This window comes from Pseudomonas sp. NY8896 (genome assembly GCF_039634505.1).
The window spans coordinates 5,148,856-5,206,526 of record NZ_CP132350.1 but is presented as its reverse complement, the minus strand read 5'-3'; the positions used below and the strand labels follow the sequence as shown (position 1 = coordinate 5,206,526).

Annotated in this window: 44 protein-coding genes and 5 tRNA genes (2 of these 49 only partly in view); 29 read left to right on the top strand and 20 right to left on the bottom strand. The window is 60.4% G+C overall.

Going from position 1 to position 57,671, the window contains the following annotated elements:
* Together earP and efp are read left to right on the top strand one after the other, a co-directional pair.
* Positions 1-759: the 3' portion of an elongation factor P maturation arginine rhamnosyltransferase EarP gene (gene earP / locus Q9451_RS23425; protein WP_345960792.1), read on the top strand. The gene continues 375 nt to the left of window position 1, outside the view; the window shows 759 of its 1,134 coding nt (coding positions 376-1,134); its start codon lies off the left edge, out of view; its stop codon occupies positions 757-759.
* Positions 760-807: 48 nt separating this feature from the next.
* Positions 808-1,377, top strand: a complete 570-nt coding sequence (efp, locus tag Q9451_RS23420) for an elongation factor P (protein WP_012271109.1) — start codon at positions 808-810, stop codon at positions 1,375-1,377.
* Between the two features lie 57 nt (positions 1,378-1,434).
* Here efp and Q9451_RS23415 read toward each other — a convergent pair whose 3' ends face one another.
* The 3 genes from Q9451_RS23415 to Q9451_RS23405 form a co-directional block, all read right to left on the bottom strand.
* Positions 1,435-1,863, bottom strand: a complete 429-nt coding sequence (locus Q9451_RS23415; protein WP_012271110.1) for an organic hydroperoxide resistance protein — start codon at positions 1,861-1,863, stop codon at positions 1,435-1,437.
* A 140-nt stretch (positions 1,864-2,003) separates the two neighbouring features.
* Positions 2,004-2,459, bottom strand: a complete 456-nt coding sequence (locus Q9451_RS23410) for a MarR family transcriptional regulator (RefSeq protein ID WP_012271111.1) — start codon at positions 2,457-2,459, stop codon at positions 2,004-2,006.
* A 58-nt stretch (positions 2,460-2,517) separates the two neighbouring features.
* The gene (locus tag Q9451_RS23405) at positions 2,518-3,471 is read right to left on the bottom strand and encodes a LysR family transcriptional regulator (protein WP_012271112.1); all 954 of its coding nucleotides are present in this window, start codon (positions 3,469-3,471) and stop codon (positions 2,518-2,520) included.
* Positions 3,472-3,584: 113 nt separating this feature from the next.
* Between Q9451_RS23405 and Q9451_RS23400 the strand changes: the two genes are divergently transcribed.
* Entirely contained in the window at positions 3,585-4,334 is a 750-nt protein-coding gene (locus tag Q9451_RS23400; protein WP_041166652.1) for a sulfite exporter TauE/SafE family protein, read from the top strand.
* A gap of 31 nt (positions 4,335-4,365) precedes the next feature.
* On the opposite strand, the gene Q9451_RS23395 is transcribed toward Q9451_RS23400, so the two are convergent.
* A complete protein-coding gene (locus Q9451_RS23395; RefSeq protein WP_012271114.1) occupies positions 4,366-5,217 on the bottom strand; it encodes a LysR substrate-binding domain-containing protein in 852 nt (283 codons plus the stop codon).
* Between the two features lie 97 nt (positions 5,218-5,314).
* On the opposite strand from Q9451_RS23395, the gene Q9451_RS23390 reads away from it, so the two are divergent.
* Complete coding sequence (locus Q9451_RS23390) at positions 5,315-5,533, top strand: DUF1127 domain-containing protein (RefSeq protein ID WP_012271115.1); 219 nt, start codon at positions 5,315-5,317, stop codon at positions 5,531-5,533.
* A gap of 83 nt (positions 5,534-5,616) precedes the next feature.
* On the top strand, positions 5,617-6,834 hold the full coding sequence (locus tag Q9451_RS23385) for a crosslink repair DNA glycosylase YcaQ family protein (RefSeq protein WP_012271116.1): 1,218 nt from the start codon (positions 5,617-5,619) through the stop codon (positions 6,832-6,834).
* Here Q9451_RS23385 and Q9451_RS23380 read toward each other — a convergent pair.
* Positions 6,815-8,161: a 3-deoxy-7-phosphoheptulonate synthase class II gene (locus Q9451_RS23380; protein WP_012271117.1), complete on the bottom strand. Its 1,347-nt coding sequence runs from the start codon at positions 8,159-8,161 to the stop codon at positions 6,815-6,817. The genes Q9451_RS23385 and Q9451_RS23380 overlap by 20 nt on opposite strands.
* 116 nt (positions 8,162-8,277) lie before the next feature.
* On the opposite strand from Q9451_RS23380, the gene Q9451_RS23375 reads away from it, so the two are divergent.
* Together Q9451_RS23375 and Q9451_RS23370 are read left to right on the top strand one after the other, a co-directional pair.
* Complete coding sequence (locus Q9451_RS23375) at positions 8,278-9,033, top strand: hypothetical protein (protein ID WP_012271118.1); 756 nt, start codon at positions 8,278-8,280, stop codon at positions 9,031-9,033.
* A 465-nt stretch (positions 9,034-9,498) separates the two neighbouring features.
* Complete coding sequence (locus tag Q9451_RS23370) at positions 9,499-11,181, top strand: DEAD/DEAH box helicase (protein WP_012271119.1); 1,683 nt, start codon at positions 9,499-9,501, stop codon at positions 11,179-11,181.
* Positions 11,182-11,266: 85 nt separating this feature from the next.
* Here Q9451_RS23370 and Q9451_RS23365 read toward each other — a convergent pair whose 3' ends face one another.
* A complete protein-coding gene (locus Q9451_RS23365) occupies positions 11,267-12,034 on the bottom strand; it encodes a class III extradiol ring-cleavage dioxygenase (RefSeq protein WP_012271120.1) in 768 nt (255 codons plus the stop codon).
* 101 nt (positions 12,035-12,135) lie between these two features.
* On the opposite strand from Q9451_RS23365, the gene Q9451_RS23360 reads away from it, so the two are divergent.
* Complete coding sequence (locus Q9451_RS23360) at positions 12,136-12,786, top strand: thiopurine S-methyltransferase (RefSeq protein ID WP_012271121.1); 651 nt, start codon at positions 12,136-12,138, stop codon at positions 12,784-12,786.
* A gap of 54 nt (positions 12,787-12,840) precedes the next feature.
* On the opposite strand, the gene htpX is transcribed toward Q9451_RS23360, so the two are convergent.
* Both htpX and Q9451_RS23350 read right to left on the bottom strand, forming a co-directional pair.
* Complete coding sequence (htpX, locus tag Q9451_RS23355) at positions 12,841-13,728, bottom strand: protease HtpX (RefSeq protein ID WP_012271122.1); 888 nt, start codon at positions 13,726-13,728, stop codon at positions 12,841-12,843.
* Between the two features lie 448 nt (positions 13,729-14,176).
* On the bottom strand, positions 14,177-15,388 hold the full coding sequence (locus Q9451_RS23350) for a pyridoxal phosphate-dependent aminotransferase (RefSeq protein ID WP_012271123.1): 1,212 nt from the start codon (positions 15,386-15,388) through the stop codon (positions 14,177-14,179).
* 167 nt (positions 15,389-15,555) lie between these two features.
* Here Q9451_RS23350 and msrB point away from each other — a divergent pair, with 167 nt between their 5' ends.
* Both msrB and Q9451_RS23340 read left to right on the top strand, forming a co-directional pair.
* On the top strand, positions 15,556-15,951 hold the full coding sequence (gene msrB, locus Q9451_RS23345; RefSeq protein ID WP_012271124.1) for a peptide-methionine (R)-S-oxide reductase MsrB: 396 nt from the start codon (positions 15,556-15,558) through the stop codon (positions 15,949-15,951).
* A gap of 13 nt (positions 15,952-15,964) precedes the next feature.
* The gene (locus Q9451_RS23340) at positions 15,965-16,453 is read left to right on the top strand and encodes a glutathione peroxidase (RefSeq protein WP_012271125.1); all 489 of its coding nucleotides are present in this window, start codon (positions 15,965-15,967) and stop codon (positions 16,451-16,453) included.
* Here the strand turns inward: Q9451_RS23340 and Q9451_RS23335 are convergent.
* Positions 16,443-18,800: a response regulator gene (locus tag Q9451_RS23335; RefSeq protein ID WP_012271126.1), complete on the bottom strand. Its 2,358-nt coding sequence runs from the start codon at positions 18,798-18,800 to the stop codon at positions 16,443-16,445. The two genes, Q9451_RS23340 and Q9451_RS23335, sit on opposite strands and share 11 nt — an antisense overlap.
* Before the next feature lie 76 nt (positions 18,801-18,876).
* Here Q9451_RS23335 and Q9451_RS23330 point away from each other — a divergent pair, with 76 nt between their 5' ends.
* Entirely contained in the window at positions 18,877-19,764 is an 888-nt protein-coding gene (locus tag Q9451_RS23330; protein ID WP_012271127.1) for an ATP-binding protein, read from the top strand.
* Positions 19,765-20,247, top strand: a complete 483-nt coding sequence (locus Q9451_RS23325) for a GAF domain-containing protein (RefSeq protein WP_012271128.1) — start codon at positions 19,765-19,767, stop codon at positions 20,245-20,247. It abuts the gene before it with no gap.
* A 158-nt stretch (positions 20,248-20,405) separates the two neighbouring features.
* Here Q9451_RS23325 and Q9451_RS23320 read toward each other — a convergent pair whose 3' ends face one another.
* Positions 20,406-21,173 (bottom strand): hypothetical protein, encoded by a 768-nt coding sequence (locus tag Q9451_RS23320; RefSeq protein WP_012271129.1) that lies wholly within the window; start codon positions 21,171-21,173, stop codon positions 20,406-20,408.
* A 333-nt stretch (positions 21,174-21,506) separates the two neighbouring features.
* On the opposite strand from Q9451_RS23320, the gene Q9451_RS23315 reads away from it, so the two are divergent.
* The 5 genes from Q9451_RS23315 (at position 21,507) to Q9451_RS23295 (ending at position 22,066) form a co-directional block, all read left to right on the top strand.
* A tRNA-Glu gene (locus Q9451_RS23315) sits at positions 21,507-21,582 on the top strand.
* Positions 21,583-21,584: 2 nt separating this feature from the next.
* Positions 21,585-21,660 (top strand) — tRNA-Gly (locus tag Q9451_RS23310).
* Positions 21,661-21,751: 91 nt separating this feature from the next.
* Positions 21,752-21,827 (top strand) — tRNA-Glu (locus Q9451_RS23305).
* Positions 21,828-21,830: 3 nt separating this feature from the next.
* Positions 21,831-21,906: transfer RNA gene (locus Q9451_RS23300), tRNA-Gly, on the top strand.
* 84 nt (positions 21,907-21,990) lie between these two features.
* Positions 21,991-22,066 (top strand) — tRNA-Gly (locus Q9451_RS23295).
* Between the two features lie 108 nt (positions 22,067-22,174).
* On the opposite strand, the gene Q9451_RS23290 is transcribed toward Q9451_RS23295, so the two are convergent.
* The 5 genes from Q9451_RS23290 to Q9451_RS23270 form a co-directional block, all read right to left on the bottom strand.
* Positions 22,175-23,257 carry a fimbrial protein gene (locus Q9451_RS23290; protein ID WP_012271130.1) on the bottom strand — a complete coding sequence of 361 codons (1,083 nt, stop codon included), beginning with the start codon at positions 23,255-23,257 and terminating at the stop codon, positions 22,175-22,177.
* Positions 23,254-25,779 carry a fimbria/pilus outer membrane usher protein gene (locus Q9451_RS23285; protein WP_012271131.1) on the bottom strand — a complete coding sequence of 842 codons (2,526 nt, stop codon included), beginning with the start codon at positions 25,777-25,779 and terminating at the stop codon, positions 23,254-23,256. The genes Q9451_RS23290 and Q9451_RS23285 overlap by 4 nt, the downstream gene beginning before the upstream one ends.
* 257 nt (positions 25,780-26,036) lie before the next feature.
* The gene (locus tag Q9451_RS23280; RefSeq protein WP_345960791.1) at positions 26,037-26,918 is read right to left on the bottom strand and encodes an RHS repeat-associated core domain-containing protein; all 882 of its coding nucleotides are present in this window, start codon (positions 26,916-26,918) and stop codon (positions 26,037-26,039) included.
* Between the two features lie 57 nt (positions 26,919-26,975).
* A complete protein-coding gene (locus Q9451_RS23275; RefSeq protein ID WP_345960790.1) occupies positions 26,976-31,106 on the bottom strand; it encodes a hypothetical protein in 4,131 nt (1,376 codons plus the stop codon).
* Positions 31,103-32,338: a hypothetical protein gene (locus Q9451_RS23270; protein WP_012271133.1), complete on the bottom strand. Its 1,236-nt coding sequence runs from the start codon at positions 32,336-32,338 to the stop codon at positions 31,103-31,105. Before Q9451_RS23270 ends, Q9451_RS23275 begins: the two co-directional genes overlap by 4 nt.
* Positions 32,339-32,590: 252 nt before the next feature.
* On the opposite strand from Q9451_RS23270, the gene Q9451_RS23265 reads away from it, so the two are divergent.
* From Q9451_RS23265 to Q9451_RS23235, 7 genes are all read left to right on the top strand, one after another.
* A complete protein-coding gene (locus Q9451_RS23265) occupies positions 32,591-33,115 on the top strand; it encodes a hypothetical protein (protein WP_041166412.1) in 525 nt (174 codons plus the stop codon).
* Between the two features lie 32 nt (positions 33,116-33,147).
* Entirely contained in the window at positions 33,148-34,401 is a 1,254-nt protein-coding gene (locus tag Q9451_RS23260; RefSeq protein WP_150104946.1) for a hypothetical protein, read from the top strand.
* A gap of 127 nt (positions 34,402-34,528) precedes the next feature.
* Positions 34,529-37,516 (top strand): hypothetical protein, encoded by a 2,988-nt coding sequence (locus Q9451_RS23255; RefSeq protein ID WP_012271134.1) that lies wholly within the window; start codon positions 34,529-34,531, stop codon positions 37,514-37,516.
* A gap of 24 nt (positions 37,517-37,540) precedes the next feature.
* Positions 37,541-41,479, top strand: a complete 3,939-nt coding sequence (locus Q9451_RS23250; RefSeq protein WP_012271135.1) for an RHS repeat protein — start codon at positions 37,541-37,543, stop codon at positions 41,477-41,479.
* A gap of 188 nt (positions 41,480-41,667) precedes the next feature.
* The gene (locus Q9451_RS23245) at positions 41,668-43,695 is read left to right on the top strand and encodes a hypothetical protein (protein WP_049773224.1); all 2,028 of its coding nucleotides are present in this window, start codon (positions 41,668-41,670) and stop codon (positions 43,693-43,695) included.
* Between the two features lie 147 nt (positions 43,696-43,842).
* Positions 43,843-46,044, top strand: coding sequence for an autotransporter outer membrane beta-barrel domain-containing protein (locus tag Q9451_RS23240; protein ID WP_012271137.1), 2,202 nt, complete (start codon positions 43,843-43,845; stop codon positions 46,042-46,044).
* Between the two features lie 49 nt (positions 46,045-46,093).
* The gene (locus tag Q9451_RS23235; protein WP_012271138.1) at positions 46,094-47,557 is read left to right on the top strand and encodes a hypothetical protein; all 1,464 of its coding nucleotides are present in this window, start codon (positions 46,094-46,096) and stop codon (positions 47,555-47,557) included.
* 9 nt (positions 47,558-47,566) lie between these two features.
* Here Q9451_RS23235 and Q9451_RS23230 read toward each other — a convergent pair whose 3' ends face one another.
* The 4 genes from Q9451_RS23230 to Q9451_RS23215 form a co-directional block, all read right to left on the bottom strand.
* Positions 47,567-48,301, bottom strand: a complete 735-nt coding sequence (locus Q9451_RS23230) for a molecular chaperone (protein WP_012271139.1) — start codon at positions 48,299-48,301, stop codon at positions 47,567-47,569.
* A 59-nt stretch (positions 48,302-48,360) separates the two neighbouring features.
* Positions 48,361-48,837, bottom strand: a complete 477-nt coding sequence (locus Q9451_RS23225) for a fimbrial protein (protein ID WP_012271140.1) — start codon at positions 48,835-48,837, stop codon at positions 48,361-48,363.
* A 218-nt stretch (positions 48,838-49,055) separates the two neighbouring features.
* Positions 49,056-49,466 (bottom strand): PA2817 family protein, encoded by a 411-nt coding sequence (locus Q9451_RS23220; RefSeq protein WP_012271141.1) that lies wholly within the window; start codon positions 49,464-49,466, stop codon positions 49,056-49,058.
* A gap of 79 nt (positions 49,467-49,545) precedes the next feature.
* Positions 49,546-51,993: an acyl-CoA dehydrogenase gene (locus Q9451_RS23215; RefSeq protein WP_012271142.1), complete on the bottom strand. Its 2,448-nt coding sequence runs from the start codon at positions 51,991-51,993 to the stop codon at positions 49,546-49,548.
* Positions 51,994-52,195: 202 nt separating this feature from the next.
* On the opposite strand from Q9451_RS23215, the gene Q9451_RS23210 reads away from it, so the two are divergent.
* The 3 genes from Q9451_RS23210 to Q9451_RS23200 all read left to right on the top strand — a co-directional run bounded on the left by Q9451_RS23210 (position 52,196) and on the right by Q9451_RS23200 (position 54,661).
* Positions 52,196-52,819, top strand: coding sequence for a glutathione S-transferase (locus tag Q9451_RS23210; RefSeq protein WP_012271143.1), 624 nt, complete (start codon positions 52,196-52,198; stop codon positions 52,817-52,819).
* A gap of 133 nt (positions 52,820-52,952) precedes the next feature.
* Positions 52,953-53,885 (top strand): ABC transporter ATP-binding protein, encoded by a 933-nt coding sequence (locus tag Q9451_RS23205; protein ID WP_012271144.1) that lies wholly within the window; start codon positions 52,953-52,955, stop codon positions 53,883-53,885.
* On the top strand, positions 53,882-54,661 hold the full coding sequence (locus tag Q9451_RS23200) for an ABC transporter permease (RefSeq protein ID WP_012271145.1): 780 nt from the start codon (positions 53,882-53,884) through the stop codon (positions 54,659-54,661). Before Q9451_RS23205 ends, Q9451_RS23200 begins: the two co-directional genes overlap by 4 nt.
* On the opposite strand, the gene Q9451_RS23195 is transcribed toward Q9451_RS23200, so the two are convergent.
* On the bottom strand, positions 54,545-55,183 hold the full coding sequence (locus Q9451_RS23195) for a DUF2062 domain-containing protein (protein WP_012271146.1): 639 nt from the start codon (positions 55,181-55,183) through the stop codon (positions 54,545-54,547). The two genes, Q9451_RS23200 and Q9451_RS23195, sit on opposite strands and share 117 nt — an antisense overlap.
* 142 nt (positions 55,184-55,325) lie before the next feature.
* On the opposite strand from Q9451_RS23195, the gene Q9451_RS23190 reads away from it, so the two are divergent.
* Complete coding sequence (locus Q9451_RS23190) at positions 55,326-57,542, top strand: DNA internalization-related competence protein ComEC/Rec2 (protein ID WP_012271147.1); 2,217 nt, start codon at positions 55,326-55,328, stop codon at positions 57,540-57,542.
* Positions 57,543-57,610: 68 nt separating this feature from the next.
* A protein-coding gene (locus Q9451_RS23185) for a MotA/TolQ/ExbB proton channel family protein (RefSeq protein ID WP_016391244.1) crosses the window boundary here: on the top strand, positions 57,611-57,671 show its 5' end (the start). Its footprint extends 575 nt past the window's final position; only the first 61 of its 636 coding nucleotides appear in the window; it begins with the start codon at positions 57,611-57,613; its stop codon lies beyond the right edge, outside the window.

Here is a 57,671-nt window from a genome sequence, read left to right as displayed (position 1 = left end):
TTGCCTTCACCGCAGGCCAACGGCCTGCGCAAGGTGTTTTTCTTCCCGGGGTTTACCGAAAGAACCGGTGGCTTGCTGCGCGAGGGCTCGCTGCTGGCGCGGCGTGACGCGTTCCAGCAGTCCGCCGATGCGCGCCAAACCTTCCTGCAAGGGCTTGGCGTAAACCCTGTGCCGGGGGCGTTGCTGGTCTCGCTGTTCGCCTACGAAAACCCACAGTTGGCCAGCTGGCTCGATGCCCTGGCTACAGGTGCGCAACCGTGTCACCTGCTGGTGCCGCAAGGGCGCATCGTCGCAGGGCTCAGCCAGTGGCTTGGCGAGGCGCAACTGCAGGTGGGCGATGTGCGCACGCGTGGGGCGCTGACCGTACAGGTGCTGCCTTTCGTCAGCCAGGACGACTTCGACAGGCTGTTGTGGAGTTGCGACTTCAACGCCGTGCGCGGTGAGGACTCGTTCGTGCGTGCGCAGTGGGCGGGGCAGCCGATGCTGTGGCACATCTATGTGCAGGACGAGAATGCCCATTGGGAAAAGCTCGAAGCGTTTCTGGCGCATTATCGCCGTGGCTTGTCAGGCGATGCCGATGCCGCCTTGCTTGGCCTGTGGCGCGCCTGGAACATGGATTTCGACATGGGCCAGGCCTGGCAGGCGGCCCGCCAGCATTGGCCAGAACTGCAGCAACATGCCCGGCGTTGGGTGGTGAGACAGGCCGCTCAGCCGGACCTTGCCACAGCGCTAGTACACTTTTACCGAAGTTCGCTATGATACGCGGCCTCGATTTTTATAAATCCATCCAGATTCGGATACTTCGTAATGAAAACTGGTAAAGAACTGAAACCCGGTACCGTCCTGCGGATCGACAACGACCCGTGGCTGGTTCAAAAAGCTGAGTTCACCAAGTCGGGCCGTAACAGCGCGATCATGAAGACCAAGCTGAAGAACCTGCTGACCGGCTACAAGACCGAAACCGTATACGGTGCGGACGACAAGCTGGACGACGTGATCCTGGATCGCAAAGAAGCGACCCTGTCGTTCATCAGCGGTGACTCGTACACCTTCATGGACACCACCGACTACACCATGTACGAACTGAACGCCGAAGACATCGACGCCGTTCTGCCGTACATCGAAGAAGGCATGGAAGACATCTGCGAAGCCGTGTTCTTCGAAGGCCGCCTGGTATCGGTTGAACTGCCGACCACCATCAGCCGTCAGGTTGTCTACACCGAGAACGCTGCTCGCGGCGACACCTCGGGCAAGGTCATGAAGCCTGCCAAACTGAAGAACGGCACCGAGATCCAGGTTGCCGACTTCATCCAGATCGACGAGTGGATCGACATCGACACTCGCGACAACAGCTTCAAAGGCCGTTCCAAGAAGTAATTCTTCTTGCGAGACGCAAAAAACCCGGCCTTGGCCGGGTTTTTTTATGCCTGGGCCTTACACCGTCACATGCAGGCGTACATCCACATTACCGCGGGTGGCATTGGAGTACGGGCAGACCTTGTGCGCTTTCTCCACCAGCCCTTCGGCATCCGCCTGGGCCAGGCCCGGCAGGTTGATGTGCAGGTCGATGTCCAGGCCGAAACCGCCCGGGATCTGCCCGATACCCACCTTGGCGGTGATCGAGGCATCTGCCGGCAGGGCTTTCTTCTCTTGCCCGGCCACGAATTTCAGGGCGCCGATGAAGCATGCCGAATATCCGGCGGCGAACATCTGTTCAGGGTTGGTGCCGTCACCGCCAGCGCCGCCCAGTTCCTTGGGGGTGCTCAGGCTGACGACCAGCTTGCCGTCGCTGGACTTGGATTTGCCGTCGCGCCCACCGGTGGAGGTAGCTTCTGCGATGTACAGCGGAGTGACCTTTTGCATCTTGAGCCTCGCTAATGTGCTGTGCGCTCCTGTTTGCAGGAGGGCGCGGGTTGGTGTGGGATTTAAGTTAGCGCGCAATTAGTTAGTGCGCAAGATAAATCGTCACCGCTCATCCGAACGGCCACAGCACAGCATAGTCCTCAGAGGTTTTTCTGCAGGCTCTCACGCAGGTCCAGCAGGTCCGCCTGCAGTTGCTGCAATTGCTCCAGGCTGCGCCCGCTGGCCTTGAGGATGCACTGCGGGACCTGTTTGGCCTGCTGTTGCAGGGCGCGGCCCTTGTCGGTCAGATGCACCATCACCACCCGTTCATCCTCGCGGCTGCGATTGCGCTGCAACAGGCCTTCGCTTTCCAGGCGCTTGAGCAGCGGGGTCAGCGACCCTGGGTCGGTCAGCAGATGCTGGCTGATTTCGCCCACGGTCAGGCCGTCACGCTCCCACAACACGAGCATGGCCAGGTATTGCGGGTAGGTCAGGCCCAGCGCCTGCAGCAGCGGTTTGTAGACCTTGGTCATCAGCAACGAGGTGGAGTGCAGGGCGAAGCAGACCTGGTTGTCCAGCAGCAGCTCGTCACAGGATGCGTGGGTGTCGGCGTTCATGCAGGTCCTTCAAGGTAATCAATGGGAAATTCTGGCACGCTGATCATTAGTGCGCGCATTACTCGCGCAGTTCACTGCGTAAAGCCAGGTCCCAGGGTGGAATCGGGCTGAAGCGGCTCTTGAGGAATTCGAGCAGCAAACGGCTGCGAGAGTTCGTTTCGTGTTCCAGGCGTAGCGCGTAAATACCACTGCTCTCGGCTTCCGGCAGGCCGCCCTCGCAAAACAACGGGATCAACTCGCCGCGCAGCAGGTATTCGCTGATGAGCCAGGTGGGCAGGTGGGCTATGCCTAAGCCGGCGAGGGCGCCGAACAACAGGGTTTCGGCGTTGTTGGCGGCCATGCGCATGCGTGCGGGGCGGTACAGGCGGGTTTGCCCGGCCACGCTGAAGCGCCAGGCAAACGGCGGCGCCAGGCCGTCCCAGTCCAGCCCGTCATGCCCTGGCAGTTCGCTGGGGCAGGTGGGTATGCCGCGGCTGGCCAGGTAGGCGGGGCTGGCACAGGCGATACGCACCATGTAGGCCAGCGGCGTGGCGACCAGGCGGGTGTCGGCCAAGGGGCCGGCGCGCAGTACCAGGTCGACCTCGCCCAGGTGGCTGCCATGCAGGTCGACGAAGCTGTCGATCAGGCGCAGTTGCACGTCCAGGCCTGGGTAGGCCACCAGGAAGTCGGCAATCGCCGGGGCCAGGTGGCGGCGGCCGAACGCGGCGGGGGCGTCAATGCGGATCAGCCCTTCGGGGGCGTTGCTCAGCGACACCGCTTCGGCTCGGGCCAGGCGCAGTTCCTCGATGATGCGCCTGGCCCGCTCGGCAAATGCATTGCCGGCAGGAGTGGCCCGCACGGCGTGGGTGCTACGAGTGAACAGGCGGCTGCCGACGGCACTTTCAAGGTTGTCGATGCGCCGGGCTACCGCAGAAGGCGTCAGCGGGTGGCGACGAGCGGCGGCAGAAAAGCTGCCGGTTTCCAGCACATCGAGGAACAGGCTCAGTTGGTCGGTCAGGGTATCGGGGCTCATGGCTGCCTTGCTTTTGCGAAAAGCGCACAGCCATTGTGCGCTGCTGTGCGTTTCCCCGCCAGCGCACAGTCGTTAGCATGCTGGCATTATTGGCACTGGCGGGCGAGGCCCTGATGATCGAGTGGTTGTTGTATATCGTACTGGGTGCAGCCCTGGGCACCATGGGTGGCTTGTTCGGCATTGGCGGCGGGTTGATTGCGATTCCGGCACTTGGCGTGCTGTTTGGCCTGGACCAGCAGCTGGCACAGGGGACGGCGCTGGTGATGGTGGTGCCGAACGTGCTGCTGGCGCTGTGGCGTTATCACCAGCGCAACCGCATCGAGTTGCGCCATGCCGTGCCGCTGTCGGCGTGCAGCTTCTTGTTCGCGTGGCTGGGGTCGATCTGGGCGGTTGGGCTGGATGCGCATTCCATGCGCCTGGGCTTTGTCGGCTTTCTGGTGGCGCTGGCGGTGTGGAACGTGGCGCGGATGTTCATGAAGGTGTCGCCGCCCAGTGCCGAACTGCGTTATGCCTGGCCATGGCTGGGCGTGCTGGGCAGCTTTGCCGGCACCATGGGCGGCTTGTTCGGCGTGGGCGGGGCGGTAGTGGCCACGCCGATCCTGACCAGTGTGTTCGGTACCACCCAGGTGGTGGCGCAAGGGCTGTCGCTAGCACTTGCCGCGCCGAGTACCTTGGTGACTTTGGTGACCTATGGCGTGCACCACAGCGTTGACTGGGGAGTGGGGATCCCGTTGGCGGTGGGTGGCTTGCTCAGTATCAGTTGGGGGGTGAAGTTGGCCCATGCGCTGCCGGAGAAGGTATTGCGGGCGATGTTCTGTGTGTTTCTGGTTGTGTGTGCGGTGATGCTGGGGTTTGAGCTTTGAGATTTTGCGGCCCATTCGCAGCAGCCCCAAATTACTTGAACCCTTCGACGATATAGTCCGCCATGCAATCGGTAATAGGCGAAGGGTGCTGAGTACCGCGCACCAGCATCACATTGGCCACTGGCAGCTGCGGTAGCCCATCCTGTTCACCCAGTATGCGAATGTTTCCGCCAATCAGGCTTTGCAACTGCGCCGTCACGGCCAAGCCGGCCGTGACTATGGCAAAGATCGCCGCCAAGCTGGGGCTTGTGTAGGCAATGCGGTAATCAATGCCCTGGGCTTCCAGGGCATTGCAGGTCCAGGCCCGGCAGAAACAATCAGTGTTGAACAGCGCCACCGGCATCGGCCGCTGTTCCTGTGGGCAAAAGCCTTCGGCGGCAGCCCACACCAGGCGTTCCTGACGCAGCAGTTGGCCAACCTCGTTGCCCGGCTCGCGGGTGACGATGGTCAGGTCCAGGTCCTGGCGCAGCATCAGCTGCTTGGAGGAGTCGCAGTGCACCTCCACCTGCACCAGCGGGTAGGCCTGGGCAAAGCTCGAAAGTATGGTCGGCAGGAAACGCATGGCGTAGTCGTCTGGTGTGCCGATGCGCACCAGCCCGACCATGTGCGGCATGCGCAGGGTGTTGAACACTTCGCCGTGCAGCTTGAGGATGCGCCGGGCATAGCCCAGTAGCACCTGGCCTTCGGCGGTCAGCCTTACCTGGCGGCCATCGCGCTCGAACAGTTGGCGCTGCAGGATGTCTTCTTCCAGGCGTTTCATCTGCATGCTTACCGCCGACTGGGTGCGGTTGACCACCTCACCGGCGCGGGTGAAGCCGCCTTGCTCGGCGATGGCGACGAAGGTGCGCAGCACGTCCGCATCGAGGCTCTGGTACTGGGACATTGCATCAATCTCCGAGATGCATCGCATCAGAAACATTCGTTGGATTGATCTTAAGCCCGGCGTGAAACTGAGGCCATCCAACACGGAGGGCTTCACGATGAAAGGTCATGTCAGCAGCATCCAGCAACCTGCCTTTTCCCTGAACCACCTGTGGCATGCGGCCCTGCAGCGCCCGGCGCGCTGGCTGCAGCTGTACCGCCAGCGGCAGGAACTGGCCCGCCTCAGTGATGCAACCTTGCATGACCTGGGGTTGAGCCGGGCGGATATCCAACAAGAGGCCGAGCGGCATTTCTGGGATGATCCGCTGCGTAAATAGGCTAAGTTTGTCGTTGGGCTTACCGGCCTCTTCGCGGGTTTACCCGCGAAGAGGCCAGAGCAGGCAATACAAGGAGACCAGGCTTGTCCCTCAAGCTGTCCATCAACCAGGCCCGCCGCCTGGCACTGTCTGCCCAAGGCTTCGGCAAACACCCGGAAGCACCGCCAACCCTGCCCGCAGTGAAGCGCATGCTGCAACGCCTGGGCGTGCTGCAGATCGACTCGGTCAACGCTCTGGTTCGCTCCCACTACCTGCCGCTTTTCTCCCGGCTGGGCGACTATTCGCCCGCCACCCTCGACCAGCTTGCCTGGGGCCGGGGCCGCCAGCGCCAGTTGTTCGAATACTGGGGGCACGAAGCCTCGCTGCTGCCATTGAGCCTGTACCCGCTGCTGCGCTGGCGCATGGCCCATGCTGCCGATGGTCGCGGTATCTACCGCCAGCTCGCGCAGTTTGGCCGCGAGCGCCAGGACGTGATCGCCCGGGTACTGGCTGCTGTTCGTGAACAGGGCGCACTGGGCGCGGGCAGCCTGTCCACCCGCGAGGAACGCGCCGGACCCTGGTGGGACTGGAGCGAGGAAAAGCACGCGTTGGAGTGGCTGTTCGCCGCAGGCGAAGTGACTGTGGCGGGCCGCCGTGGTTTTGAGCGGCTTTACGATGTACCGGAAAAGGTTTTGCCCAAGTCGATCCTCGACCAGACACTACCCCGCGAGGCCGAGGCGCATCAGGGCTTGATGCTTCACGCCGCCGCTGCCCTGGGTGTTGGCACCGAACGTGACCTGCGCGACTACTTTCGCCTGGAGCCGGCGCAGGGCAAGGCGGCGCTGGCCGAGCTGCTGGCCGACGGTCGCTTGCAAGCGGTCGCGGTGCAGGGGTGGAAGCAACCCGGCTATTGCGCTGGTATGCCGCGCATTCCCCGGCGCATCGAAGCCAGCGCGCTACTGTCGCCGTTCGATTCGCTGGTCTGGGAGCGCAACCGTACCGAGCGCTTGTTCGACTTCCGCTACCGCCTGGAAATCTACACCCCGGCGCACAAACGGGTGTATGGCTACTACGTGCTGCCGTTTCTGTACCGCGAACGGATCGTCGCGCGGGTAGACCTGCGTGCCGAACGCACCCAAGGGCAACTGGCAGTGCACGCCGTGCATGCAGAAACACCTGGGCTAGACGAGGAGGGGTATGACGCGCTGGCGGGCCATTTGTTGCGACTGGCCAACTGGTTGGGTCTGGAGAGGGTGCAACTGAACTGCCCGCGCATAGAGGGCAGCCAGCTGCGCCGGGCGCTTAGCGCCGCACCTGTTTGAGCGTTTCGGCAATCAAAAACGCCAACTCCAGCGACTGATCGGCATTCATCCGCGGGTCGCAATGGGTGTGGTACCGATCAGACAACGCGTCCTCGGTGATCGGCCGTGCACCGCCGATGCATTCAGTGACGTTCTGCCCGGTCATCTCGATATGGATGCCGCCGGCATGGCTGCCCTCGGCCTGATGCACCTGGAAGAACTGCTTCACCTCATCCAGAATTTGCGCAAAATCGCGGGTCTTGTAGCCGCTGCTGGCCTTGATGGTGTTGCCGTGCATCGGGTCCGAGCTCCACAACACCTTGCGCCCCTCGCGCTCGACAGTGCGGATCAGCCCCGGCAGGTGGTCGCCGACCTTGTTCGCGCCCATGCGCACGATCAGGTTCAGGCGCCCAGGGTCGTTGGCCGGGTTGAGCGTGTCGATCAGGCGGATCAGCTCTTCTGGGTTCATGCTTGGGCCAACCTTGACCCCGATCGGGTTGTGCACGCCGCGCAGAAACTCCACATGGGCGCCGTCGAGCTGGCGAGTGCGGTCGCCGATCCACAACATGTGCGCCGAGCAGTCGTAGTAGTCACCCGTCAGGCTGTCCTGACGCACGAAGGCTTCTTCATAGTTCAGCAACAATGCTTCGTGGGCCGTGAAGAAGCTGGTTTCGCGCAGCTGCGGCGCACTGTCCAGGCCACAGGCGCGCATGAAAGCCAGGGTTTCATCGATGCGGTTGGCCAGCTGGTGGTACTTGTCGGCCAGCGCCGAGTTGGCGATGAAGTCCAGGTTCCACTTGTGCACCTGGTGCAGGTCGGCAAACCCGCCCTGGGCGAAAGCGCGCAGCAGGTTGAGGCTGGCGGTGGCCTGGTGATAAGCCTGCAGCAGGCGCTCCGGGTCGGGGATGCGGCTTTTGGCGTCAAAGCCGATGCCATTGACGATATCGCCTCGGTAGGCGGGCAGGGTGATGTCGCCGATGGTTTCATCGCCCGATGAGCGCGGTTTGGCAAACTGCCCGGCCATACGCCCCACCTTGACCACCGGGCAGCCAGCGGCAAAGGTCATGACAATGGCCATTTGCAGCAGCACCTTGAAGGTGTCGCGGATTTTCGCCGCCGAGAACTCGGCGAAGCTCTCGGCGCAATCGCCACCCTGCAGCAGGAACGCACGGCCTTCGGTCACCTCGGCAAACTGCCTGCGCAGCTCGCGTGCCTCGCCCGCGAACACCAGCGGCGGGTAGCTGGCCAGGGTCTGTTCAACCTTCAGCAGGTGCGCGGCATCGGGGTAGGTCGGTTGCTGCTGGATCGGCAGGGCGCGCCAGCTGTCAGGGCTCCACGGTTGGTTCATCTCGGGCTCGGTCTTGTCGGTTGTAGGCTTCAGGCCATGGTAACAGTTGGCGCTGCGCTTGTTGCATCAAGGGTGTTGGCGGACAATGCGCGTTTTTGCGCGGGTGGGTGGTGAGCATGACGGCGGAACGGCAAGAGCGGCTGCTGGCACGGGTGGAGGATGCCTTTGGCGTCATCAGCGTGTACGAAGTGGACGACTACCGCTTTCTGGAATTCGGCGATGCCATCGAGCAAAGCTGCGTGTTCACGGCCGACCCCAGCTGGCTGGAGTACGACTACACCCGTGCCATGCTGGTGGGCGCGCTGTGCCATGAGCAGCCGGAGAGCGCGTTGTTTCTCGGCCTGGGTGCTGGCACGCTGACCCAGGCGTGCATGAAGTTTCTGCCGCTTGACGACATCGAGGCCATCGAGTTGCGCGCAGATGTGCCGCGCCTGGCCATGGAGTACATGGGGCTGGATGACGACCCTCGCTTGTATGTGCGCATCGGTGATGCCATCGAGTTGCTGCCCACGGCGGAGAAAGCCGACCTGTTGTTCGTCGACTTGTACACCGACCATGGGCCGGGGGTGGGGCACCTGGCGTGGAATTTCCTGGAGAACTGCCAGCAGCAGCTGAACCCGGGCGGTTGGCTGGTGATCAACCAGTGGGCCACCGACGACGGCAAGCCGCTGGGCGCGGCGTTGCTGCGTGGGTTGTACCACCGGCACTACTGGGAGTTGCCGGTGAAGGAGGGCAACGTGATCTTGCTGGTGCCGGCGGACCTGGAGCAGGCGCTGGACCTGGAGGGGTTGCGGGCCCGGGCCGAGGCGTTGGCGCCGCGACTGGGTTATAGCCTGGAAGGGTTGATTCGCGAGATTCGGCCAGCTACTTGAATGCCTGACGCGGCCAGTGTAGAAGCGGCCTTGCGTCGCGAAAGGGGTGCGAAGCGCCCCCAGGATCTCAGCTTCGCCGCGTACATTGCAGGGGCCGCTTTGCGGCCCTATCGCGACGCAAGGCCGCTCCTACACTGAGCGCGTCAGGGGGGCAGGGCATTATCGATTCAGCGAGGAGTAATTGATGGCCCGACAGTGGCCCTGCACCCTGAAAAAATTCCTCACGTCCCCCACTATTTCGGGTATAGTACGCGCCGGTCTTTTAGCGGACCTCAAAATCAGGTGGTGCAAATCCTCCGAGTCCAGCTTCGGCTGCACGTCCGCTAGGCGGACCTTCCCAAGTTTTCTTTTTCAATCGTTTTCGCAAATCCCCGCCGCCAAAGCTGCCTGGGTGACCTGACGGTCTTTCAAGGCATGTGCAGCTTTGGAGCATGGGTCTTTGCGGATGCACCTAGAGGCAGACCCATGACCCAGGAAACCGGCGGCTTCGCCGCTCTCGATCTTAATCCGAACATTGTTGCTGCCGTTGTGGCTACCGGCTACGAAGAGCCGTCCGCCATTCAGCAACAATCGATCCCGATCATCCTCGCCGGTCACGACATGATCGGCCAGGCGCAGACTGGCACCGGCAAAACCGCTGCCTTCGCCCTGCCGATCCTCAACAAGATCGATGTGAGCAAGCGCGAACCGCAAGCCCTGATCCTGGCGCCAACCCGTGAGTTGGCGCTGCAAGTTGCTACCGCTTTCGAAACCTACGCCAAGCAGATGCCGGGCGTTAACGTTGTCGCCGTCTACGGTGGTGCCCCGATGGGCCCACAGCTGCGCGCAATCCGTAATGGCGCGCAAATCGTCGTGGCCACCCCGGGCCGTCTGTGCGACCACCTGCGTCGTGACGAAAAAGTCCTGTCGACCGTACAGTACCTGGTACTGGACGAAGCCGACGAGATGCTGAAGCTGGGCTTCATGGATGACCTCGAAGTGATCTTCGACGCAATCCCGGCTACCCGTCAGACCGTCCTGTTCTCCGCTACCCTGCCGTCGTCGATCCGTTCGATCGCCGAGCGTCACCTGCGCGAACCCAAGCACGTCAAGATCCAGACCAAGACCCAGACCGTTACCGCGATCGAGCAGGCCCACCTGATGGTCCACGCCGACCAGAAGATCCCGGCTGTGCTGCGTCTGCTGGAAGTGGAAGAGTTCGACGCACTGATCGCCTTCGTGCGCACCAAGCAAGCCACCCTGGACCTGGCCGCCGCGCTGGAAGCCAAGGGCTACAAGGCTGCCGCGCTGAACGGCGACATCGCCCAGAACCAGCGTGAGCGCGTGATCGACTCGCTCAAGGATGGCCGCCTGGACATCGTCGTCGCTACCGACGTCGCTGCCCGTGGCCTGGACGTACCGCGCATCACTCACGTGTTCAACGTTGATATGCCGTACGACCCGGAGTCCTACGTTCACCGTATCGGCCGTACCGGCCGTGCCGGTCGCGATGGCCGCGCACTGCTGCTGGTCACCCCGCGTGAGCGCCGCATGCTGCAGGTGATCGAGCGTGTAACCGGGCAGAAGGTTGCCGAAGCGCGCCTGCCGAACGCTCAGGCCGTGCTCGATGCCCGCATCAAGAAGCTGACGTCGAGCCTGGCGCCGCTGGTGGCCGAAGCTGAAGCCACCCACGGCGAGCTGTTCGACCGCCTGACCAGCGACCTGGGTTGCAGTGCGCGTGCCCTGGCTTCGGCCTTGCTGCGCAAAGCCACCAATGGCCAGGCGCTGGACCTGGCTGCGGTAGAGCGTGAGCAGCCGCTGGTGCCGGGCGTTGGTGCCCCGCGTGGCGAGCGTAGCGAGCGTCCTGACCGTGGCGAGCGCCCTGACCGTGGTGACCGCGAGCGCCGCGCGCCGCTGCCGCTGGCCGAAGGCCGTGTACGTTGCCGTACCGCCCTGGGTGCCCGTGACGGTATCGCTGCCAAGAACCTGTTGGGCGCGATCCTCAACGAGGGTGGCCTGGCGCGTGACGCCATTGGCCGTATCCAGGTACGCGACAGCTTCAGCCTGGTCGAGCTGCCGGAAGACGGCCTGGAGAAGCTGCTGTCCAAGCTCAAGGACACCCGCGTGGCTGGCAAGCAGCTGAAGCTGCGTCGCTACCGCGAGGATTGATCCTTGCGCAATGAAAAATCCCCGGCCTAGGCTGGGGATTTTTTTGCCTGTGGGATTTTACGGCGCAAAGCGCGCCCTGCGCTCTTCAGTCGAACCGATAAATGTCCATCCCCAGCGCCCCCAGGGTAAACCCTTGGTGTACCACCCCAAACTTGCCCCCAGCCCCGAGGGCAAAGAACAGCGGCAGGAAATGCTCATCACTGGGATGGTTGCGCACCGCATAGGGCGCCTGCTTGCGGTAATCCAGCAAAGATGTCTGGTCATCTTCCAGCAGTCTGTCCACCACCCAATCCCTGAATGCCAGCGCCCAGGGCTCGATCACGTCCGGCCCGGCATGCCAGTCCAGTTCCCCAAGGTTATGGGTGATACTGCCCGACCCCATCAGCAAAATGCCCTCGTCGCGCAAACCCGCCAACGCCTGCCCCACCTTGACCTGCAACGCCGGGCCCATCTGGCTGGGCAGTGAAACTTGCACCACTGGAATGCTCGCATCGGGGTACATCAGCGACAAGGGCACCCAGGCGCCGTGGTCGAACGGGCGCTGCGTGTCCAGCCGCGCGGGTAGCCCCGCAGCTTTCAGCAACGCACTGACCTGGCCGGCAAGGGCAGGTTCGCCCGGCGCCGGGTACTGCACCGCATACAAGGCCGGTGGGAAGCCGTAGAAGTCATGCCAGGTTTCTGGTTGTGCGCTACCAGTGACCAGCAGCTCGCGGCTTTCCCAGTGCGCCGATACCACCACGACCGCTTTGGGCCGTGGCAGCGCGTTGGCCAGCCCGGCCAGCGCCGGCCCGCTGGCGCCGGGTTGCAAGGCGAGCATGGGGGAACCATGGGAGATGAACAGGCTGGGCAGCATGGCGAGGTCCTGAAGGTTAAGATGCAATCATCTTCGATCAACTACACATCGAAATCCAAACCAAGTTTTACTGAAAAACCATCTAAAAATCGGGAGTGATCATGGAGCCAGCGTTCTGGCAAAAGCGGTGGGCCGATAACCAGATTGGCTTTCATCAGGCGCAGGTGAACCCCTACCTGCAGAAGTATTGGCCACGGTTGCAGCTGGCGCCGGCCAGTCGTGTGCTGGTGCCGCTGTGCGGCAAGAGCCTGGACCTGGCCTGGTTGGCTGGGCAGGGGTACCGCGTGCTTGGTGTGGAGCTGTCTCGGCAGGCGGTGGAGGGCTTCTTCCGTGAACATGGGCTTGATGCCGACGTTTTGCAGCATGGGGCTTTCGAGGTTTGGCGCAGTGGCGAAATCGAGCTGTGGTGTGGCGATTTCTTTACGCTGCAGGCGGAGGATATCGCCGACTGCGTGGGCCTTTATGATCGGGCGGCGCTAATCGCATTGCCGCCGCAGATGCGCGCGGCGTACATGCGGTTGCTGTCGGCGTGGCTGCCTGCGGGCTGCAGGGGGTTGCTGGTGACCCTGGATTATGACCAGTCGCTGCTGGGCGGCCCGCCGTTTTCAGTAGGGGATAAAGAAGTGCTGCAGGGGTTTGCGGGGTGGCAGATGGATGAGCTGGAGGTGGTGGAGCTTATTCAGGAGAGCCCGAAGTTTTTGCAGGCCGGGGCTTGCAGCCTGTTGGAGCGGGTGTACCGGGTCAAGCGCTGACCGGCGCATGCAAAAAGGGCGACCGAAGTCGCCCTTTTTGCATTGCCAGGTGGATCAACCGCGACGGCGCAGGGCCTCGATACGGTCTTCCAGCGGCGGGTGGCTCATCAGCAGCCCGGCCAGGCCGTGCTTGAGGCCGCCATTGATGCCGAAGGCCTTCATGGTGTCGGGCATGTGCACGGGCAGGCCTTGTTCCACGCGCAGGCGCTGCAAGGCACCGATCATGGCCGAGGTGCCGGCCAGCTGCGCACCGGCTTCGTCGGCGCGGTATTCGCGGCGGCGCGAGAACCACATCACGATCATGCTGGCCAGGATGCCCAGGATCAGCTCGGCAACGATGGTCGCCACATAGTAGGCAATGCCCTGGCCCTCTTCGTTCTTGAAGATGACCTTGTCGACGAAGTTGCCGATGATGCGTGCAAAGAACATCACGAAGGTGTTCACCACACCCTGCACCAGCGCCAGGGTGACCATGTCGCCGTTGGCGACGTGGCCGATTTCGTGGGCCAGTACCGCACGCACTTCATCGGGCGAGAAGCGCTCCAGCAGGCCCTGGGACACGGCTACCAGCGCGTCGTTGCGGTTCCAGCCGGTGGCGAAGGCGTTGGCCTCGTAGGCCGGGAAAATACCCACTTCGGGCATTTTGATGCCCGCCTCACGGGACAGCTCTTCGACCGTTTGCAGCAGCCACTGTTCGTGACGGGTGCGCGGTTGGCTGATGATCTGGGTGCCGGTGCTCATCTTCGCCATCCACTTGGAGATGAACAGCGAGACGAGGGAGCCGGCAAAGCCGAACACGGCGCAGAACACCAGCAGGCTGCTGAGGTTCAGGTCGACCCCGTTGGCGGCCATGAACCCGTTGAAACCGAACAGGCTCAGGGTAATGCTTGCAACCAGCACCACCGCAAGGTTGGTGGCTACAAACAACAGAATGCGCATCATGGTTGTTACGTTCTCCTGACGGATGAGTTGTCGCTTACTGCGGGGTATATAAGGGGCCTGCCGTGCCGATTCAATCGGGCGACTATTTCAAACTGTGTACGGCGGAGTATGGCAGAGGATGGCGCGGGGGCTGTGGGATAGAGCGTTGCAGGATGTAAGAAGCGAGGTATGCCTTGAGGTTTGTGGCGCTTGTGAGATCGAGCGCCGCCCGCGCGGCGCATCGCGAGCTGCGCTCGCTCCTACGTTTGTTTCGGGCCAATTATGCCTGTGGGATTTGCGCGCGAACGCCTTGGCGCATGGCGCGATATCGCGTGGTTCAAACAAGGCGGTCGCGCGCGCCTGTCACAGGCGTTACTGGCCAAAAACAAACGTAGGAGCGAGCGCAGCTCGCGATGCGCCGCGCGGGCGGCGCTCGATCTGCGCGCCACCCCAAAAATCCCGTCGGACCTTACTGCGAATACCCCTTCAGGAAATTGCCAATCCGGCCAATCGCCGCTTCCAGGTCGTCCACCCGAGGCAAGGTGACCACGCGGAAGTGGTCCGGCCACGGCCAGTTGAACGCCGTACCTTGCACGATCAGCAGTTTTTCCGACAGCAGCAGGTCAAGGGCGAACTTCTCGTCGTTGAGGATCGGGCACACCTTCGGGTCGATGCGCGGGAATGCATACAGCGCACCCATCGGCTTCACACAGCTCACCCCCGGGATATCGTTGAGCAGCTCGTAGGTGCGGTTGCGCTGTTCTAGCAAGCGGCCTGGCGGCAATACCAGGTCGTTGATGCTCTGGTAGCCACCCAACGCGGTCTGGATGGCATGCTGGGCCGGCACGTTGGCGCACAGGCGCATGTTGGCCAGCATGTCGATGCCTTCGATATAGCTCTGGGCGTGGTGCTTCGGCCCGGAGATGATCAGCCAGCCGGAACGGAAGCCCGCCACTCGGTACGACTTGGACAGGCCGTTGAAAGTCAGGCACAGCAGGTCGGGTGCCAGCGAGGCGGTGCTGATGTGCACCGCTTCGTCGTACAGGATCTTGTCGTAGATCTCGTCGGAGAACACCACCAGGTTGTGCTGGCGGGCCAGCTCCAGCATGCCCAGCAGCAGCTCTTTGGAGTAGACGGCGCCGGTCGGGTTGTTCGGGTTGATGATCACCAGGGCCTTGGTGTTCGGGGTGATCTTGGCCTTGATGTCTTCAAGGTCGGGGAACCAGTCGGCTTGCTCGTCGCACAGGTAATGCACCGGCTTGCCGCCCGCCAGGCTCACGGCGGCGGTCCACAGCGGGTAGTCGGGGGCCGGGATCAGCACTTCGTCGCCGTTGTTCAGCAGCGCCTGCATCGACATGACGATCAGCTCGGACACACCGTTGCCGAGGTAGATGTCCTCGATGGTGACGCCTTCGATTTCCTTTTGCTGGCAGTACTGCATCACCGCCTTGCGCGCGCTGAACAGGCCCTTGGAGTCACTGTAGCCCTGGGCGGTGGGCAGGTTGCGGATCACATCCTGGAGGATTTCATCGGGCGCCTCGAAGCCAAACGGCGCCGGGTTGCCGATGTTCAGCTTGAGGATGCGGTGGCCTTCCTCTTCCAGACGTTTGGCGTGCTTGAGCACTGGGCCGCGAATGTCGTAGCAGACATTGGCGAGCTTGTTCGATTTGCTGAACTGCATGATGGGATCCCGATATGAGAAAACGCGCAACCCATGCCGAAAGGTTTGAAACGGCAGGAAGCGGGTGCCAGACTGAACGCCTGGCACACGAAGCCAACTAATATACGTGCCACCCGCGCCCCGGAAAAGACGGCGCGGGGTGAAATTCAGCCTGCCGAGGTCCCTACATGAAAAAGATCGAAAAAACCCTGGATGAATGGCGGTCGATGCTCGACCCTGAGCAATACCAGGTATGCCGCCTCAAGGGCACCGAGCGGCCATTCAGCGGCAAGTACAACAGCGAACGCCGCGACGGCATCTACCACTGCATCTGCTGCAACCTGCCACTGTTCGACGCGCAAACCAAGTTCGACTCTGGGTGCGGTTGGCCGAGCTTCTACGCGCCGATCGAAGACAGCGCGATGATCGAGATCCGCGACACTTCCCACGGCATGATCCGCACCGAAGTCACCTGCGCCCGTTGCGACGCGCACCTGGGGCACGTGTTCCCCGATGGCCCGGCACCGACCGGCCTGCGCTACTGCATCAACTCGGTGTGCATCGACCTGCGCCCACGCGACTGACCGGAGCCCGACCATGGCTGCATCGATGCTGGACATCCCCTGCGTGACCCTCGGCGGTGAGCACAAGACGCTCGCAGACTACCCAGGCAAGGTGCTGCTGGTGGTCAATACCGCCAGCCAGTGCGGCTTTACCCCGCAGTACAAGGGCCTGGAGCAACTCTGGCAAACCTACCGCGAGCGCGGCCTGGTGGTGCTGGGCTTTCCATGCAATCAGTTTGGCAAGCAGGAACCGGGCGATGCGCGTGAAATCGCGCAGTTTTGCGAGCGCAATTTCGGTGTGAGCTTTCCGCTGTTTCGCAAGATCGAGGTCAACGGCCCCGGCACCCACCCGCTGTACGTCGAACTCAAGCAGCGTGCACCGGGCTTGCTCGGCTCGCAGAAGATCAAGTGGAACTTCACCAAGTTCCTGATCGACCCTGCCAGCGGTCAGGTCACGCGCTATGCCCCCACCACCAAGCCACAGGCCCTGGAAGCGGACATCGAGCGCTTGCTCAGCCGTTGAGCGGCACCCAGTGGTCGATCAGGGCCAGTAGCTCTTCGCGGCGAAACGGCTTGGCCAGGTAGTCGTTCATGCCTGCCGCTCGGCAGCGTTCGCGCTCCTCGGGCATGGCGTTGGCGGTGAGGGCAACGATTGGCAGTTCGGGCCAGCGGCCGCTCTGTCGGATGCGCCGGCTGGCCTCGTAGCCATCCATCACCGGCATGTTGCAGTCCATCAGCACCAGGTCGAAGTCGTCATGCTGCAACAGTTCCAGCGCCTCGGCGCCCTGGGTGGCCAGTTGCACCTGGCAGCCAAGCTTGGCAAGCATGCCCTTGGCTACCAACTGGTTTACCGGGTTGTCCTCTACCAGCAGAATCCGCGCGCGGCCTTGCTCCAGGGTAATGGCCGGGGTGGCCAGCGGGTGTTCGGGCTCATGGCCTTGCAAGGTGCGGCGCAACGTCTGGTACAGGGCGTTGCGCGCCAGTGGCCGGGCCAGCTGATGCAACGGGGCCAAGGCCAGCGACTGCTCGTTGGGCAGGAAGTTGCCGTAGGCGGTCACCAGCAGTATCGGGGTTTTCAGTGCCTGGCGCAGTTCGAACAGGTGGTCCACATCGTCGCTGATCAACAGGTCGATCGCGGCGCCGTCCAGCGTGGCGCTGCTGTCATGGCGCTGGTAGGTCAGGCCCCAGGCGGGCAGCAAGTTCTGCAGCAGTTCATCAAGCCCGCTACCGCCTGCGCTCAGGGCGGCCACGTGGCCATGCAGGGGCACCGGCGGGATGGCTTCGGTGTGCACGGCCAGCGGTAATTCGGCGGTAAAGCAGCTACCAAAGCCCGGCTCGGAGCGAATGTGCAGGTGGCCCTGCATGGCCTTGCACAGGTTGCGCGTCAGCGCCAGGCCCAGGCCGGTGCCGCCGTACTGGCGGGTAATGCCGGCACCGGCCTGGGTGAAGGGCTGGAAGATGCGCGCCTGGGCTTCTTCCGGTATGCCGATGCCCGTGTCACGCACCTCCAGGCGCACACCGCCGACGATCGTCACCAGGCGCACATCGACGCGACCGAAGCGGGTGAACTTGAGCGCGTTGGACAGTAGGTTGCTGACGATCTGCCGCACCCGCGTGGGGTCGCCGAGCACGCTGCTAGGGAAGTCGCTGGCGATAAGGCACGTGAGTTCCACGCTTTGCGCGGTGTTCTGCGACAGCAGGTTGGCGGTGTCTTCCACCATCGACCCCATGTCGAAGGGGATACGCTCCAGCTCCAGCTGGCCAGCATCGAACTTGGACAGGTCGAGAATATCGTTCAGCAGCTCCACCAGCACCTTGCCCGAATCGTGGGCAATTGCCAGTTGCTGGCGTTGTTCACTGGGCAGCGGGTTGTCCAGCGCCAGGGCGATCATGCCAAGCATGCCGTTGAGCGGGGTGCGGATTTCGTGGCTCATGTTGGCCAGGAAGGCGGCGCGTGCCTGGGCCATGTCCAGCGCGCGGCGGCGGGCTTGCTCCAGCTCCTGGTTGGACAGGCTGAGGCTGCTGTTGCTGGCTTTCAGCTCGTCGGTGCGCGCCGACACGATGTCTTCCAGTTCGTTCAGGTACTGGGTCAGGCGGTTTTCTGCCGTGCGCCGCTGTTCAATTTCGGTGGCCATGCTGACGAACTGCTGGTTGGCGACCTTCACCAGCACGCCGATTTCGTCGTGCTCATGACCATGCGGGCATTCCAGGCGCGTTTGCCGGGGTTTGCGCGGGTCGCTGCCGCTGAGCGCACCGATCACCGTCACCAGCGGCTTGGTCAGCATCATGTAGAACAGCGCCAGCAGGATGCCGGTCAGCACCAGGCTGCGGGCGAAGCCGTTGAGCAGGGTGATGCCGGCACGGTCGAGAAAGCGGCTGCCGAAGGCGTAGGTGTCGACGTCCAGATACAGGGTGCCAAGGTATTCCTCTGGCATATGGGTCAGGAACAGGCGCTCTTTGAACTGGCGCTGCTCACCAAACAGGAAGTCGCTGAGGAGCCGGTAGCGGTCCTGCAGCCTTGGCCGCTCGACATCGGCCAGCACCGTTTCGTTGTTGTCGATCAGCCGGGCGCGGATGATGGCCGGCGACTGCAGCAGGCCCCGGGTGAGCTCCAACGCCAGCTCGGAATCGATGTTGTAGGCAATGCGCGAGGCCGGGTTGTGGCTGATTTGCAGCAAGGCGCGCACTTCACGGTTGATGGACGCGTCTTCGCTGGCATAATCGATGCCGATCTGGATGAGACTGAGCAATGTTCCCAGGATGAAGCCGACCAGGACTGTCAACCGGGCTTGCTTGTATGACAGGCGATTGGTGAACTTGATATCCATGAGTCCCGAGCCGGTTTCACGTTCCTTGCGCTGCGCAAGCATAGCCGAATAGCCCCGGCAGCTGGCGGGCCTGTCACACATTCAGCTGGAAATCTCACCTGTCTTGTTAGGAGTCGTCATGGACGCTCGCTTGATTGCTTTCCTGGACCGCGCCGAATCGGTACTGGCGCGCCTCGAACCCCTGTTGCCGGCACCGCGCCCGAACATCGACTGGGGCACCACCCTGGCCGCCCGCTGGCAGCGCGATGGCCGCAGCGGCTACCTGCTACCGCTGGAAGTCAGCCTGGACATCCGCCTGACCGACCTGATCGGCGTCGACAAACAACGTGACCAGCTAGGGCGTAACACCCACCAGTTCATCAACGGCCTGCCGGCCAACCACGCGCTGCTGTGGGGCTCGCGCGGTACCGGCAAGTCGTCGCTGGTACGCGCCTTGCTGGCCGAGCACGCCAGCGCCGGCCTGCGCTTGATCGAAATCGAACGCGACCACCTGGCCGACCTGCCACGGGTGGTGGAGCAACTGCAGAAGTTGCCGCAACGCTTCATCTTGTTCTGCGACGACCTGTCGTTCGAAGCCGGGGAGGGCGACTACCGCGTGCTCAAGAGCGTGCTCGACGGCTCGCTGGAGCAGGCACCAGACAACGTGCTGCTGTATGCCACGTCCAACCGCCGCCACCTGGTGCCGGAGAAGGAGAGCGACAACGAGAACTGGAAGCGCGTGGACGGCGAGTTGCACCCCAGCGAAGCGGTGGAAGACAAGATTGCCCTGTCTGACCGTTTTGGCCTGTGGCTGTCGTTCTACCCGTTCACCCAGGACCACTTCCTGAATGTTGTCGAGCATTGGATCGGCCAGCTGGCACGCTCTGCGGGCCTGGCCTGGCAGCGTGACGAGCAGCTCGACATCCTCGCCGTGCGCTGGGCCACCGGGCGCGGTAACCGTAATGGCCGTTGTGCCTATCAGTTCGCCCGCTATTGGGTTGGGCTGCAATTGCTGGAGCAAAAGTAAATGATCGACATCAATGCCAGTGGCGCAGGCCTCGACGGCTACAACCTGCTGGCAGCGCAAGTGCAGGCACTGTTTGCCGACGAGCGTGATTTCATCGCCAATGCCGCGCAGTTTTCGGCGTTTCTGTTTAACCAGGTGGACGACCTGAACTGGGCGGGGTTCTACCTGAACCGAAACGAAGAACTGGTTCTGGGGCCGTTCCAGGGTCAGGTGGCGTGCGTGCGTATTCCTTTCGGCAAAGGCGTGTGCGGGGCGGCGGCGGCCACGCGGCAGACACAGCGGGTGGAAGATGTGCATGCGTTCCCAGGGCACATTGCCTGTGACAGCGCGTCCAACAGCGAGCTGGTGATCCCGTTGGTGAAGGAAGGCAGGCTGATTGGTGTGCTGGACCTGGATAGCCCGAAACCTGGGCGGTTCGGTGAGGCAGACCAGGTGGGGCTGGAGCGGTTGGCGGCGATCTTCCTTGAGCTGACTGACTGCTGACCACTGTCCAATGGCCGGCGCTATCCCTGTAGGAGCGGCCTTGTGTCGCGATGGGCCGCAAAGCGGCCCCGGATCTATGCATTAACGCTGAAGTCGCCGGGGCCGCTTTGCGGCCCATCGCGACACAAGGCCGCTCCTACAGGGGAACGGCGCAGGGCTTAGTCGTACATCACCTTCTTCTTCCAGGTCTCTTCTTCATCGGTCTTGAGCCCGTCGGTCAATTCGTTGTGCTCGTCCTCGGCCGGGGTCATGCGGTCGAGCACCTGGGCGTTGGCGCGGGCCAGCAGTTTCTCGAGATACGTGAGCTGCTCTTCATACACCTTCGGCTCCGGTTGCTTGCGCAGGTATTGCACGCCGCGCTCGAACGCCAGCCGCGCCTGGCCGGGCTGGCCTTTCTGCAGGGCCTGCTGGCCGAGGTTGTTGAAGAACTCGATATGCAGCAGCACCAGGATATGGCGAATTTCCTTGATCCAGTGCTTGGCCTCGGGCGTGGCCAGGAAGCCTTCCTGGGCCGCACGGGTCACCTGGTTGTGCATGGCCTCCAGCAGGAAGCGCACGTCCTTGGCCTTGACCTCGGTGTGGATCGGGTTCGGTGGGTTGTTCACCGGTACCTTGTCGCCCAGTGCAATCAGCCCTTCCAGTTCGGCGATGCGCGCCTTGAGTTCGGCATTGTGCTTGTCCACCGCCAGCAGGCGCTGGTTGAGGTTCAGCTCCAGGCGTGTCAGCAGCAGCTTGAGGGCTGGGGTCATGAACTGGCCGGGGAAGGTCTCGGTGATTTCGCCACAGCGGCGCAGGCGGTCGGCCAGCTCGATCTTCGTCCGGGCGCGTTCCAGCTTGCCGTTCTCGACCACATTGTTGAGGTAGCCGATCACGATCAGCAGCGCGATGCCCGCCACGATGAGCAGGGTGATCAGAAGTGGTGTCACCGTTAATGCCTCATGAATAGGTTTGCATTATTGAGTGTAGGAGCGAGCGTGCTCGCGAGAGGCCCAGGCAGCCATTCTCTTTTTCTATCGGCAAACTGCGCCATGACTGGATGCTGGCACATTAATGCTGACTTGACGCCAGAAAATCAACGGCAAACGCCTGTGGGCTGCCTGAAACAGCGCTGGGTATACCCGGAAGTCATTGATTTAAATAAATTTCTACAAAGGGGTTGACGCCTGTACCAACCATCCATAGAATGCGCGCCACTTGCAGCGTAAAGCACACAGCGAAACGCGGCAGGGAGTGAAAGCAAGCAGTAATGCTTGTAGCGTGTCCCCTTCGTCTAGTGGCCTAGGACACCGCCCTTTCACGGCGGTAACAGGGGTTCGAGTCCCCTAGGGGACGCCAATGCGGGAATAGCTCAGTTGGTAGAGCACGACCTTGCCAAGGTCGGGGTCGCGAGTTCGAGTCTCGTTTCCCGCTCCAGTTTCTCCGGCAACGCTTAACGGCGGGGCAGGAAAAGAAAACCCAGGCTGAATCGTGAGGTTCAAACCTGGTGCACTGAAAAGTGTTGTGTGTCCCCTTCGTCTAGTGGCCTAGGACACCGCCCTTTCACGGCGGTAACAGGGGTTCGAGTCCCCTAGGGGACGCCATTTGCGGGAATAGCTCAGTTGGTAGAGCACGACCTTGCCAAGGTCGGGGTCGCGAGTTCGAGTCTCGTTTCCCGCTCCAGTTTAAATACTGTGGCGTCTATGCGGTGCAGTGGTGGTGAAGGTCTTGATGGCGCTTCACGCCGTAGCGGTAAAGTTTCACAATGCGGGAATAGCTCAGTTGGTAGAGCACGACCTTGCCAAGGTCGGGGTCGCGAGTTCGAGTCTCGTTTCCCGCTCCAAACATGTAACGCAAAAAGGAACCTTCGGGTTCCTTTTTGCGTTTTTGCGTGCCTGATTTTTGCGCCCCGCCTGTGCGAACATCGCGTTCGCGCAGGGCAGGGCTGCACTCAGCGATAACTGATGGTGAAATCGAGCGCGCCCTTTGCCACGCCAGGGGTCACCCGATCGTTCGTCTGGTAGAAGTGCGCACGATAAGGCAGGCGGGTTACAGGCAGCTGAAGCCTCTGGTTGGTCGATACGTGCTCTGCCAATGGCACGGGAACACCACTGTCATCGGTTATCTGGATGCCAATACCGGTCGCCGTCGAACCGTTGCCCAAGCTGAACAGGCCCAGTTTAGGGTCGATGGCGGCCGAGCCATCGGTGCCTGTCAGGTAGATATAGGCCGTAGCGGTACTTGAGTTGGGGTCGTCCTCGCAGTCACTCAGGGTGATATGGAACGGCATGCTGGTCGTGGTGCTGCCCCTGCCCGGGAAGTCCGCCACGGTATGGCTGCCCAGATCGACCGGGTCGGCACTGACCGCATCGCTTTTCAATGTGCACTGTGCCTGGTTCAGGTTGCCGCTGATTCGCAGGCGGAAGGCGTCAGGCTGATCTGAGGTGCTGCCACGGGCTACTTCTTCATCCAGCAAGACTGGCCCGGGCGCCATGGCCCCGATCTTGACCAGTGTGACTGTCATGCTGATCGGACCGATCAGGATCGGGATGGCCATGCTGGCCATGTTGGTGCCGCGGTAAGGCAGGAAGGTGTCGCCCGTGCTTGAGCTGAACGTATTGGGTGCCCCGCCGCTGAACGGGTGGCCCAGTTCGATGACGGCACCAACCCCCGGGGTCCGGGTTCTGATGATGCTATTGGCGAAGCGCCCGCTGCCAAGTCGCACTGGCACATCGTAGGCAAACGGCGCGGTGTAGTCGGCTTGCGCTTCCAGAAGGCGATCGGAGCTGTTGTGACAAGAGACAGCCCTGTTTGCCGGGTCGGAGGTCACGGGAACCCGCAGTCGAGTGATTTGGTCGCCGATCGGCAAGTCCCTGGGCACCCACACATTCTGGAAATCTGCCGTGAAGGTGGCAGGGCCTGGGCCATTGTTGATGACGCAGCCTGACGCAGCGTGGGCAGCCGGCAGGTGAATGAAGGGCAGGCTGACCAGCAGCAAGGTGGATAGCAGGGTGAGGCGATGGGTGGCGTTCATTGGCGGTTCCAGTCGGAAGAAGCTTCGCAGCGCAAGGTTTGCAGGCGATAGCCTTGTTCAAGCGGCAAGGTGGCGGGGGTGATATCGAAGCGGCATTGCTGCTCGCTGCCCGCCGTCCACCTGGCCAGCAGTTGCTGCTGCTCGAGGTGGGTGGCGACCAGTGCCTGGCCGCCTTGGCCGACCACGGCCAATACCTGGCCCTGGGCATCGCTGACCTGTGCGCCGAAGGGCAGGGGGCGGTCGTCTGCTTGCAACAGGGTCAGTACCAGGCGGTTGACCCGGCGCGCCGGGAACTTGGCGAGCACCACGGCGCCGCGGCGTGGCACCACCTGCGTGGTGCCGTTGTCGATTTCGATTTCCGGGTCGAGCTGGTCCAGTTGCAGTACCAGCTGGTTGGCCCGATAGGGGCGCATGTACGGTGCCAGTGCATAGCCCGCAGGGTTGGTCTTGCCCTGTTGTGCCTGGCCCACGCCAACCCCTTCGATGCCCGGCACATGCACCACGGCATTGGTTTCACCCATGAACGGCGCCAGCAGCATGCCGCCGCCGTGCGCCAGCAGGGCACCGCTGCTGCTCAGCGATAGGTTGCGGTAATCGGCGGACTCGCTGTAACCCATGCCGTAGTTGGCATGGCTGCCCTGGTAGGCCAACGACAGGCTGCCACTTTGCTGGGTGTCGTTGGCCAGCGTGGCGCGGTAGTTCAGGCGCCGGTCATCGAAGTGGCCACTGAGGCTGGCGCGTTCGCTGTGCTTGCCAGCGCTGTGCTGCATGTCGAAGGTCGCGCTGGAGGCGTGCTTGAAGTCCAGGGGCAGGCTTAGGCTCAGGCCGATGATGCGGTCGTTGTGGCGCGACGAATTGAGCGACTGCGAGGCGAACAGGTTGAGGCTGATATTGTGCGGTAGCTGCGTGTTGTATTGCGCCTGGTACTGGCGCCGTTGCAGGCTGTTGTGCCAGTAGTCGTCCTGCGACAGGGTCAGGCTGAGGCTGCCGGCGCTGCCGAAGTGCTGGTACACCGAGGCTTCCAGCCGGCTGCGGCGGTTGCCCAGGTAGTGATCGGAGGCGTTGCGTTGCTGCACCACCTCGTCATAGTCGCGGTAGCCGACAGTGGAATAGCGATAGCCGGCGAAGCGCAGGTTGGTTCCGCTGTCGAAGGCCTTGCCGTAGCGGGCCGAAAAACTGTTGCCTTGCACTTGGCCCAGTGCTGGGCCAAGGTCGCTGGTGGCCTGGGTGGCGTCCAGCGATAGCGCGCCAAACGCCCCGAAGTCGCGCGCAAGGCCGAGGGTGGCGGCGCGGTAGTAGTCACCCCCGAGCACGCCAGCGTACAGCGTGCTTTCCCACCCCATACCGCGGGCCAGCGTGCCTTGCCACAATGCGGGGGTGTCGGCCTCGTATGCGCCGTGGTAGCGGCCCAGGGCCAGGTCGTAGCGCCACACGCCTGCGCGCATGAGGTTGCCCAGGGTGGAGTAGGGTTGGATGAAGTTGCGCACCTGGCCATCGGCTTCGGTCAGAACCACTTCCAGCTCACCGCTGCTGGCGCCCACGGCCAGGTCGTCGATTTCGTATGGGCCAGGGGCGACGAAGGTGGAATAGAGTGGGTAACCGTTCTGCAGCACCTCAAGCTTGGCGTAGGTTTGCGCCACGCCGCGCAACACGGGGGCGTAATTTTGCATGGCGTCTGGCAGCATCTCGGTGTCGGAGGCCAGTTTCACGCCTTTGAACGGCAAGCTGCGGAACACCTCGCCTTGAGTAAAGGTTTCGCCGAGGGTGAGGGTACCCCAGCGTGCCGGCAGGTCGCGTTGGGCATAGGTATTGGTGCGCGTCCAGCGCAGCTCGCCCTGCCGGTTTTCGCGCAGCGCCTGCTGGCTGCGCAGACGCCAGCCGTACAGGTTGACGCCGCTGTTCAGGTACAGGTCATGGCTGTTGTGGGTGCCGTTACCGCGGCGGTTGCTGTGCTGGGCCGAGGCCTGGTAATTGACGAAGGCGGCGTTTATGCCTTCGTCCCAGTGGTGCTCGGCAATGGCGCCGCTGGTATCGCGGCGCAGGTAGAACTGTGGTATCGACAGGTTCAGGCGCAACTTGCCCGCATCCAGGTCGGCACTGGCGCCGGCCAGTTGCGTGGGCAGGTCGATACAGTGGCCTTCATCGCCGGGTTGCCTGGCGCCCAGGTGTTGTTCGCGCACACCGATTTCATCCAGCAGATCGGCACTCAGGCATGGCGCCAGGGTTTGCCCATCGCGGCTGTCGTCGAGGGTGATGTCCCGTTTGCCCAAGGGGCTGAGGTTCAGGTACAGCTCCAGGCTGTAGCGGCCGGCGGCGAGTGGGCGCTGCTCGGCCAGGGCACGCAGCGCGAGGGCGCCGGCATCGGCGGGTTGGCCTGGGCTTTGGCGAATGAAGCCGGGCTCGAACTGCAGGTCGGCGGGGGCGGCCAGGGCCGGCATGCTCAGCAGGCTTGCGCTGAGAGCGGGAAGGGTGGAAAAGCGCAGGCGTGACAGCGCCTGCTGGTGTTTGAAGGGCTTGAGCATGACAGGTGCCTGGTTTGGACATTGGAGCGCGGCGGTTAGGCGGTGCTGGCGGTGACAAGCGAGGCGTTTGGGGTTGGAATGAGGCGGTCGCTTGGTGGGGCGGAAAGATAAGGAGAAAGTTGGGGGAGGACTGTAGGGCTAGTCTGGGGGGGGGGGATAAGTCGATGTGTTTTTGGGTCAGGATGGTGAAACACAAAAACCCGTAAGAAGAACGGCGCTGCAGATGATATCTGCAGCGCCGAACCTGTTGGCGCTAGTTATTTTTGAAGCGTGTTAGCAAACGCCTGGGCAGCTTCTGGAGTAGCGAAGGAGTTAGTACGTGCCCCTCCTGGAATGGCTGATTTCACCCTAGTCCCGGTGACCGCGAGAAGTCTGGAGCTACTAATTGGAGCCAAGGGAACACCCATGATGTCCGTTTGCTCCATCTTAACCGTGATCAATGAGCCACGTGGTGATCTGTCGTAGTCAGGGGTTGGTTCAAGTGCGGCACGTTGTGGCAAAGCTGGAGCTGGAGGTGGATTACGATCCGCGCTCGATGAGCGCGCAGACGGCTGATTTATGTCCGCTGGCAAATTGTCCTCTACTGGTGAAATGTCATCTGTTTGGGCCCCGTTGCTCCTTGTGCTGTTACGCCGTAGGCCCCCGTCACCGGCACCCCCAGCATCCCCCACTTCGGCAACGCTTTGCCTCCTGGCCGCAGCACGTTTGTCGAACCCTGCCTTGACCATCCCTGCCGTCAACGTCATCGTGCCGATGATGGACAGTGACATAGACGCGATGCCCAATTTCTTTTTCTTTTCCGGGTCTTTCACAAACTCCGCGGCAACCTGTGTAGCCGCCGATGCAAGCGTTGCGGTGATACCTACCGCCAGTACGCCAATGACGAGCGGGGTGGCGGCACCTGCGGTCATCACGGCAAAGCCAATGGTCAAGCCTATGTTCATTACCAAAACGCCAATGTTCAGCCAGAACTCAGCCCCGCGCTTCTGCTTCTCTTTCACCGGGTCATCGTTCGAGCCCCAGCCGCGGCTGTAATGCCCGGTAGGGTCCTGCCACATGACCGGGTTGCCCAGGCAGTACACGTATGGGTTGATGCCCGCCAGTTCAGGGTCCAGGTTATCCGGGCTATGGAAGCGCATCAGGCTGGGGTTGTAGGCACGGTAGCCGCGCCCCAGCAGGTACCAGCCCAGTGCCTGCTAGCGCGCTTCGGCATTGAAGCCCAGCAGGCCCAGCAGCTTGCCTTCCTGCACCTCCCCATAGGCGCTGTAGTTGGCTTCATGCACCTCATCATTGGCCGCGCATTCGCCGATGACGCTGTTGTTGTTGCTGGCCATGTACAGGCGTGTCTCGTTGCTTTTGCCCGACTGTTGCAGCCCCAGCGGGGAGTCGCCTGCAAACAGGTACTCGGTGAGCAAGCCATCGCGCAAGGTGCTGCTGACCCGATAGCCCTCGTAACGCCGTTGCTCCTCGGCCTGCGCACCGTGGCGCACGCCCAGCAGTTGCCCGTGGCCGTCATAGCGGAAGTTGGCCAGGGCCGTGCCGCCCGGTGCCGCAGCGCTGGCCAGTTGGCCGGTATCCTCGTCGTACACCAGGCGGTTGCCCTGCTCGTCCTTGAGCATGTTGCCATCGGCGTCGTAATCGTCCTCGCTGAACTTCACCAAAGCGGGGTAATCGGCTGTCAGCGTATGGCTTACGCTTTTCAGCTGGAACGGTAAATCTTCGAAGTATTCGTAGAACGCTTCGTCGACTTCGCCATCCGCGAACTCGCTGCGGCAAAGGTAGATATTGTCGTACGCGTCGAACTCAAACGCCTGGTTGGTGATTGCACGGCCCTTGCTGTTGGTAGGCAGCGCGCTGCCTTCACACCTGTGGTTGTACAAGCGGTCACGGTCATCGTAATCAAAGCGCTCCGTCAGCACCGCCGTACCGGCTTTGATCAGCGTGCGGCTGTGCAGCATGTTGTCGTCGCGCCACACTTGTTCGAGCGCGCGCTCATCGAGGGTGGTGTCAAGCCGGCTCAGCTTGAGGGTGCGCGACGTTTCCCGGCCGCGGTGGTCATAGGCCTGGGTGCACAGCAGTTTCTGCGGGTTGGCGGCCTCGGCGTTGTTGGTGGTCAGCGTGGTATGCAACAGGCCTGCACTGTTGTAAGTGAATACCGCTTGCAGCGTGCCTTGGGTGATCGAGTGCAGCCTGCCAAGTTCATCGTATTCGTATGCTTTTCGGCTGTTGTCGCTGTCGCTGCACGTCAGCATGCGCCCTTGCAACGAATAGACGAAGTCGCGCGTGTAGACATCGCCCGATTGTTTGTCTGCCCAGCTTTCACTCAGCAGGTAACCCTGGTCGGTGTAGCTGTAGCTGCGTGTACCTTGCTCGTTCTGCGCTTCGGTAATGGCTGCGGAGGCCATGCTGTACTTGAAGCTGGAAGGCTTCTGGTTTTTCCCCGCTGTGATACGTGTTGGCGCGGTGCCGACCGCCAGGTCGTACTCGTAGTTGAACGTGCGGCCAGAGCCCATGATTCGCTTCTCTGGCAGCAACTGTGAGCCGCTGTACTCGCGCGTTTCCTGGTGGCGGCCAACGGTCACTTTGACCAGGCGGTCGATATCGTCGAACTCGCGTCCACACACCGAACGCCCTTTATCGTTGCGTTGCGGGTGCAGCAGCAGGGTGGTCGCCAGTTCATCGGTGCTGTGGTGGGCAAACTCCCGGCTCAACGCCGAGCCGTCCGCGCGATCGGTGCGCTGCATGCGCCCCCAGATGTCGTACCTGTAACCGGTGGTGCGTTTGTGTTCGGCACGTGCGGTGTGCTTGCCGCTTGCCGGCACGCCGAAGGTATAGGTTTCTGCGACGCTGCGGCCAAAGCCGTCATAGCTGTAGGCGCGTGTCGATGCCGAGGCACCGTGCTCATCCAGCGTTTGCACCTGTTCTGGTTTGTCGAAGCGATTGAAGGAGGTGGTGCTCTGGCTATTTCGCACACCGGGTTGGTCCGGGTACTCCTCCCAGGTGGTGACGATATCCCCCTCGGCGCCGAACGGGGAGCGGTCGGTGAACACGGTCACCCCGTCCGGGCGCACGGTAGCGCAACGGTTACCCCAGTTGTCGTATCGATGCTGGCTGGTCAAGGCCAGTTCGCGGTCGGGCAGTTGGTCGTAGGTGGTTTCGTTTTCCAGCTGGCCGAAGGCGTTGTAAGCGGCGGAATAAACCTGATACGTCTGTTGTTGCCTGGCCTTCGAGGCCACCGCCTCGCATACCCGCTCTTCCTTGATGATGCGGTTGAGGCCGTCGAACAACACGCGGCTGATTACGCCCAGGTTGTCTTCGGTTTCCTGAAGGTTCTGCTCAGCCGACACGGCATAGCGATAGCGGACAGTGGCGCGCTTTTCGTCATCGTCCGGTGCGGAGGTTTCGCTGGTCAGCCGATTGCTTGTGTCATAGCTGAAGCGCGTGACCGTGTCGTGAATGTCGAGGTTTTCCAGCACCTGGCCTGTCAGCGGATGCTGGCTCTGTTTAGAAACCTTCTGGCTCAGGTTATGCCCGATGGTCGTCTGGGTGGTCTGCAGGACATCGCCCAGCGCCTTGTGCGAGGAGAGGCTGAACTTCCACTCAAGCGTTGTGGTGGTGTCGGCCAGCACTTTACCCAGCTTCGTCCCATCATGCCCGGCATGCAGTGTAGTTTCACGTTTGCTCATGCGGCCGTGGTAGTGAGCATTGCTGGGGCTGCTGAGGTAGGTCCGTTTGACCGTGCTAAGGGCGCGCAGGGCCTGCGGGTTGGCGGCGTCCGTCAGCACTTCCTGTTCGATGGCCAGCCATGTCGAGGCGATTTCGCCGTGTTCGGGCAGGTCGATGCGACCCTGCAGGGTCCCCAGCGCACCATAGGTAAAATCGGTGCGTAGCACGGTGGCGCCTTCTACCACGTTGGCAAGCGTGCTCGGGTAGACCGTCTGGCTTTTTACATGCTTCTTGAAGCCGTTCGGATCAGCGGGGCATTTGCCAGGTTCGCCGTTGGCGTCGTAGTACTCCAGCACGGTGTACCCGCCATCCTGCTGAATTTCCTTGGTGAGGTTACCCTCTCGATCGTATTCGGTGGTGATGGTTTCAAAGCGCTTTTTGTTGGCATCGTCCTCCATTTCCCAAGAGGTCGTTACCGTATTCGCCATCAGGTAAATGGGCGGCTGTTTGCTGAAGGGGTCGCCCAACTCGCCGTGATAGACGATTTGGGTTCGGGTGACCTGTTTGCCCTGAGCGCGGGTTTCCTGGGTGCTGCGGTGGAAGCGGTCGTAGTGGGTGGTGACGGTGCGGTCAGCCTGGCCCGGGCAACGCTGGGTGGTCTTGCACCAATAGCTGTAGCCTGGGTCGACAACGTCGTACAAATTGTCGCGCCCGTTGTTGCGCCAGGTAATGGTGCTGCCATTACCCATGAAGTTTTCAGTGGAGTAGTCATAGTCCGTGCGCATTTCCGGCTGGCCTTGCCCTGGCTGAACGCGATGGCGTTTGACCCGTGGCAGCTTCTTGTCGACGCCCGGCAATGCATGGCCAGGATCCCCGTCGATGCCGTATTCGATGTGCTCTACAGCGCCTGTGGGCGAGACCACTTTGGTCACGCAGGTCTGCCCATGCACGGTCTGGTAGTCGAATTGCCACTGAGTCTGGTCGGGCAGTACCACATTCTGCAGTTGTCGCCCCTTGAACTTCAGTACCTGGCTGGCTTGCACATCAGCGGCGCCAGGGTACAGGGTGAACTCAGTCGTGCCGCCGTAGGCGACCTGCAGCAACAGGCGGCCTTTACCTGCGCCATCGGGATGCCCGCTGTGTACGTGCGTCAAGCAAAACCAACCCGGGGTAACCGAGTTGCTTGCGTAGGTGAGTTCGAGCCAGTGCCCGGACGGTGCGTAGATGCGTGTCGGCAAGGCCGCACGCTGTGCGCCCGCGCCCATCTCTTCGAGTATTTCGACCACGCCGCTACGGTGCACGACGCGGAAGCGCCCTTCGCCATCCTTGTGGAAGTGGAAGGTATCGAGTTTTTTCTCGCTGATGCTCTCGATGCCGTCCACGGTGAACTGTTCGCCGGTAAACAGCGACAGGGCGCCACCGCCTTCAGGGTAGGCATGCTCGACAAAGCGGGAAAGGTTCAAATCCCATCCTTCGCCATACCCGACATCGCCCGCGGCCATTGAGTTGTAGGCCAGGTTTAGCGAGAAACTGGCACCGGCGCCGCTGTCGGCAACCAATTCAGGAATCGCGATGCTCAGCCCATATTGGCCGGTACGTGGGTCGACACGCTTTTCGACGGCGAAGTTATTGGCATTGGAGTGCGCGGCCATGCTGCTCATGGGGTCACCTGCGTTGTCGGGTTGGTTGGGTAGAACAGCTGGCCGCAGCGGTATTTGGTAGGGCCATTTTCGTCGGACTTGTGCGCGCGGCCGATCATGACTTTGCCAAGGCCACAGGTGAAATCGGAATTTGACTCCTTGACTTCCTTCTCCCAATCACCGGGTACGACGATCATTTTGTTTTCGACAGCTTCCGTGTCTTTGTAAAGCGTGGCGCAGCGGTAGGTGGTGTACCCAGTTTCATCGCCTTTATGGCCGCGCCCGACCATCACGCTGTCCGTCGGGCACGTGAAGTAAATGGGGTCGACCTTATCTTTGTTGTAAGTAACGGCTTCTGTACAGCTTTTGTCGGGCTGTTTTTCGCTCGTGCTTTCAGGTTTGCGCCTGCCACATTCAGAGATCTTGGCGGCGGTATAATCCTGTTTAATCACAATCTTCACCTTCCCATCGCCTTTCACGGTCTGGCAGGTGTATTTCGTCCAGTCATCTTTATGATCACCGTGTTCATCGCCACTGTGCGCACGGCCGACCATGACTTCGTCGCTTGCGCAATCAAACTCGTGGTCGTGTTCTTTTTTTATCGTGGTGGTCGTCTTTTCGCCCAAGGGCACAGGCGTGAGTGTTGGTGTGTTGGAGTCTTCGGAAATGTTTATTTGCAGGCAACTCAGTTTCCTAGTGATTCTTCCTGCGTCATTGTGGGTTTTGGCGGCCAGTTTGAAACCGACAGGTTTTTCGCCGGCATCGTTGGTGTAGTCAATGTATTTGCCTACCTCGAACTCTGCCAGGCGGTCAATGCCAATTTCAGGGAGTTGCGAGGGATTGCGTGTCGTCTCCAGTCGGATAACGAAGCTTTTGTTATCTTCGGGGTCGTCCTCTGTGTAAAACGTATCGTCCAATTTCGTGTCGCACAACCAATCATCGGTCAGCAGGATTTCTGCGGAGGAGGGAATATCTTGCATCAAGATATCGCTGGGCTTAATGTCATAGCAATTACCCACGCCTAACCCGCCGCGCTCCGCCACGGAGAGTTTTAATGTTTTTCCTGCACCGGCTGGGGGGATATCCACGGTGCAACGGCGTTCCCCAAAGTCTCCGGTTGGCGCTGAAATCAGGGTAATTGTACCTGCGCTGGCATAGGGGGTAATTAAGCCACAAAAAATGAACGTTAACGTCAAGAGAAGAGGCGGGGATGGGGCGCGGTGGGTACGGCTTCCCCGTGTTGTATTTATCATGGTCGAACTCCGTTGTTTATTGATCAAGCTGCTGATTAGCAGGCCACTCCTCGCAGGGATGGCCCGGTAACGCTCAGGCTAAAACAGCTGGATTCGGTTGGCACCTGGCATAAATAACAGGTAGGGCGCAGGCCCAGCCAAGACGTGCAGTGCCGCCGGGCACGGGCTTGGGCCTAGTATTTTTGCCAGTGGTCGAGCACCGGTTGCAGGCGTAAAACTTGGTTCCGGCAAGCCTGATATGGAGTAAGAACAATGATTTCAAAAGCGGAAAACCGCGCGATCGACAGCGTGGGGGGGGGCGCAACTTTCATCAAGCCCAAGCCGGTCATTGAAGGGTTGACGCAGAGCCTTGAAGTGGACCTGGACCGCTTGGGTAGCGACAGCCTCAGCGCCGTTATTCGAGGGGCAGGGCTGAGTCACGGAGACCTTGTTTACTCCAATTGGTTAGGGGTGGATCCGGAGGGTGTTCCATTTGACTTGGTCAGGGAGGTCACCCTGGTACAAGACCCGGATAATGTAGTTTTACAGATAGACAATCGGACCGTGACGAATGCCAGTGGCGGTTATGCGTTCCTGTCGTACCAAGTTAATGATGTGACAGCGCCAGAGTCCATGCGGCAGTTTTGTTATGTGGGTGTGCGTGGCCCCGGTAGATTGCCGGTGGTGCAGGTACTGCAATCGCACGGTTTGAAGATCAATAAGGATGAGTTGCAGCAGCATGCCCACGTGGTGACGGCTGCTTACCAGGCCATTCAGGATGGTGATCAGGTACATTGACAGTTCGACGCTTCAGAAGTACGGGGTTGGAGTTGTCAAAGCTGGAAAAGTCATTGCGCCCGGAACAGAAGTTCAACGGTGAGCCGCTGGAATGGTTGATACCCAAATCGGACCTGAATGCAGTCGATGTGGATGGGCGTCTTGAAATGAGTTATACCGTTAAACTCAAGGACGGTCGCGAACTTACACCCTCGCGTACGCAAACGTTCTTGATCAGCGACGCAGTGGACACGGGTACATTATTGCCCGCACCTGAGGTGGGCAATGGTGGTGGTAGCGAAATTGATCCTGGCAACTACCCAGACGGTTTACCGATTATCATCGACGGTTATCCGCAGCCTGCCGTAGGTGACTATTTGCTGCTGGCCTGGGTGTTGCCGTCGGGCGAAGCCAGCGTGCAAGTTATTCGTCTGGATGAAAGCAGCCTGGTCGCCGGGCGATTTTCCCTGCTGATCGAACCGGCACTGTTACTTGCCAGCCTGGGGGCAGTACAGGTTTTTTACCAGTACGCGCGTGAAGGCGCCTCGTTGACGTCACACGCAGTGCCACTGGACGTGACGGCGCCTCGCGCAGTGCCTCCCATGCCTACTGTCAGGGACAGCACAAATGCCGGTGCGGCAGATGAATATAATATCAATGCCTGGGATATCAGGAGAAATGGGGCCTACGTCCTCATCCCCAGCGAAGCCGATCTGCGCCCGGATGAACACGTTGAAGTGCACTGGCAAGGCGACCCGAACGGTGGCCGAACAATCATTCAATACCCAGATGCGGAAGGCCCGTTGGTATTCAACGTGCCTGCCGAGTTTGTCCCGGCCAATATGGGTGTCACGCCGTCCAAGCGGTTCGAAGTTTTTTATCGGATAGTGGAAACGAATACAGGGCTTCATTGGGATAGTAAAGCGGTGAAGTTGCTGGTGTTGCCGGTGGATGAAACACGGTATGAACGTATTGATTGCCCGGATGCAAACGCCGATGAAGAGCTGGTGTTGGTGCCCGCGGGTGGCAGACTGAAGTTGGAACCCTGGTTATTTATCAAGAAAGACCAGCTACTGAGCATTCACCTTAGTGGTATAGGGGCTGGGTCGGTACCGGTAACGGAAGTGTTGCGCGATCAGGTGCCGGTTACCGAGTTGCAGGTGAAAGAGGGTGTAGACGATTTACTGACTCATGAGCTGTTGAGCAAGCTACAGCCGGACCAAAAATTTTTGGTTTGGGCCAGTGTCAGTTTCGATGGCGTCCAATGGACGGACTTTCCGAAACTAGACCTGACGCTCAAGGTATGAAGGTGAGCGTTGTCGGGATGCGCTCGGTTATTTGCCGTGTTGAAACAGTGAAGGAACGGCCACTTAAAGCGGGCCGCTTGAATTTATTTGCAGGGCTGAACAGGCTCGATGAAGCGAGGGATTGGTCGTGACAAACCTTACTAAAGAACAGATACTCCAGCAGCTGGCTGGCGGCACGGTCATGGCGGGTTGGTCTGCTATTGCCCAAGTGGGGCGAGATCAGATCAACCAGTTATTGTCGGACCAGTGGCTACAAAGCTATACCAATCAAACGTTCATCGAACCCATGAGCATGGCGTTTGACCTGGACGAGGGCGGCCAGTTGCGTGGCGAGTTTCGCAACCTGGTATTTGGCCCGCCACAGCTGTATTTCGAAGAGGCCAACTTGCTGTCGGCCGTCACGACCGTGCGAATGACCCTGCTCTCGGGCGATTACATTCAGCATGCTTATTTGCCGGGCAGCCCGCCTGTACTGTTGCGGGCTCACAGTGTGAATGAGGCCATGCGCTATGCGGTCAGCGCGCACATAGAGCTGAAACTGCAGCAAAGCGTGAGCGGGCAGTATACCCAATTGGTGCTGGCGCTTTCAGATGCCCGGACCGATACGCTGCAATGTGACCTGGGTACCACCGACTATGCATCGAAACAGATAGGCAAAGCGGTTTACGACCATTGGCTCAACCAACCTAGCGCTCGCCAGGTCTATACCTTGGTCGAGTTCGATGGCGAAGATTACGCGTCGATGTCGCCCAAGAGCATCAAGGTTTTGACCCAGAGGGCACCTTGGGGGGCCAAGACAGACAAACTGTTCAAGGACAAGGCCGCTAGCGAAGGCGATGGCGCGGTGGTGTTGATGATGCAGTTACGCTCGCATCTGCTGCAGGGCACGCTTCCGCAACCCGGCAACAACTTCCCCTATCTAAGTCCCGGCACAGCCGCCACAGGGGCCGAGCATTCATGCTCGCTGTTGCTTGACCCAATCAACGATCGCAAGCGTGGCGAGCCATTGGCTCAGGTACTCAGGCCGGTACGGATACCCAACGCGTATCGCTACACGTACGAAGACGCTGACAAGTACGAGCCAGCCGATGTGGTCGGCTTTGGTCAGATTTCGCCCACAGAAAACACCTACCGGGTAGACCCAGCCACGGCAAGTACCGTGGCGCAGGGAAGCGTGCCCTTCGCGCTCAATGGGGTTACGCCCGTCACGGCGTGGGCAACCGCTAACCTGAGGAGTGTTTCTGCCAGTGGCACAATTAGCGCCGCCGGCATTTATTCGTCGGGCGATGCAGATCGGTTCATCGCCGATAGCCAGGTTTCGGTGGTGACGGGGCAGTACCTGGATGGCAGTGGCAGTGAGCAGTCACGTAGTGCGGTGGTGGTCGAGCACGTCAAGCCGGTGCAGATATCCCCTCGAATCATGGTCACCGGCGCCAATGGAGTGCCGATCGAACTGTCTGCCTCAAGCGTGAATGGCGGTACCCTTAAGTGGGATAAGATCGATACACCGCAAGCATTACGCGCTTCACGAGGACCGGGACGGGCCGGTAACCTCGACAAGCGCGACCACAGCAGCGCATACGAGTTGGACCTGGGCAGGTTGGAAGACCTGGGTAATGGCAAGGCCCGTTTCACGCCGGCAATGATCGAACCAGGTAAACCCGAAATCCTGTTCCAGGTCATTCGCGTCACGGATACTCGAACGAACGCCTATGCCGAGGCGACAGTGGTAATCGTGAACTGGCCCCAGCGCTATTTTGTCGAGCCATTCTATGTGGCGGGCTACAAGCCCAACGCCACCGTGCCATTCAAAGTCACGGATGCGCCCAGCGACCTGACGTGGCATGTGTTTGGAGAAGGTGATGTAGACCAGAACGGTGTCTATACCCCCCCCGAGAACGCCCAATTGCCGGTTACCGTAGTAATGGCCGATTACAATGACTCGCGGAACGGGTACGCAATCATCGAACACCGACCGGTCGCAACCGCCGCACCCGTGGCCAGTAGCTGGGATGGCCTTCTCAGGTTTGCCGTCGAACTGCTCAGCGTTGGCAAATGTTTTGCCAACGGTATGCAGCAGATTGAAGTAAGAATAACCATCGAGACAAAAGTTGATAGGCCGGGGGTTATTTCGCCACCGATCAGCGATAAAGAACTCGCCAGCCTCAAACTGTACAACGTTGAGGGCGGCAAGGTGCTTGAATTCCTACCTGACGGTGAAGAAGGCCTTGAACCAGGCGACGGCCCTAAAAATTGGGTCGTGAATAATAGTGCCAATCGGGTGGGATCACGTACTCAGGTTATGCAGGGCAGCGCGCGAGGGGAAGACAGTACCCGATACAAGCGGTTTTTCCTGCAGAGTACCGCCGTTGGCACGCTGGAAGTGGCTGCCCAGTTCAAGGGTGACGATAATGCGGTCTACCGCTCTACCGATTACGCCGACGGTACTCAGAAAGTAACGGTGGTTGCTGAATCCGTGCCCGTTTTTTCCAAAGAGACCTATACGTTCACACGTGTCCCGGTGAAAGGGTGGGAAGGCGTGGGTGATGAAGATTTTCACAAGGTAGACGATACAACTGACTATTGGATACTGGCGGGGGCAAAAGATGATGCCTTCCAGACACTGAAATTCCTCAGGCTGAAGTTTGAAGACGACAGCCCCGTGTCGATGATGCGCTGGGAGTCTGATCAGCGAAGGGAGAAGTACTGCAGTTTTACCGGTTATGCGTTTACCCCCTTTGCTCGTGAAAACAAACAGCTCGGTAAAAGAATAGACAACCCAGAGGACCCTGAGAAATACCTTGTGCATGACGGTTTATTGCAGGCATTGGTGGAATACCAAACCCAACGCGATACCTACTTGGATACAGAGCTGCTTGAAGACCATAAAGCGGCCGCAGGCGAGGTTTGTTTTGCCCTGCACCGGGTGTCGGACCTGCCTCTCCTTTACGACAAAGAACACCCCAGTGAAAGGCAGTGGCGAGTCGAGCTGGAAAAACCCTTGTCGTTCCGACTGATGGATCAGAACGGTAATTGGCACAAGCTCAGGGTTTCATTCCATTTGGCAAATGGTCTGCAGGGAAGTCGCGACAAGTTGACGTGCGCGATTCGATAATCATATATTTTTAGGTGACTTGATATGTCTGGCAAAACGGCATTGCACTCCGGTGCGTTCAATTTCTTGAGTTTCATCAGTAATGGTGTTGATCCGCGTACAGGCCAGTATGGCCTGAGTATCGCGTTGCCTGTGTTGCGTGGTGATTATCTGGGGGGAGCGGAGTTTCCATTGAAGCTCAGCTACAACTCCATGGGGGCGGGTGACTTTGGTTATGGGCAAGGTTGGGATATCAATCTCAGCAGTTTCATCGAGGATGCGTACCCTGCCGGAGGGGGGGCACTTTCGCTCTATACCGGTGAGCGATTTACAGTGGATGGCGTGGAAAGTATCAGCGAGAAAAAGCTGGACTCTTTCCATTTTCACAAGGATGGCGATGGGCTGTATCGGGTCGAGCACAAGGACTCCTCTCTGACGGAAGTGCTGCAGCCCACCAACATCGGGACAAAAAAGTTGATGCTACCGAAAAAGCTCTATGCCGATTCGAGGCGTTACTTGGAGTTTGTCTATCGTGACAATCCACAATTGCCAAGCACCCCCTGCCTGAGTGAAGTGTTTGATTCAGGCGTGGGTGGGGGGCGGCCGGCTCGCCTGTTGTTGATCGAATACTCGGGCGATATGATCATCACCCTGTACCCGGATCAACCTGATGCCAGGGCCAGTTACACGCTCAAGTTTAACGGGCGGCGGCTGGAGCGTGTGGTGCTGCCCACCAATGAACAGGCGTACTGGGAGTTTTCCTACCAGCAGGTGCATGGGCAAACCTGTGTGAGCCGCGTGCGTACGCCGACCGGTGCGGTCGAACATATCGAGTACGGTGTTGACGGTGACCCTGGCCACAAGCTCCCAGGGGTTGAGCAATATTTGCCGCGGGTCAAGCGCCACAGCATTGTTCCGGGTTTTGGCCAACCCGATACAGTGACCGAGTATGACTATTCCACGACCAACTTCGTGGGCAATGGCAGCTCAATCGTCTGGAACAACAATGGCCGCGATAACCTCTACGAGGTGACGGATGCCAACTATTCCTATTGGAGTAAAACCACCGAGCGCTGCCCAGGACAGGCGGATCGCACCGTCTTGTCAACCTACGACCGCTTCCACCGCAGTGTCGAGGTAAAACAGGTTCAGGGCCAATGTGTGAATACCACGGTCAGCCAATACCCTGGCAATCCGGCGGAGCCCTTCATAAAGCAACCTGCGAACTTCCAGCTGGCGAGCCTTTCGACCCAGACCTGGCAAGTGGAGGGAAATGCGGCGATTGGCAAGGCCGAACACGCTACCACCTATGACGTGTTTGGCAACCTGATAAGCGAAGTGCCCGCCACGGGCGTCGAGACGTTGTATGAATATTACCCCGCTGCAGGCGAGCTGGGCAGTTGCCCGGCAGACCCGCAGAACTTTGTGCGCTGGCGCAAGAGCCAGACCATTAACCCATCATCCGTAGGCGAGGCCGCAACCACGCGCACGCAGTTCGTCTATAAAGCGCTCGACCCGGTTCCGCTGCCCGACGGCACGCCCGACTATATTGCCAAACAGTGGCTCGTGGAAAAAGAACAGCATTTTTTTGAGCTGCAAGGTGACGCCAAGGTGCCGGTACCGCTGAGCCATTCGCTTACCGATTACCATGAATCCACAGCGGACTTGTTGAGTTATGGGCGGCCAAGCATCACGACTTTCACCATGGGCGACCAGGATACGACCACGTCGTACACCTACACGACAGAGGTCGTGGAACACCATCCAGCCTTGGTGACCACTCAAGTGGTGACGGGCTTCGATCATGGCCAAGCGCTGGAAGACGGCACCCTTCGCGATGTTCAGAAAACTATCGTCCTGAAGCACTCGGCATTGATCGGTGAGCCATTGTTCAACCGGGATGACAACGATGTGGAAATTGCCTATGCCTATGATCGACTGGCCCGTGTGATCAGTGAGACCGTTGCACCCAACGATCCCATTTACAGGGCCTATCGCACTTACAGCTATGTGCTGGCGGTTCTTGACGAACCGGCTGTGCAGACGTCGAGCGATGTCAAGCGCGTAACGACCCGATCGAAACTCGATGGTTTGGGCCGTGTATTCGAAGAGGAGCGTATGGACGCCGATAGTGCCGAAGTATGGCGACGCCAGGCGTATCGCAAGAGCTATTCGGCTGTTTACAACGCTTACGGCCAACTTGAGGAAGAAACCGAATACGACTGGATGGCGGATGAGGTTTCCGAGCAGGGGGTTCACCGTCCAGTCGACCTGCCGTTGACGGTGCGCTATGGCTACGATGACTGGGGCCAGCAGGCGTGGCAAATTGGGCCTGATGCTATCCGCCACGTTGAAGAGACGAACCCGGTGGGTAACCAGAACTCGGCGTTTATGCCTATCAAGCGCAGTTGGCGGGAGTCAAAAGATCGCGCTGACGCAAGTGGCGTGACCGAAACTTGGTTCAACCGGTTCGATGAACCCACCCAGGTCAGGCGCTTCAAGTCCAGGGACGATACCGTTGCATACAGCCAACATACCTATCATTACGATGGCCTGGGGCGTGTGGCCCGGGAAGTGGCGGCCGATCAGTCCGTCACGCTGAGTACTTACGATCCCTTCGGCCGGTTGCTGGAGCAGACCCTCCCCGACAGGTCGGTGGTAACCCGCCGCTATGCGGACTTCGACAGTGGCGACCTTCCGGCATACATCGGTGTCAATGGCATCGAGCTGGGCACACAAACCTTCGATGGCCTCAAGCGGCTATACAAGTCTGATACGGGTGGGCGTAAGCGCACTCTGTACTATAAACCTGGGCAAAACCGGCCGGAGAGGGTGTTTACGCCCTCCAAGCAATGGGTCGATTACGAATATAACCCCGTGTTGGGTGAAGAGCCGCTAAAGCGAGTATCCAGCCGGTTCACGGCTGATTACCAGTACGATTCGGAAAACGCCCGGCTGTTGAGCTGTACCGAAGATGGGCAAACCCTGGAAAGGGAGTATTTCAGTACCGGGCAGATGAAGTTGGAGAGGCGCAAGGAGGGCGACGAAGTCTTTGAAATGCAGTATGCATTCAGCTACCGCGAACGCATGCTGAGCTACACCGATGTGCTGGGCCAGGTGCAAGACTATGAGTATGACGCGGCCGGGCGTTTGCTGCAGACCACGCTGGGCTCGACGGTAGCAATGTTCGCGTACGACACGCTGGGCAGAACGTCGGAAATCGCAACGCGTGATGGCGACAACTTCCTCATTACTCAGTTGGAATATGACGATTTCGATCGTGAGACGCTTCGCCGTTTCGATATGAAGGGTGAGATACAGACGTTGACCCAGCGGTACGATGAATGTGACCGCATCGTGGTGAAAACCTTGTGGCCAGGGGAGCCGGGAGAAGACCAGCGGCGACAAGCCGAGGTGTACGCTGATCGTGTTCGGGGCAAGGTGTTTCAACCCGCCGCGTCTGCAGATGTCAATGAGCGGTTGAAAAACATCTACGCAAAGCACAAGCCCTTTAATTCGGGAGCTGGCGGTGTGCTGAACGGAGAAAACTGGCTCAGGAACGAGGTCTATGCGTACGAGAGTCGCGGTCGCTTGTATGACTATAAATGCAGTGGCGAATTGGCCCCAGTCGACCCGCAAGGGCATGTGATCCGTGGCCAGGCATTTGAGTTTGATGCCCTGGACAATATTGTGCTGGTTATCACCGAACTGACAGATAAAGACACGGACGCGCCGGGTGAAAATGTGGCCGAGTACTTCTTCGAATATGAAGACCCTGCGCAGCTCAGCAAAATAACCAATAGCTATGAAGGGTATACAGCCGAGCAGAGGTTGACGTATGACGATGACGGCAACCTTGAAGACGATGGTGAGGGCATGGAAATGGAATATGACGCCACGGGTAGGCTGAGGTCAGTCGTCAAGGCGGGGGGGACCTCGAACTATTACTATGATGGTGTTGATCGTTTGAGTGGGCAGAGTTGATCCTGTGCTTGTAGCCTTGCTACCCCTTGAGAGCCCGCGCTAGCGCGGGTTTTTTTTGTTTTGGCCGGTACGCAGATAATATAACGGCCATGTTGGCAACTGACAAATTTGCCAGTTGTGCGGGGGGAGGATGTGGATTTCAATGATCACGTAGCTGTCCGCGCAGCCCCTTATGTTGAGTGTCTAATATGAAAGTAGAATTGAAAGGGAAAATTAAAGTAAAAATTAAAGAAAAGGTGAGCGGTAAAAAAAGCAAGCCCTCAGGCCGTAAGCGTGTTTTTGCGCCTGTCTCACCTCAGATCGATCCGGCCCTGATAGCAGACCCCACCGATAATACGATGCTGAGCTCGGCCTTGACAGATGATGCAGTCGATATTGATTTGACCATCACTGATTGGGGTGCAGCAGGTGATCCCAATGTAGGGGAGTTTGACCAGATGTGGCTGTTGCATCTGCCAGACGGTGGGGCCGAGGAGGAGCTGCACAATGGTCAGTATGATAGAAACAGTGTTTTCCCCTTTGACGTTACTCTGGATAAGGATCAGGTAAAAAGATGGGGTGAAGGCGGTCATACTTTTTTTATCAGGGTCGTCCCTTATAACAACCCCCTGCCTGTAGATTTTCCCCCGTTACACTTGATCTTTGATCGTGTCGCTCCCTACCCCAATCAAATGCCCAATCCATTCCCGGCTATTGCTGCCGTGTTAGACACCAATATTGGTTCGGTTGAGCTCACATTGCCTGGCTATCCACTTCCGAGTGACACCACTTATCCCGGTTGGGATGCTAAAGATACCGTAGGGTGGGTCTGGCGCAAGCAAGTGCCTGTTGATCCGGGTGACCTGGTACCAGACGGCACCGCGCTTGTCACTACAGTGCCTCTGACGATACCGGTGCCTCAGAATGTTATTGAGGATGAGGGGGACGGTGGCATCCTTATCGCCTACATTCTTCAGGACAAGGCCGGTAATCGCAGTGCCGTGTCTAGGGCCACGCGCGTTACGGTGGCGCTAGGGAATTTGCCTGTCCCGGCGGATTTCCAGAAGCCTCTGGTGTTAGACATGAACAACGGTGTGGTGGATCAGGACGCCGTGCTTAAAGGTATAGAAGTGCAGATTGATGCCTTCCAGCATTTCAAATCGTCGGATCTGATTACCCTCCATTGGGGCACACATGATTTCGCTGAGCGGGCAGTGGGTACGTTCCCGGTCAAGCAGGCTATTCCTGCCAGTGTTATCCTGGATATTTACGGCAAAGGCTCTACAGGCGTCAAACCGGTCGATGTAACGTATGAAGTGCGGCGTGGCGATCACCCATTGGGCGGTGAGAGTGACACATTCGATGTCAACCTTGAGCGCATTGGCCCGATCGTGCCCGACCCTGATCCGGAGTGGCCGGGGCCTGTAAATCCGCAAATGGCCCTGCCGGATGTATATGGAGGCAATGATAACCAGAAAAATCACCTGACCGAGAACGATGATGGCGCCGATGCCGAGTTGAGAGTAACGATCGACGCTGCATTCGCGGAAGATGATCTGGTTGAGTTTTACTACACCGATGAACATGTCATCGAAGCGGATTATCAACTTGAGCAGGCCGACCCTGGCAACGAAATCAAAGTGACCATTCCGTGGGCATACATTCTTCGACACGACAATGGCAACCGCTTTGCTCACTATGAAGTCAGCCGTGCAGGTGTGCCGAACAAGGCTGCTTCTGGACCTCAGCCAATTGTGGTGGAGGCTATTGTCATACACCCGGAAGCTGCGGAGATCCTGGGTGGTTTTGTAAGCGGAGGGCGCCTGTGGCTGAACTGCACTTCGTTGTTTGACCCTGCGGATCCAACTGATGTTAACCCTGATGTGCGTATCAATATCCCTGACCTGAGCAAATGGTTGGCCAACGGTGAAGACTTGACACTGACCTGGACGGCGACCCAGGGAACTGCTCCTGGTGGGCTCGATATACCAAATGCTAAGTTTGAAAAAACTATTCAGTTGAATGCGACTAACCCACCCACCGGGTTCGTTTGGCGAATCCCTTATGCCGATGGCCTGAAGCCGATTTACGAGTTCAATCAGGCAGTTACTTATGATGGGCTGGCGACTTTCATTTATGCATTTGAACGTAATGGTAAAACGATCACATCCGAGCCTGCCGTGGCAGTGGTATCCATGCACTCGTTTACCGCCGAATGCCCACTTGTTCGTCCTTGAGTGTTGGCGATCCGGCATGCGGGCTGGGTTTGCTGAAAAGTCGCATCAATTACAGGACTTTTCCTACTCGCGATTGGGTGATTTCTTAATAGCCTTTCTCACGTTTTTGCTGCCCGTTTGCGGGTTAATCGATGAGGCTAAAGTGCAATGATCAAAAGGCGCAACTTCACCCTGTCCCCCTTGGCGTCAGCCATTGGGCAACTCTTGCTAGGCGCCTCTGCTGTGCTCTTCACTGGGCCTGCAGGTGCCCTGACGCTGGTGGACGATGAGCAACAAATCGGTGCCAGTACCCCGGTTGACAGCTACAGGGTCAATGACGGCGGGCGCTTGGTAGCCGAGGGGGCTACCACTCAGCAGATCGACGTGCGCACAGGCGGAGGTCTACAGCTTGAGGGCTCCACGGTATCCGCCACGGGTGTCGCTGCAGTCATGGTCAATGGCGGTGCTTCGGCAACCATCGCCAATGGCTCGCGCCTGACCAGCAACCTGTTTGGCCTCGATGTACTGCGCAGTGCGACGGCGGGTTCAACGGTGTCGGTAACGGGCAGCCATATCGAAGGCGGGGTCGGCGGTGCCAGGGTGGCCGGGAGTTCTCATCTTTCCCTGACCGACAGCACCCTGGTGAGTACCGGGGCAGCCGGTGCTGCTTTGCTATTTGGCGATGCTCGGCTGGATGCGACCAACAGCCAGCTGACCAGTGCCACGGATGGCATCCGGGTGGTGGGCGATGCGCTTTCGACTGAAGCTGCATCGCTCAATCTGCAGGGCTCGCGGGTGGAGGGCCAGAATGGCGCTGCCATCCGGGTGGGTAGCGCAAACCAGGCGCCCGGCGATGCGGCGATCACCATCAGCGGCGGTACTACGCTGGTTGGCAGCAATGGCAACCTGCTGGAAGTGGCGAACGGCTCCAACGCTACGATGCTGGTGGAGGGTAGCAACCTGGTAGGTGATGTCCTGGTGGAGGACGGTTCCAGCGCCAAGCTGACCTTGGGCAACCAGGCCAGCCTGACCGGGCGCCTGACCAATGTCGAGAGCTTGGCACTGAATGACGGCGGGCGCTGGAACATGGTCGAGGACAGTGAGGTCGCACAACTGGCCATGGCGGGGGGGGCGGTACGTTTCGGTGAAGCCACGCAGTACCAGCGCCTGACCCTTGGCAACTTGTCGGGCAGTGGCACGTTCATCATGGATGCCGATTTCAGTACAGGCGAAACCGACTTCCTGGACATCACCGGCACGGCAACCGGCAACCATAGTCTGCTGGTCGGCAGCAGCGGCAATGAACCCACGCAGGAAAACAGCCTGCACCTGGTTCATGCGGCGGCGGGGGATGCGCAGTTCTCGCTGCTTAACGGCCCGGTGGACCTCGGGGCGTTCTCCTATAGCCTTGTGCAGCGCGGCAATGACTGGTTCCTGGATGGCGCGACCAAAACGATAAGCCCAGGTACCGAGGCGGCCATGGCCTTGTTCAATACTGCGCCCACGGTGTGGTACGGCGAGTTGTCTTCCCTGCGCAGCCGCATGGGTGAGTTGCGGCTTGACGAGCGCAATGCGGGCCTGTGGGCCCGCAGCTATGGCAACAAATATAACGTTTCGGCCTCGACCGGTACGCCCTACAGCCAAGTTCAGCAGGGCTTCTCGCTGGGGGCCGATACGCCGTTGCCGTGGGGCGATGGTCAATGGCTGGCCGGGGTTATGGCGGGCTACAGCAGCTCAGACCTGAACCTGACCCGAGGCGCTTCGGGCGAGGTGAAAAGCTATTACCTGGGGCTGTATGCCACTTGGCTGGATGCCCAGACCGGCTATTACCTCGACAGCGTGGTCAAGCTGAACCGCTTCGACAACCAGGCCAAGGTAAGTCTCAGTGATGGCCAGCGTACCGAGGGCGATTATGACAACGTTGGCGTGGGGGCGTCGGTAGAGTTCGGTCGCCACCTGGCGCTGAATGATGGCTATTTCGTCGAGCCTTTCGGGCAACTGTCGGTCGTTGGTATCCAGGGCAAGGACTACCACCTGGACAATGGCTTGAAGGCCGACGGTGATACGACGCACTCGGTGCTGGGCAAGGCCGGCGCCACGGCGGGGCGTACCTTGAAGCTTGAGGGTGGGCAGTGGCTGCAACCTTATGTGCGCCTGGCTTATGTGCACGAATTCGCCAACAACAACCTGGTCAAGGTCAACGATCACCGTTTCGACAACGACCTGTCAGGCTCGCGCGCGGAGCTAGGCATGGGGGTAGCGGTATCGCTGACGGAGCGCCTGCAACTGCATGCCGATTTCGACTACAGCAATGGCAAGGCGCTGGAACAACCTTGGGGTGCCAACCTGGGCGTGCGTTACAGCTGGTAAGCAGCAGGCACCTTTATAGCAGCAAACCATTCACGTTGGAGGTTGAGTGATGCCAAGCAACAAGTCGGACGCGCTTTTTCCTCCACCGTGGGTGGAAGGCTCGCTTGCAAACCTGGTGGGTGGCGCGCTGAACGTCATCCCTCTCGATTTGCTCAAAGCCCCCCTACGTGTGGATGTCACGCCCTGGGACAGTGGTTCGCCCCCAACCCCTGGGAGGCCAGAGACACTTATGCTGATGTGGGACGGCGTACAGGTAGGTGCGCTCAAGCAATGGACGGCACCCATTGCCGCAGATGATTACTTCGTCGAGATTCCCGTTCAAGATCTCAAGAATGACGCTACGCCCGATTTGACATACAGGGTCAAAGCGTACAACGGGGCTGAACAGGATTCGGCCCCGCTAACGATAACCCTGGACTTGACGGGGCCCAGCCTGGGGGCGGACCGCGGGGCCCTGTTGTTCGATGATGAGGTGATGAGAGATGGCATAACGGAGGATTACCTAAATCGTCACGATCCTGTTATCGCTCTGCTTCCGGATTATCAGACCTTTGTGCCTGGAGACCATATTCGCTGGTTCTGGGACACGCAATTGTATGAAAACAATCTTGTCGCCGAAAAAGTCCTCGAGCAGGGGGATCTCCCCGTCACAGTGGAGATTCCTGGCGATGTCATCCTGGATCGAGGGGATGGGGCGCGTTTTGCACACTACCTGCTATGTGACTATGCCGGTAACCCAAGCACGCCAGTGGAGCCGAAAGTCGTCCAGTTGCAGGTCGATGCGGCGCCGGTGCCCAGAGATTTGAGCTGGCCAGAGGTTTCCCATGCTGTGGGAGAGGAGCAGCAGGTTGTTTTGGACCTGAATTCACGCATGACTTACATGCGGGTCAAGGTGCCAACAGGGGCGGCGTTACCCGGTGAAACGATCGAGGTTTTCTGGGGCGAGCCTGGGCGTGTGGGCAGCTATCAGACAAGTGCAGAAGCGTCGGGCTTCCCCCATGAGTACGAGATCCCGCTGGACAGGATCGCGCCACACAGTGGCAAGGTGCTGACTGTGTATTTTGAGGTGACAGAAACAACGGGTGGTAACGTTCATACGTCATTATCCCGGTTAGTGTTGTGCTTGCCCTTGAATCAAGGGCTTCCCAGGCCGGACGTTCACCCATCCTCGAATGATACGGTCTACCTGTCCCAGGTCCCGGCTGATGGCTTGACCATTACCCTTGCTGCCTGGAAATACATTCATGCGGATCACAGGGTCACCTTGGTCGTCGGCGGCGTGGACACCCAGGGGCAGCCATCGACGCAAGAAGTGCTCAAAGAACATGCCTTGACCCCGGCGGAGGTGCAAAACGGCTTGGGGTTCGACGATACGGTCAAGGCGACCAAGCCTTTTTTGATGTCGCTTAAGCGCGACAAGTTAAGCGTCAGGGTTTTTGTCAGTTTTGATCAGGGCGAGACCTGGCCAGAAGAAGCAAACTTCCCGCTGCTTGACCTGGGCCTGCGCGATTGAGCGGTCGTGCTAAATGGCCGTTACGGATAGCGGTTTTTCTACCAGGCGTGTGGTGCCGCCATAATCGTTGATCGTGGTGAACTGTACTTGAAGGCCCTTGCTGGCCTGGGTTGTCTTCAGTTCAAAGGACTGCGTCTGCATAGGCATGGCCATCAAGGCGGTATCGATTTTTTCGATTTTGCCCGGTGCGCCCACTTCCAAGCGCCCAAAGGTGAAGTGATAGGGCGTGGGGTTAAGGACCTGCAGGAAGGTCTTGCCGTTGTTGCTTGCCAATGACCACTGCAGGCTGTCCAGGTGCTGCTCGGGCACACCCTTCACCTGGCTGGGCCGATAGAACAGCTTGATGCGGGTGCGCAGGGCGATTTTCAGTACGTTGTCCTGCCCGCTGTCTATCTGGGGGATCTCCTGAACATTGAAGTAGAACAGCGATTCTCGATCGGTGGGCAGGTTGTTTGGCAGTGCGTTTATCTTGACCAGTTGTTCACGCTTAGGGTCGAGCCTGAACAAGGTCGGGGATACGGCAAAGGGGACAGCGGTACTGGTGTCGTCGGCTGCGGTGTTGACCCAGGCTTGCGTGGCGTAGGTAATGTTGCTTGGGTTGGCGACAACGATCGAGCTGCTGTGTTGGTCGCCAGGGTGGACAACGCGCGTGGCACTGATCGTCAAGGCCGCTTCGGTGGTTGAAGAAAGCGTCGCCAGACAGGCGAAGCTGAGCGCGTACTTGCGCAGCAGAGTAGTAGACATGGTCGGGCCGGTTTCATTGGCGAAACGAAATACCCCCTGGCAGTGCCAGGGGGCATGAATTAGCGAATATCGACAGAGAACGAGACGTTGGTGTCGATCTGCCCCTCGGTCACTGTTGCCGAAGTGGTGACAAGGCGCGCCGAGAACACCATGTCGGTGTCGGTAGTGTCGTTAACCTCGTAGCTCATCGACTCAGTACCCGGCGCAAGGCGGGTTGCAAGGTCGTTGATGGCCAGGCCCAGGCCGGTGCTGTAGCCCAGGCCGTCTTTGAGGGCATAGAGGTTGGGATTGGTCTGGTCGGCGCCGTAGCCTGCCTGGTAGGTCGCGTAGGCCTGTTGAGTACCGGTCACGCAGCTTGCCGGGACGCGCAATGCGAAGTGTTTCGGAGAGGTTTCTTCCCCGACCTTGGTGAAGTTGAACGTATTATAGTTGCCCAGGTGGATCAGCGGCAGGCTTGGGCCGCCAGGGGTAACGACTTCGATCGGGCAGGTGCCAGGCCCGCTGACAGTACCTTCGAAGTTGATGATCGAGGCCATTGCCGCGCTGCTGCAGAGGCTAAGTGCAAGCACGGATAGTGTTTTTTTCATTGGATGAACCCTGTCTGGTTGATCGCTGGAAACTCATGTGTCTCAGCGCGTCGGCAGAGTACGCAGGGCACCTCAGGGGGTCTGTAGGCGAAGGCTGAGCTTCCCGGGAAAAAAGGGAAGCGCTTGTGTAGTTCAACACGCCTTCGCCATAGCGGTACTTCGCGAGCTTAGTGGCGGGTATCAGCTGTTGCCGACGCCAGTAGCTGCTTCTGTTCGAACCAGTCGAATGCCTCGCCGCGCTGTTCGCATTCGTAGCGGCGTTCTTCCAGTGCCTGGTACAAGGCCAGTTCTTCATCCGGCATGAAGTGCAGGCAATCGCCGGCAAAGAACCACAGCAGGTCGCGCGGCACCAGGTGAGCGATTTGCGGGTAACGTTGGATGACCTGGCAGATCAGGTCCTGGCCCAGGTACTGGCTTTCCAGTGGGTCCTGCGGTAGCAGGGTCAACAACTCGTCAAAGCGCTCGAGGAACAGGACGTGGCTTTCCTCCGGTACCTGCTCGGCTTCCCCCAGGGCAGCCAGAATGGTGCGCAGGTGGTTCAGAAGTTGTAGGTGGTATGCCTGATGGGGGGTGGCCATGGGGGCGGTCCTCGGGGTGGTTGAAACGGGGCCGGAGTATACGCCGGTTGGGGAAGGGGCCGCAAAACGGCCCCCTGTTTCATCGCACCTTGCCCTGCTCCGGAAGCAGTTGCGCCTTGTCGAAGGCATCCACATCGATCACTGCCCGGCGTGCCTGCTCCGCCGCCTGTAAGCGTTGACCCTCGTCAGCCTGTAATGCACCACTCTGGACTGCCGCATCGATGGCCGACTGCCCAGGTGCCGGCTGTACCTTGCCCTCCTTAAGCGCCTGATGCAGCACTTTGTGCAGTGGCGCAGTCTCGTCTAGTAGGTTGCAGGCCCGTTGCAATGCTGCCACCGGGTCACCCTCGGCCTGGGGTCGGAAGCAGCCGGCGAGCAATTCCTCCAGCGCCGGGTCGCCCTTGCTGCGGCCGATCAGCGCCGCCACTTCGGCATCCAGCTCATCGCTCGGCCCGGTATGGCGGCGGCCGAAGGGGAACACCAGCACGCGCAGAACACAACCGACAAATCGGTTGGGGAAGTTGTCGAGCAGCCGGTCCAGCGCCTTTTCCGCCTGGCCCAGGCTTTCTTCCATGGCCCAGCGCAGCAGTGGCTGCATGTGCTCGGGTGAGCCCAGGTCGTGGTAGCGCTTGAGCGCGGCGCTGGACAGGTACAGGTAGCTGAGCACATCGCCCAGGCGCGCACTCAGGCGTTCGCGGCGCTTGAGCGCGCCACCCAGCAGCATCATCGACAGGTCGGCCAGCAGGGCGAAAGCGGCAGCCTGGCGGTTGAGGGCGCGGAAATACCCTTGGCTCAATGCATCACCCGGTACCGACTCGAAGCGCCCTAGCCCCAGGTTGAACACCAACGTGCTGGCCGCGTTGCCGGCGGCGAACATGATGTGCCTCATCAGTAGCTCGTCGAACTCCCGCAGCGCCTGGTCACGGTCCTCACGGCCGACCAAAGCCATTTCCTTGAGCACGAACGGATGGCAGCGGATGGCGCCCTGGCCGAAGATCATCAGGTTGCGCGAAAGGATGTTGGCGCCTTCGACCGTGATGAAGATCGGTGCCCCTTGCCAGTTGCGCCCCAGGTAGTTGTTCGGCCCCATGATGATGGCCTTGCCGCCGTGCACGTCCATGGCGTGCTGGATGCATTCGCGGCCGCGCTCGGTGAGGTGGTACTTCAGAATCGCCGACAGCACCGAAGGCTTTTCACCGAGGTCCACGGCCTTGGCGGTCAGCAGGCGGGCGCTGTCCATCAGCCAGGCGTTGCCGCCAATGCGTGCCAGCGATTCCTGGATGCCTTCGAAAGCGGCCAGTGGCACGTTGAACTGTTCGCGGATATTGGCGTACTGGCCGGTGACCAGGCTGGTGTACTTGGCCGCGCCGGTGCCGACCGCAGGCAGGGAAATCGAACGGCCTACCGACAGGCAGTTCATCAGCATCATCCAGCCCTTGCCGAGCATGGCCTGCCCACCGATCAGGAAGTCCAGCGGCACGAACACGTCCTTGCCGCTGTTGGGGCCGTTCATGAAGGCGGCCCCCAGCGGCAGGTGGCGCTTGCCGATTTCGACACCGGGCGTGTCGGTGGGGATCAAGGCCAGGCTGATGCCCAGCTCCTGCTCGTCGCCCAACAGGTGGTCCGGGTCGTAGGCTTTGAAGGCCAGGCCCAGCAAGGTCGCGACCGGGCCCAGGGTGATATAGCGCTTTTCCCAGTTCAGCCGCAGGCCCAGCACTTCTTCGCCGTTCCACTGGCCTTTGCAGATGATGCCGGTGTCGGGCATGGCGCCGGCATCGGAGCCGGCCAACGGGCCGGTCAGGGCAAAGCAGGGGATCTCGTCGCCGCGGGCAAGGCGTGGCAGGTAATGGTTGCGTTGTTCGTCGGTGCCGTAATGCAGCAGCAATTCGGCCGGGCCGAGCGAGTTGGGCACCATCACCGTGGAGGCGAGATCGCCGCTGCGGGTGGCCAGTTTCATCGCCACCTGGGAATGAGCGTAGGCCGAAAAGCCTTTGCCGCCGTATTCCTTGGGGATGATCAGGGCGAAGAAGCCATGCTGCTTGATGTGACCCCAGGCTTCGGGTGGCAGGTCCAGGTCCTGACCGATCTGCCAGTCGCTGACCATGGCGCACAGCGCTTCAGTGGGGCCGTCGATGAAGGCCTGTTCTTCGTCGGTCAGTTTCGGTGCCGGGTAGGCCAGCAAGGTACGCCAGTCGGGGCGGCCGCTGAACAGTTCGCCGTCCCACCACACCGTGCCGGCATCGATCGCTTCGCGCTCGGTTTGCGACATGGGCGGCAAGGTACGCTGGAACCAGTTGAAAACCGGCCCGGTGAACACCTTGCGGCGCCAGTCCGGGAGCGCAACCAGGGCGATTTTCAAGGCCAGTACCCCCCAGATCAGGGTCAGCAACCAGCCGGGTGCACTGCTGAAAATGCCCATCAGCAGCACGTAGGCCGCCATGATGCCCAGAATCTGCAAGGGCGCCAGGCGCCGATGCGTGAGGTATGCCGCGCCGATCACCAGCACTACCAACCACAACAGCAACATAATCGGTCCTCCTTGGAACCAAGGGCTTGAGCCGTCCCAGACAGCTTAGACGCAACGCTGTGAACGGCATGTTCTGAACAGTGACAGGGTGTGGCAGCGGGAGTTTCAGTTCATGTGCTTGCCTGTGCTGGTTTCTTCATGGGTACAGGCGGCGAGGGTCTGGAGTAGACTGCAACACCTGTGCATTCATAAGGACGTTGCCATGCTGAAGATCTGGGGTCGCAAGAATTCGAGCAATGTGCGCAAGGCGCTGTGGATCGCCCACGAGCTGGGCCTGGACTTCGACTCCATCGACGCCGGCGGCGCTTTCGGTGTGGTCAACGAGCCGCACTACCGCGCCCGCAATCCCAACGGCCTGGTGCCGATGCTCGAAGACGGCGACCTGACCCTGTGGGAATCCAACACCATCGTCCGCTACCTGTGCGCCGAGTACGGCGCCGAGCAGGGCTGGTACCTAGAAGACCCACGCCAGCGCGCCCTGGCCGACAAGTGGATGGACTGGACCACCTCGTCCTTCGCCGCACCCTTCCGCCCGCTGTTCTGGGGCCTTTTGCGCACCCCGGAAGACCAGCGCGATTGGGTGGCGATCAACGCCGCGCACAAGCAGTGCGCGCAATTGCTGGCCATTGCCGACGAAACCTTGGCCAAGCAGCCGTATCTGTCCGGTGACCAGATCGGCATGGGCGACATCCCACTGGGTAGCTTCATCTACGCCTGGTTCGAAATGCCCATCGAACGCCCGGCCATGCACCATCTCGAAGCCTGGTATGAGCGCCTGAAACAGCGCCCGGCCTACCAGGCCGCGGTGATGACGGCGCTCACCTGACCCTGCTTCGATAGTCATTATCAATAGATGTGACTGTACTTGTGCGGCCTTGCCTTGCACCATGGCCGTACTCACTGCGCCAGTGACTTTACCTGGCGTGTCCTGCACCTTTTTCCTCGGTAAGTGACCCGCTATGAGTTCCGCCCTGTCCATCCGACAGCTGACCAAGACCTACGGCAATGGCTTTCAGGCCCTCAAAGGCATCGACCTCGATGTTGCCGAAGGCGACTTCTTCGCCTTGCTCGGCCCCAACGGCGCCGGCAAGTCCACCACCATCGGCATTCTCTCCACCCTGGTGAACAAGACCAGTGGCACGGTGAACGTGTTTGGCCACGACCTGGACCGCGAGCCCTCGGCGCTCAAGCGTTGCCTGGGCGTGGTGCCGCAAGAGTTCAACTTCAACCAGTTCGAAAAAACCTTCGACATCGTCGTGACCCAGGCCGGCTACTACGGCATCCCGCCCAAGCTGGCCAAGGAACGCGCCGAACAGTACCTGACCCAATTGGGCCTGTGGGACAAGCGTGATGTGCAGTCGCGTTCGCTGTCCGGCGGCATGAAGCGCCGCCTGATGATTGCCCGCGCGCTGATCCACGAGCCGCGCCTGCTGATCCTTGACGAGCCCACCGCGGGTGTGGACATCGAGTTGCGTCGCTCGATGTGGAGCTTCCTCACCGAGCTGAACCAGAAGGGCATCACCATCATCCTCACCACCCATTACCTGGAAGAGGCTGAGCAGCTGTGCCGTAACATCGGCATCATCGACCACGGCACCATCGTCGAGAACACCAGCATGCGCCAGTTGCTGGGCAAGCTGCATGTGGAAACCTTCGTGCTCGACCTCAAGCAGGACCTGGCCAGTGCACCTGTGCTGCAAGGCTACCCGAGCCGGCTGCTGACCCCGCATACCCTGGAGGTGCAGGTGGACAAGGACATCGGCATCACCGCGCTGTTCGGCCAGCTGGCGCTGCAGAACATCGAGGTGCAGAGCCTGCGCAACAAGACCAACCGACTTGAGGAGCTGTTCGTGTCCCTGGTGGAAAAAAACTTGTCGAAGGTGGCCGTATGAGTGTGGAACTGCGCACCAACTGGGTCGCCCTGAACACCATCGTCTACCGCGAGGTGCGGCGCTTCTTGCGCATTTGGCCGCAAACGTTGCTGCCACCAGCGATCACCATGGTGCTGTACTTCGTCATCTTCGGTAACCTGATCGGTCGGCAGATCGGCGATATGGGTGGTTTCACCTACATGCAGTACATCGTGCCGGGGCTGATCATGATGTCGGTGATCACCAACTCCTATGGCAACGTGGTGTCGAGCTTCTTCGGCAGCAAGTTCCAGCGCTCGATCGAAGAGCTGATGGTGTCGCCGGTGTCGCCGCACACCATCTTGGTCGGCTATGTATTGGGGGGCGTGCTGCGCGGTCTGGCGGTTGGGGTGATCGTGACCATTTTGTCGATGTTCTTCACCGACCTGCAGGTGCATCACCTGGGCGTGACCGTGATCGTGGTGCTGCTCACTGCCACCATCTTCTCGCTGCTGGGCTTCGTCAACGCGGTGTTCGCCCGTAATTTCGACGATATCTCGATCATCCCGACCTTCGTGCTGACGCCGCTGACCTACCTGGGCGGCGTGTTCTACTCGATCAACCTGCTGCCGCCGTTCTGGCAGACCGTGTCGTTGGCCAACCCGGTGCTGCACATGGTCAACTCATTCCGCTACGGCATCCTAGGGGTGTCGGATATCAGCATTGGCACGGCGATCACCTTCATGCTGGTGGCCACTGCGGTGCTCTACCTGCTGTGCGTGCGCCTGCTGGTCAGCGGTCGCGGCATGCGTGCATGACCCCTGCTGCGAACACCTGAGCTTGCGCCGGCGCCACTGCCGGCCAATCCACCAGCGCCAGTACAACAGGGTGGTGAAGTAGGCGACGATGCCCAGCACCACCCCGCACACCACCGAACCCAGCAGAAACGGTTGCCACACCGTGGCCAACTGGTCGGTGATCCACTCGAAGGTCAACTCATCGGGCAAGCTGCGTGGCGGCACCTGCATCAGCCAGGCGCCTGTCATGTAGGTGACGAAGAACACAGGTGGCATGGTAAGTGGGTTGGTCAGCCACACCAGGCTGACGGCGATCGGCAGGTTGCCGCGCACCGGAATGGCCAGCGCGGCAGCCAGTAGCATCTGCGCGGGCATCGGGATCAGCGCGGCGAACAGGCCAACGCCCATGGCCCGTGCCACCGAATGGCGGTTCAGGTGCCAGAGGTTCGGGTCGTGCAGCAACTTGCCGAAAAAGCGTAAGGACTTGTGTTCCCGAATGCTGGTCGGGTCCGGCATGTAGCGTTTGAAAAGTCGGCGCGGCATGTAGGCTCCCGGAGCGTTGATCCGGGAAGTATGCCCTTAATCCTGCTCAGGCTCGTTTAGAGTTTGTGACAATTGTTGAGCAAGCGTTGCCGGCAAATGGGCTATGCCTCAGAAGGTAATTTGCCTTCTGGAGCTCTACCTCATGCGCACAGGGATGTTTGCGCTCGCGCTCGGGCTTTTGTGCCTGGGCTTTCTCCCCGCGTTGCCATCGGTCGGATGGCTGCTGGTGCTGGCCGGCTGCGCTGTCGTCAGCCTGTTTACCCGGGGTTGGCCGTTGGGCTGTTTTCTCCTGGGCTTCTGTTGGGCTTGCTGGTCTGCGCAGCAGGCGCTCGATGATCGCCTGGCTAGCGGTCTGGATGGCCGCACCCTGTGGCTGGAAGGGCGGGTGGTTGGTTTGCCGACCCGAACAGCACAAGGCGTGCGTTTCGAGTTGGAGGCGGCACGCTCGCGGCGGGCCGAACTGCCGCAGCGCCTGCAATTGAGCTGGTTCGAAGGGCCGACACTGAGGGCGGGCGAGCAGTGGCGGCTGGCCGTGACCTTGCAGCGTCCGGCTGGGCTGCTCAATCCGCATGGGCCGGACCGGGAGGCCTATTTGCTGGCGCGGCGAGTGGGCGCCACGGGCACGGTCAAGGCGGGGCAGCTGCTGGCTCCCGTGACCGGTGGCTGGCGCGATGCGCTGCGTCAGCGCTTGCTTGCGGTCGAGGCCAATGGTCGTGAGCAAGCGTTGGTGGCGTTGGTGCTGGGCGATGGAGCGGGCCTGGCCAGGGAGGACTGGCAGACATTGCAGGCCACCGGCACGGTGCACCTGTTGGTAATTTCTGGCCAGCATATCGGCCTGGTCGCCGGTTTGCTCTACGGCCTGGTTGCCGTGCTGGCGCGTTGGGGGCTGTGGCCGGCACGGCTGCCATGGCTACCCTGGGCCTGCGGTCTGGCCATGACCGCGGCGCTGGGCTACGGCTGGTTGGCCGGCGGCGGTGTGCCCGTGCAGCGCGCCTGCCTGATGCTGGCTGTGGTGTTGCTCTGGCGCCTGCGCTTTCGCCACCTTGGGGCTTTTTTACCCTTGTTGCTGGCGCTCGTTGCGGTGTTGCTGGTTGAGCCGCTGGCGGCGCTGCTTCCTGGGTTCTGGCTGTCGTTTGCTGCCGTGGCCACGCTGATCTATTGCTTCAGTGCTCGCTTGGGCGCTTGGCGGCCCTGGCAGGCTTGGACGCGTGCGCAATGGGTTGTTGCCATCGGCTTGCTACCGGTACTGCTGGCTACAGGCTTGCCGGTAAGCCTGACTGCACCGCTGGCCAACCTTGTGGCAGTGCCGTGGATCAGCCTGGCGGTTTTGCCGTTGGCGTTGCTGGGTACGTTGTTGCTGCCGCTGGGCGGCGTAGGGGAGGCGCTGTTGTGGCTGGCGGGCGGCTTGCTGGATTGGCTGTTCCGGCTGCTGGCACTGGTGGCGCAGCAGCGCCCGGCATGGGTGCCGCCGGCCTTGCCACTGTGGGCCTGGCTGTTGGTCTGTCTGGGTGCGTTGTTGGTTTTGCTACCCCGCGGTGTGCCGCTGCGCGCGTTGGGAGCGGTGATGCTGCTGGCGCTGTGGGTGCCCAGGGAGCCGGTGCCGCTCGGGCAAGTCGAGGTCTGGCAGCTGGACGTTGGCCAGGGGCTGGCGGTGCTGTTGCGTACCCAGCATCACAACCTGTTGTATGACGCCGGGCCGGCCAGGGGCGAAAGTGACCTGGGGGAGCGGGTGGTACTGCCGACTTTGCATAAGCTGGGGGTGGCCAGCCTAGACCTGATGGTGATCAGCCATGCGCATGCCGACCATGCGGGTGGGGCGGGGGCCATTCAGCGGGGTTTGCCGGTCAAGCGGGTTGTCGGTGGTGAAGCGCTGGAACACTTTGAGCTGCAGCCTTGTGTGAGTGGTGAACAGTGGGAATGGGACGGCGTGCGCTTTTCGCTGTGGCACTGGGCTGATGGGCAGAGCAGCAACGACCGCTCCTGCGTGCTGCTGGTCGAGGCCCAGGGCGAGCGATTGTTGTTGGCTGGTGATATGGAGGCTGGCGCCGAACGGGCCTGGCTGGCAGCCACTGAAGTGCCCGGAATCGACTGGCTGCAGGCTCCGCACCATGGCAGCCGCAGTTCGTCCACCGAGGCGTTCATCCGTGCTACCGCACCGCGTGGGGTTTTGGTTTCGCGTGGGCGCAACAACAGCTTCGGGCACCCGCATGCGCAGGTCGTGGAGCGGTATCGGCGGCACGGGGCGGTGATGCATGACACGGCGGTGGAGGGGGCGTTGCGGGTGGTGCTGGGGCGGCACGGGGAAGCGGAAGGTGTGCGGGTGCAGCGGCGATTCTGGCGTGAGGTCGCAATTCCCTGACCTCCGGCAGATGAGCCCCCAGCGGTCCTATGGTAGAGTGGCGGCCTTTTTCCGAAGGGGCGTTTACTGTGTGGGAATTGGTCAAGTCCGGTGGTTGGATGATGCTGCCGATCATTCTGAGTTCCATCG

Coding starts and splice junctions, on each gene's coding strand:
- efp (WP_012271109.1), top strand. CDS start 808: ATGAAAACTGGTAAAGAACTGAAACCCGGTACCGTCCTGCGGATCGAC.
- Q9451_RS23415 (WP_012271110.1), bottom strand. CDS start 1,863: ATGCAAAAGGTCACTCCGCTGTACATCGCAGAAGCTACCTCCACCGGT.
- Q9451_RS23410 (WP_012271111.1), bottom strand. CDS start 2,459: ATGAACGCCGACACCCACGCATCCTGTGACGAGCTGCTGCTGGACAAC.
- Q9451_RS23405 (WP_012271112.1), bottom strand. CDS start 3,471: ATGAGCCCCGATACCCTGACCGACCAACTGAGCCTGTTCCTCGATGTG.
- Q9451_RS23400 (WP_041166652.1), top strand. CDS start 3,585: ATGATCGAGTGGTTGTTGTATATCGTACTGGGTGCAGCCCTGGGCACC.
- Q9451_RS23395 (WP_012271114.1), bottom strand. CDS start 5,217: ATGTCCCAGTACCAGAGCCTCGATGCGGACGTGCTGCGCACCTTCGTC.
- Q9451_RS23390 (WP_012271115.1), top strand. CDS start 5,315: ATGAAAGGTCATGTCAGCAGCATCCAGCAACCTGCCTTTTCCCTGAAC.
- Q9451_RS23380 (WP_012271117.1), bottom strand. CDS start 8,161: ATGAACCAACCGTGGAGCCCTGACAGCTGGCGCGCCCTGCCGATCCAG.
- Q9451_RS23375 (WP_012271118.1), top strand. CDS start 8,278: ATGACGGCGGAACGGCAAGAGCGGCTGCTGGCACGGGTGGAGGATGCC.
- Q9451_RS23370 (WP_012271119.1), top strand. CDS start 9,499: ATGACCCAGGAAACCGGCGGCTTCGCCGCTCTCGATCTTAATCCGAAC.
- Q9451_RS23365 (WP_012271120.1), bottom strand. CDS start 12,034: ATGCTGCCCAGCCTGTTCATCTCCCATGGTTCCCCCATGCTCGCCTTG.
- Q9451_RS23360 (WP_012271121.1), top strand. CDS start 12,136: ATGGAGCCAGCGTTCTGGCAAAAGCGGTGGGCCGATAACCAGATTGGC.
- htpX (WP_012271122.1), bottom strand. CDS start 13,728: ATGATGCGCATTCTGTTGTTTGTAGCCACCAACCTTGCGGTGGTGCTG.
- Q9451_RS23350 (WP_012271123.1), bottom strand. CDS start 15,388: ATGCAGTTCAGCAAATCGAACAAGCTCGCCAATGTCTGCTACGACATT.
- msrB (WP_012271124.1), top strand. CDS start 15,556: ATGAAAAAGATCGAAAAAACCCTGGATGAATGGCGGTCGATGCTCGAC.
- Q9451_RS23340 (WP_012271125.1), top strand. CDS start 15,965: ATGGCTGCATCGATGCTGGACATCCCCTGCGTGACCCTCGGCGGTGAG.
- Q9451_RS23335 (WP_012271126.1), bottom strand. CDS start 18,800: ATGCTTGCGCAGCGCAAGGAACGTGAAACCGGCTCGGGACTCATGGAT.
- Q9451_RS23330 (WP_012271127.1), top strand. CDS start 18,877: ATGGACGCTCGCTTGATTGCTTTCCTGGACCGCGCCGAATCGGTACTG.
- Q9451_RS23325 (WP_012271128.1), top strand. CDS start 19,765: ATGATCGACATCAATGCCAGTGGCGCAGGCCTCGACGGCTACAACCTG.
- Q9451_RS23290 (WP_012271130.1), bottom strand. CDS start 23,257: ATGAACGCCACCCATCGCCTCACCCTGCTATCCACCTTGCTGCTGGTC.
- Q9451_RS23285 (WP_012271131.1), bottom strand. CDS start 25,779: ATGCTCAAGCCCTTCAAACACCAGCAGGCGCTGTCACGCCTGCGCTTT.
- Q9451_RS23280 (WP_345960791.1), bottom strand. CDS start 26,918: ATGCGCTTCCATAGCCCGGATAACCTGGACCCTGAACTGGCGGGCATC.
- Q9451_RS23275 (WP_345960790.1), bottom strand. CDS start 31,106: ATGAGCAGCATGGCCGCGCACTCCAATGCCAATAACTTCGCCGTCGAA.
- Q9451_RS23270 (WP_012271133.1), bottom strand. CDS start 32,338: ATGATAAATACAACACGGGGAAGCCGTACCCACCGCGCCCCATCCCCG.
- Q9451_RS23265 (WP_041166412.1), top strand. CDS start 32,591: ATGATTTCAAAAGCGGAAAACCGCGCGATCGACAGCGTGGGGGGGGGC.
- Q9451_RS23250 (WP_012271135.1), top strand. CDS start 37,541: ATGTCTGGCAAAACGGCATTGCACTCCGGTGCGTTCAATTTCTTGAGT.
- Q9451_RS23245 (WP_049773224.1), top strand. CDS start 41,668: ATGAAAGTAGAATTGAAAGGGAAAATTAAAGTAAAAATTAAAGAAAAG.
- Q9451_RS23240 (WP_012271137.1), top strand. CDS start 43,843: ATGATCAAAAGGCGCAACTTCACCCTGTCCCCCTTGGCGTCAGCCATT.
- Q9451_RS23235 (WP_012271138.1), top strand. CDS start 46,094: ATGCCAAGCAACAAGTCGGACGCGCTTTTTCCTCCACCGTGGGTGGAA.
- Q9451_RS23230 (WP_012271139.1), bottom strand. CDS start 48,301: ATGTCTACTACTCTGCTGCGCAAGTACGCGCTCAGCTTCGCCTGTCTG.
- Q9451_RS23225 (WP_012271140.1), bottom strand. CDS start 48,837: ATGGCCTCGATCATCAACTTCGAAGGTACTGTCAGCGGGCCTGGCACC.
- Q9451_RS23220 (WP_012271141.1), bottom strand. CDS start 49,466: ATGGCCACCCCCCATCAGGCATACCACCTACAACTTCTGAACCACCTG.
- Q9451_RS23215 (WP_012271142.1), bottom strand. CDS start 51,993: ATGTTGCTGTTGTGGTTGGTAGTGCTGGTGATCGGCGCGGCATACCTC.
- Q9451_RS23210 (WP_012271143.1), top strand. CDS start 52,196: ATGCTGAAGATCTGGGGTCGCAAGAATTCGAGCAATGTGCGCAAGGCG.
- Q9451_RS23205 (WP_012271144.1), top strand. CDS start 52,953: ATGAGTTCCGCCCTGTCCATCCGACAGCTGACCAAGACCTACGGCAAT.
- Q9451_RS23200 (WP_012271145.1), top strand. CDS start 53,882: ATGAGTGTGGAACTGCGCACCAACTGGGTCGCCCTGAACACCATCGTC.
- Q9451_RS23195 (WP_012271146.1), bottom strand. CDS start 55,183: ATGCCGCGCCGACTTTTCAAACGCTACATGCCGGACCCGACCAGCATT.
- Q9451_RS23190 (WP_012271147.1), top strand. CDS start 55,326: ATGCGCACAGGGATGTTTGCGCTCGCGCTCGGGCTTTTGTGCCTGGGC.